Annotated in this window: 54 protein-coding genes (1 of these 54 cut by a window edge); 28 read left to right on the top strand and 26 right to left on the bottom strand. The window is 59.9% G+C overall.

From position 1 onward, the window contains the following. A protein-coding gene (locus tag MA884_RS16000; RefSeq protein WP_256231424.1) for a methyl-accepting chemotaxis protein crosses the window boundary here: on the bottom strand, positions 1-779 show its 5' portion. Its footprint begins 703 nt before the window's first position; only the first 779 of its 1,482 coding nucleotides appear in the window; the start codon lies at positions 777-779; its stop codon lies off the left edge, out of view. Between the two features lie 208 nt (positions 780-987). Then, complete coding sequence (locus MA884_RS15995; RefSeq protein WP_256231423.1) at positions 988-1,794, bottom strand: TatD family hydrolase; 807 nt, start codon at positions 1,792-1,794, stop codon at positions 988-990. Between the two features lie 235 nt (positions 1,795-2,029). Between MA884_RS15995 and MA884_RS15990 the strand changes: the two genes are divergently transcribed. The 3 genes from MA884_RS15990 to MA884_RS15980 all read left to right on the top strand — a co-directional run bounded on the left by MA884_RS15990 (position 2,030) and on the right by MA884_RS15980 (position 4,547). Next, complete coding sequence (locus MA884_RS15990; RefSeq protein ID WP_256231422.1) at positions 2,030-3,451, top strand: transglycosylase SLT domain-containing protein; 1,422 nt, start codon at positions 2,030-2,032, stop codon at positions 3,449-3,451. Positions 3,452-3,551: 100 nt separating this feature from the next. Further along, positions 3,552-3,986 (top strand): DoxX family protein, encoded by a 435-nt coding sequence (locus tag MA884_RS15985; protein ID WP_256231421.1) that lies wholly within the window; start codon positions 3,552-3,554, stop codon positions 3,984-3,986. 252 nt (positions 3,987-4,238) lie between these two features. Beyond that, positions 4,239-4,547 (top strand): class I SAM-dependent methyltransferase, encoded by a 309-nt coding sequence (locus tag MA884_RS15980; RefSeq protein WP_256231420.1) that lies wholly within the window; start codon positions 4,239-4,241, stop codon positions 4,545-4,547. A gap of 113 nt (positions 4,548-4,660) precedes the next feature. On the opposite strand, the gene greB is transcribed toward MA884_RS15980, so the two are convergent. From greB to MA884_RS15965, 3 genes are read right to left on the bottom strand one after another with little or no spacing between them, the layout of a single operon-like run. Continuing rightward, positions 4,661-5,158, bottom strand: coding sequence for a transcription elongation factor GreB (gene greB / locus MA884_RS15975; protein WP_047226347.1), 498 nt, complete (start codon positions 5,156-5,158; stop codon positions 4,661-4,663). A 34-nt stretch (positions 5,159-5,192) separates the two neighbouring features. Beyond that, the gene (locus MA884_RS15970; RefSeq protein WP_256231419.1) at positions 5,193-7,697 is read right to left on the bottom strand and encodes an ABC transporter permease; all 2,505 of its coding nucleotides are present in this window, start codon (positions 7,695-7,697) and stop codon (positions 5,193-5,195) included. Continuing rightward, the gene (locus MA884_RS15965) at positions 7,697-8,380 is read right to left on the bottom strand and encodes an ABC transporter ATP-binding protein (RefSeq protein ID WP_256231418.1); all 684 of its coding nucleotides are present in this window, start codon (positions 8,378-8,380) and stop codon (positions 7,697-7,699) included. Before MA884_RS15965 ends, MA884_RS15970 begins: the two co-directional genes overlap by 1 nt. 10 nt (positions 8,381-8,390) lie before the next feature. Between MA884_RS15965 and MA884_RS15960 the strand changes: the two genes are divergently transcribed. From MA884_RS15960 to MA884_RS15950, 3 genes are all read left to right on the top strand, one after another. Beyond that, positions 8,391-8,996 carry an arylesterase gene (locus MA884_RS15960; RefSeq protein ID WP_256231417.1) on the top strand — a complete coding sequence of 202 codons (606 nt, stop codon included), beginning with the start codon at positions 8,391-8,393 and terminating at the stop codon, positions 8,994-8,996. A 56-nt stretch (positions 8,997-9,052) separates the two neighbouring features. Then, the gene (locus MA884_RS15955; protein ID WP_047226351.1) at positions 9,053-9,346 is read left to right on the top strand and encodes a hypothetical protein; all 294 of its coding nucleotides are present in this window, start codon (positions 9,053-9,055) and stop codon (positions 9,344-9,346) included. Between the two features lie 243 nt (positions 9,347-9,589). Next, on the top strand, positions 9,590-10,561 hold the full coding sequence (locus MA884_RS15950) for a L,D-transpeptidase family protein (protein WP_256231416.1): 972 nt from the start codon (positions 9,590-9,592) through the stop codon (positions 10,559-10,561). Between the two features lie 126 nt (positions 10,562-10,687). Here MA884_RS15950 and oprI read toward each other — a convergent pair whose 3' ends face one another. Next, positions 10,688-10,939: an outer membrane lipoprotei OprI gene (gene oprI / locus MA884_RS15945; RefSeq protein WP_256231415.1), complete on the bottom strand. Its 252-nt coding sequence runs from the start codon at positions 10,937-10,939 to the stop codon at positions 10,688-10,690. Positions 10,940-11,573: 634 nt separating this feature from the next. Here oprI and MA884_RS15940 point away from each other — a divergent pair. After that, positions 11,574-11,855: a GNAT family N-acetyltransferase gene (locus MA884_RS15940; protein WP_047226353.1), complete on the top strand. Its 282-nt coding sequence runs from the start codon at positions 11,574-11,576 to the stop codon at positions 11,853-11,855. A 163-nt stretch (positions 11,856-12,018) separates the two neighbouring features. Here MA884_RS15940 and MA884_RS15935 read toward each other — a convergent pair whose 3' ends face one another. After that, complete coding sequence (locus tag MA884_RS15935; RefSeq protein WP_256231414.1) at positions 12,019-13,095, bottom strand: 3-deoxy-7-phosphoheptulonate synthase; 1,077 nt, start codon at positions 13,093-13,095, stop codon at positions 12,019-12,021. A gap of 317 nt (positions 13,096-13,412) precedes the next feature. Between MA884_RS15935 and MA884_RS15930 the strand changes: the two genes are divergently transcribed. The 4 genes from MA884_RS15930 to cysB all read left to right on the top strand — a co-directional run bounded on the left by MA884_RS15930 (position 13,413) and on the right by cysB (position 16,974). Further along, positions 13,413-14,366, top strand: a complete 954-nt coding sequence (locus MA884_RS15930; protein ID WP_256231502.1) for a putative 2-dehydropantoate 2-reductase — start codon at positions 13,413-13,415, stop codon at positions 14,364-14,366. Between the two features lie 20 nt (positions 14,367-14,386). Next, on the top strand, positions 14,387-15,292 hold the full coding sequence (locus tag MA884_RS15925) for a 5'-nucleotidase (RefSeq protein ID WP_256231413.1): 906 nt from the start codon (positions 14,387-14,389) through the stop codon (positions 15,290-15,292). A 95-nt stretch (positions 15,293-15,387) separates the two neighbouring features. Then, entirely contained in the window at positions 15,388-15,888 is a 501-nt protein-coding gene (locus MA884_RS15920) for a universal stress protein (protein ID WP_256231412.1), read from the top strand. A 111-nt stretch (positions 15,889-15,999) separates the two neighbouring features. After that, complete coding sequence (cysB, locus tag MA884_RS15915; RefSeq protein ID WP_018603112.1) at positions 16,000-16,974, top strand: HTH-type transcriptional regulator CysB; 975 nt, start codon at positions 16,000-16,002, stop codon at positions 16,972-16,974. Positions 16,975-16,984: 10 nt separating this feature from the next. On the opposite strand, the gene MA884_RS15910 is transcribed toward cysB, so the two are convergent. Both MA884_RS15910 and MA884_RS15905 read right to left on the bottom strand, forming a co-directional pair. Further along, positions 16,985-17,467: a GreA/GreB family elongation factor gene (locus tag MA884_RS15910; RefSeq protein ID WP_256231411.1), complete on the bottom strand. Its 483-nt coding sequence runs from the start codon at positions 17,465-17,467 to the stop codon at positions 16,985-16,987. A gap of 2 nt (positions 17,468-17,469) precedes the next feature. Further along, positions 17,470-17,856, bottom strand: a complete 387-nt coding sequence (locus MA884_RS15905) for a hypothetical protein (RefSeq protein WP_256231410.1) — start codon at positions 17,854-17,856, stop codon at positions 17,470-17,472. Between the two features lie 124 nt (positions 17,857-17,980). Here MA884_RS15905 and earP point away from each other — a divergent pair, with 124 nt between their 5' ends. Continuing rightward, positions 17,981-19,114, top strand: coding sequence for an elongation factor P maturation arginine rhamnosyltransferase EarP (gene earP / locus MA884_RS15900; RefSeq protein ID WP_256231409.1), 1,134 nt, complete (start codon positions 17,981-17,983; stop codon positions 19,112-19,114). Between the two features lie 48 nt (positions 19,115-19,162). Further along, entirely contained in the window at positions 19,163-19,732 is a 570-nt protein-coding gene (locus MA884_RS15895) for an elongation factor P (protein ID WP_003199385.1), read from the top strand. Positions 19,733-19,939: 207 nt separating this feature from the next. Here MA884_RS15895 and MA884_RS15890 read toward each other — a convergent pair whose 3' ends face one another. The 3 genes from MA884_RS15890 to MA884_RS15880 form a co-directional block, all read right to left on the bottom strand. Then, positions 19,940-20,953, bottom strand: coding sequence for an alpha/beta hydrolase (locus MA884_RS15890; protein ID WP_256231408.1), 1,014 nt, complete (start codon positions 20,951-20,953; stop codon positions 19,940-19,942). 35 nt (positions 20,954-20,988) lie between these two features. Then, a complete protein-coding gene (locus MA884_RS15885; RefSeq protein ID WP_256231407.1) occupies positions 20,989-21,408 on the bottom strand; it encodes an organic hydroperoxide resistance protein in 420 nt (139 codons plus the stop codon). Between the two features lie 361 nt (positions 21,409-21,769). Further along, complete coding sequence (locus tag MA884_RS15880; RefSeq protein ID WP_256231406.1) at positions 21,770-22,231, bottom strand: MarR family winged helix-turn-helix transcriptional regulator; 462 nt, start codon at positions 22,229-22,231, stop codon at positions 21,770-21,772. Positions 22,232-22,392: 161 nt separating this feature from the next. Between MA884_RS15880 and MA884_RS15875 the strand changes: the two genes are divergently transcribed. Continuing rightward, positions 22,393-23,127 (top strand): sulfite exporter TauE/SafE family protein, encoded by a 735-nt coding sequence (locus MA884_RS15875; RefSeq protein ID WP_256231501.1) that lies wholly within the window; start codon positions 22,393-22,395, stop codon positions 23,125-23,127. Here MA884_RS15875 and MA884_RS15870 read toward each other — a convergent pair. Continuing rightward, a complete protein-coding gene (locus MA884_RS15870; RefSeq protein WP_256231500.1) occupies positions 23,117-23,971 on the bottom strand; it encodes a LysR substrate-binding domain-containing protein in 855 nt (284 codons plus the stop codon). The two genes, MA884_RS15875 and MA884_RS15870, sit on opposite strands and share 11 nt — an antisense overlap. A gap of 97 nt (positions 23,972-24,068) precedes the next feature. On the opposite strand from MA884_RS15870, the gene MA884_RS15865 reads away from it, so the two are divergent. Then, positions 24,069-24,290: a DUF1127 domain-containing protein gene (locus MA884_RS15865; protein ID WP_256231405.1), complete on the top strand. Its 222-nt coding sequence runs from the start codon at positions 24,069-24,071 to the stop codon at positions 24,288-24,290. A 64-nt stretch (positions 24,291-24,354) separates the two neighbouring features. After that, positions 24,355-25,584, top strand: a complete 1,230-nt coding sequence (locus MA884_RS15860; protein ID WP_256231404.1) for a winged helix-turn-helix domain-containing protein — start codon at positions 24,355-24,357, stop codon at positions 25,582-25,584. 133 nt (positions 25,585-25,717) lie between these two features. On the opposite strand, the gene MA884_RS15855 is transcribed toward MA884_RS15860, so the two are convergent. Then, positions 25,718-27,064: a class II 3-deoxy-7-phosphoheptulonate synthase gene (locus MA884_RS15855; protein WP_256231403.1), complete on the bottom strand. Its 1,347-nt coding sequence runs from the start codon at positions 27,062-27,064 to the stop codon at positions 25,718-25,720. A gap of 136 nt (positions 27,065-27,200) precedes the next feature. On the opposite strand from MA884_RS15855, the gene MA884_RS15850 reads away from it, so the two are divergent. After that, entirely contained in the window at positions 27,201-27,956 is a 756-nt protein-coding gene (locus MA884_RS15850; RefSeq protein ID WP_256231402.1) for a spermidine synthase, read from the top strand. Positions 27,957-28,444: 488 nt separating this feature from the next. After that, complete coding sequence (locus tag MA884_RS15845; RefSeq protein ID WP_047226368.1) at positions 28,445-30,118, top strand: DEAD/DEAH box helicase; 1,674 nt, start codon at positions 28,445-28,447, stop codon at positions 30,116-30,118. A gap of 197 nt (positions 30,119-30,315) precedes the next feature. On the opposite strand, the gene MA884_RS15840 is transcribed toward MA884_RS15845, so the two are convergent. Next, positions 30,316-31,083, bottom strand: coding sequence for a class III extradiol ring-cleavage dioxygenase (locus tag MA884_RS15840; RefSeq protein WP_256231401.1), 768 nt, complete (start codon positions 31,081-31,083; stop codon positions 30,316-30,318). Positions 31,084-31,187: 104 nt separating this feature from the next. On the opposite strand from MA884_RS15840, the gene MA884_RS15835 reads away from it, so the two are divergent. Next, a complete protein-coding gene (locus MA884_RS15835; protein ID WP_256231400.1) occupies positions 31,188-31,841 on the top strand; it encodes a thiopurine S-methyltransferase in 654 nt (217 codons plus the stop codon). Positions 31,842-31,998: 157 nt separating this feature from the next. On the opposite strand, the gene htpX is transcribed toward MA884_RS15835, so the two are convergent. Together htpX and MA884_RS15825 are read right to left on the bottom strand one after the other, a co-directional pair. Then, complete coding sequence (gene htpX, locus MA884_RS15830) at positions 31,999-32,886, bottom strand: protease HtpX (protein ID WP_047226371.1); 888 nt, start codon at positions 32,884-32,886, stop codon at positions 31,999-32,001. 300 nt (positions 32,887-33,186) lie between these two features. Continuing rightward, a complete protein-coding gene (locus MA884_RS15825; protein ID WP_095963474.1) occupies positions 33,187-34,398 on the bottom strand; it encodes a pyridoxal phosphate-dependent aminotransferase in 1,212 nt (403 codons plus the stop codon). A 220-nt stretch (positions 34,399-34,618) separates the two neighbouring features. On the opposite strand from MA884_RS15825, the gene msrB reads away from it, so the two are divergent. From msrB to MA884_RS15810, 3 genes are all read left to right on the top strand, one after another. Beyond that, entirely contained in the window at positions 34,619-35,014 is a 396-nt protein-coding gene (msrB, locus tag MA884_RS15820; protein ID WP_256231399.1) for a peptide-methionine (R)-S-oxide reductase MsrB, read from the top strand. 184 nt (positions 35,015-35,198) lie between these two features. Beyond that, entirely contained in the window at positions 35,199-35,684 is a 486-nt protein-coding gene (locus tag MA884_RS15815) for a glutathione peroxidase (RefSeq protein WP_256231398.1), read from the top strand. Beyond that, positions 35,681-36,142, top strand: coding sequence for a MarR family winged helix-turn-helix transcriptional regulator (locus tag MA884_RS15810; RefSeq protein WP_256231397.1), 462 nt, complete (start codon positions 35,681-35,683; stop codon positions 36,140-36,142). Before MA884_RS15815 ends, MA884_RS15810 begins: the two co-directional genes overlap by 4 nt. On the opposite strand, the gene MA884_RS15805 is transcribed toward MA884_RS15810, so the two are convergent. After that, entirely contained in the window at positions 36,126-38,447 is a 2,322-nt protein-coding gene (locus MA884_RS15805; protein ID WP_256231396.1) for a response regulator, read from the bottom strand. The genes MA884_RS15810 and MA884_RS15805 overlap by 17 nt on opposite strands. A 162-nt stretch (positions 38,448-38,609) precedes the next feature. Here MA884_RS15805 and MA884_RS15800 point away from each other — a divergent pair, with 162 nt between their 5' ends. Both MA884_RS15800 and MA884_RS15795 read left to right on the top strand, forming a co-directional pair. Next, complete coding sequence (locus MA884_RS15800) at positions 38,610-39,500, top strand: ATP-binding protein (protein WP_256231395.1); 891 nt, start codon at positions 38,610-38,612, stop codon at positions 39,498-39,500. Beyond that, a complete protein-coding gene (locus tag MA884_RS15795) occupies positions 39,497-39,979 on the top strand; it encodes a GAF domain-containing protein (RefSeq protein WP_047226378.1) in 483 nt (160 codons plus the stop codon). The genes MA884_RS15800 and MA884_RS15795 overlap by 4 nt, the downstream gene beginning before the upstream one ends. A gap of 131 nt (positions 39,980-40,110) precedes the next feature. On the opposite strand, the gene MA884_RS15790 is transcribed toward MA884_RS15795, so the two are convergent. The 7 genes from MA884_RS15790 to MA884_RS15760 form a co-directional block, all read right to left on the bottom strand. After that, positions 40,111-43,059: an HD domain-containing phosphohydrolase gene (locus tag MA884_RS15790; protein WP_256231394.1), complete on the bottom strand. Its 2,949-nt coding sequence runs from the start codon at positions 43,057-43,059 to the stop codon at positions 40,111-40,113. A 117-nt stretch (positions 43,060-43,176) separates the two neighbouring features. Beyond that, positions 43,177-46,734, bottom strand: a complete 3,558-nt coding sequence (locus tag MA884_RS15785) for a transporter substrate-binding domain-containing protein (RefSeq protein ID WP_371134784.1) — start codon at positions 46,732-46,734, stop codon at positions 43,177-43,179. 74 nt (positions 46,735-46,808) lie between these two features. Further along, the gene (locus MA884_RS15780; RefSeq protein WP_256231392.1) at positions 46,809-47,435 is read right to left on the bottom strand and encodes a response regulator transcription factor; all 627 of its coding nucleotides are present in this window, start codon (positions 47,433-47,435) and stop codon (positions 46,809-46,811) included. 394 nt (positions 47,436-47,829) lie between these two features. Then, positions 47,830-49,158 carry a deoxyguanosinetriphosphate triphosphohydrolase gene (locus MA884_RS15775; RefSeq protein ID WP_256231391.1) on the bottom strand — a complete coding sequence of 443 codons (1,329 nt, stop codon included), beginning with the start codon at positions 49,156-49,158 and terminating at the stop codon, positions 47,830-47,832. Between the two features lie 84 nt (positions 49,159-49,242). Then, positions 49,243-49,578 carry a hypothetical protein gene (locus MA884_RS15770; protein ID WP_256231390.1) on the bottom strand — a complete coding sequence of 112 codons (336 nt, stop codon included), beginning with the start codon at positions 49,576-49,578 and terminating at the stop codon, positions 49,243-49,245. Continuing rightward, the gene (locus MA884_RS15765; RefSeq protein ID WP_256231389.1) at positions 49,575-49,964 is read right to left on the bottom strand and encodes a phage holin family protein; all 390 of its coding nucleotides are present in this window, start codon (positions 49,962-49,964) and stop codon (positions 49,575-49,577) included. Before MA884_RS15765 ends, MA884_RS15770 begins: the two co-directional genes overlap by 4 nt. Positions 49,965-49,966: 2 nt before the next feature. Continuing rightward, positions 49,967-50,281 (bottom strand): YqjD family protein, encoded by a 315-nt coding sequence (locus tag MA884_RS15760; RefSeq protein WP_256231388.1) that lies wholly within the window; start codon positions 50,279-50,281, stop codon positions 49,967-49,969. 338 nt (positions 50,282-50,619) lie between these two features. Here MA884_RS15760 and MA884_RS15755 point away from each other — a divergent pair, with 338 nt between their 5' ends. Beyond that, on the top strand, positions 50,620-51,828 hold the full coding sequence (locus MA884_RS15755; RefSeq protein ID WP_256231387.1) for an ammonium transporter: 1,209 nt from the start codon (positions 50,620-50,622) through the stop codon (positions 51,826-51,828). A gap of 2 nt (positions 51,829-51,830) precedes the next feature. Here MA884_RS15755 and MA884_RS15750 read toward each other — a convergent pair whose 3' ends face one another. Next, complete coding sequence (locus MA884_RS15750) at positions 51,831-53,543, bottom strand: monovalent cation:proton antiporter-2 (CPA2) family protein (protein WP_256231386.1); 1,713 nt, start codon at positions 53,541-53,543, stop codon at positions 51,831-51,833. Positions 53,544-53,735: 192 nt separating this feature from the next. Between MA884_RS15750 and MA884_RS15745 the strand changes: the two genes are divergently transcribed. From MA884_RS15745 to MA884_RS15735, 3 genes are all read left to right on the top strand, one after another. Next, positions 53,736-53,975, top strand: a complete 240-nt coding sequence (locus MA884_RS15745; protein ID WP_256231385.1) for a glutaredoxin family protein — start codon at positions 53,736-53,738, stop codon at positions 53,973-53,975. A gap of 92 nt (positions 53,976-54,067) precedes the next feature. Then, a complete protein-coding gene (locus MA884_RS15740; RefSeq protein WP_047226389.1) occupies positions 54,068-54,388 on the top strand; it encodes a transcriptional regulator in 321 nt (106 codons plus the stop codon). A 70-nt stretch (positions 54,389-54,458) separates the two neighbouring features. Continuing rightward, positions 54,459-55,349: a pseudouridine synthase gene (locus MA884_RS15735; RefSeq protein WP_256231384.1), complete on the top strand. Its 891-nt coding sequence runs from the start codon at positions 54,459-54,461 to the stop codon at positions 55,347-55,349. Positions 55,350-55,705: the final 356 nt, after the last annotated feature.

Genomic DNA, 55,705 nt, shown 5'->3' with positions numbered 1-55,705 from the left:
ATCTCGTTGATCGCCGTGGCCGCCTGATCGGTTTCGCTTTGCTGGCCGAGCATACCGTGGCGAACATCGTTCATGCTCGAGGCCAGGCGTGCTGCACCGCTGTCCAGTTGCCGGGCAGTGCTGGCAACGGTATCAACCACACGTTGATACCCAGCTTGCATGGCGTTGAACGCCGCGGCCATCTGGCCTACCTCGTCCTTGCAGGCCAGGGGCACGCGGGCGGACAGGTCACCGGTTTTCTCCACGTGCAACATCACATCCTTCAGGGTGTTGAGCTGGCTGAGCAGAAACCGGATTAGCAACTGCGATGCGCCCAGCATCGCCAGCATCAGCACGAACACCGCCACGGCGTATTGGCTGAAGCGCTCCGCGAACACCTGGCTCAGGCTTGCGCCCTGGGCCAGCACGGCGAGCTGTTGGCCGTCACCGCCACGGATCACTTCGGCACCCAGCAGTGGATTGTCGCCGAACAGGGAGCTGGCCGAGAGTGCTACCCAGCCGCCGGCTTCTGCCAGGGAGGGTAATGATTGATCGTTGAACATGGGGATCTGGCCGCGCTGGAATGCCAGCAGGTGATCGACCTTGGGCAAAGGCTGCCCGGCGGGCCAGGCCGCCAGCAATCGCGCCTGGGCCTGGGCGTTCGCCTGGGCCGCATGGTTGCGCGCCTGTTGTTCGAGTTGCACCGCGTAGAGTACGAGCAGCAAGGTCGTGACAAAGGCGACCGCATTGACCGCCCAGAATTTGTATTTCAGTGAGATATTGCTAAGCCAGGCACCCATGGAAGGTCTTCTCTGATAGCGGAAACAGTTTTGGCAAGGTGCCATTATTCTGCCTCTACTCAGGTTCCAGCGTTTTGATGTGCGTCAACAGACCACAAAATCCCTTGTGGGAGCGAGCCTGCTCGCGATTGCAGTGGATCAGCTTGCCCCTAGGCCGACTGATACACCGCTATCGCGAGCAGGCTCGCTCCCACAGGGTCTCATTGGGTCAGGAAATGATGGGCAACCCAAAAAACGCCCGGGCACAGGCGCTGCTATGGGCGGCCAGGTCTTGCTGGCTTTCGCCCCGATGCAAAGCGACTTCGCGCAACGTTTCGGTCAGGTAGGCCGGTTCGTTGCGGCCATTCTTGGGTTTGGGGCGCAGCGTGCGAGGCAACAGGTACGGTGCATCGCTTTCAAGCATCAAGCGAGCGCGGGGAATCTCCCGCACCAATGGATGCAGATGTGTCCCCCGGCGCTCATCGCAGATCCAGCCTGTGATGCCTATATGCAAGTCCAGGTCGAGATAGGCGAACAGGGCCTTTTTTTCACCGGTAAAGCAGTGCACCACCGCTGCGGGCAATTGGTCGCGAAACTCCCGCAGGATTTCCAGCAGCCGCTGATCGGCATCACGTTCGTGAAGGAAGACCGGCAATTGCAACTCCACTGCCAGGGCGAGGTGTTCTTCCAGGACTTTTTCCTGCTGCGGGCGCGGGGAGAAGTCCCGGTTGAAATCCAGTCCGCATTCACCCACTGCGCGGACGCGGTCTTGCGTCAGCAGGTCTTTGAGATGCCTGGCGCTATCGGCGTTCCAGTCGCTGGCGCTGTGAGGGTGAATACCGGCGGTGGAAAACAGCCGCTCCCCGGTGTCATCGAGGCGCTGGCATAACTCAAGCGCCTGTTCGCTACCCTCGACGCTGGTACCGGTCAAGACCAGTTGGCAGACACCGGCTGCATAGGCGCGCTCAAGCACCGCCTGGTGTTTGTCGGCAAAACTGGGGTTGGTCAGGTTGACGCCGATATCGATGAGTTGCATGGTGCTACCTCGACCCAAAGGCCGCAAAGCATATCAGAGCTGTAGATTTATAAGAAAAGCCAAGAACTACAACGAGTTGAGGCTGTCTGTTGAGGCCACCAGACCGGTCGGGTTGGTATAAACGCCAGCACTGTGCCAGTCTTTCGCACTTTTCAGCGCCCCAGGTGCTCTGTTTCTGTCGACCCCAGCTTCGATATTTCAAGACTGCGGGCCGCGGTATCCTTTCGGAGAGTGGATGACACGTCCCCAAGTGTTATTGCTGCTGTGTTGTTCGCTGTTGCTGCCGATGCTGGCCGAGGCGCGGCTGCCCGGGCCGGTACAGGTGGTAGTGCCGACGACGGTGCGCGACCTCGCGCAAATCCGCAGCAGCCGGGTCCTGAAAGTACTGGTCAACCAGAGCCGCAACAGCTCTGGCGAAGTCAAGGGGCAACCCATTGGCGTCGAATATCATCGGTTGCGTGCCTTCGAGCAATACCTCAACGGCCACGCTCGCGATGACCAGAAAATCACCCTCAAGATCATTCCCAAGGCCAAGGACCAACTGCTGGGCGCCTTGCAGCGTGGAGAGGGCGACCTGGTCGCGCCCGGTGAGTTGCTCGAGCCCCAGGCTGGCCATGCGGTCAGCGCCAGCCATCCGATTCGCACCGACGTGCCGTTGCTTCTGGTGGGAGCCAAGGGCCAGCGGCGCTACACGCGCGTAGAGCAACTGTCGGGCAAGACCTTGGCCCTGCCCAACGGTAGCGCCGCGGGGGAGGCCCTGGGGCAGATCAACCAGAAGCTGGCGCTGCGTAAACTGCCGCCGGTGAAGATCGAGTGGGTCGACCCGACCCTGGCGGTGGAAGATGTGCTGGAAATGGTTCAGGCCGGGATTTTCCACCTGACCATCGTCGAGCAGCCCATCGCCGAGCGTTGGGGCAAGCTCCTGCCCAAGCTGCGTTTCGACCGGCAGGTGCTCATTGGCGAACCGGCTGATGAATATTGGTTTGTCCGCCGTGACGCCGCCATGCTGCGAGCGAGCATCGACCGCTTCCTGACGACCTATAAGGCGCCCTCCAACCAGGACGCCGCGTTTCTGCGCATCTATCGCCGCTTGTACCGGGTTCACAATCCGCTGGCCCGTGCCAATCGCCAGCGTCTTGAAAAATTGCGCCCGGTGCTGCAAAAACATGCTGCGGCCCAGGGCATGGATTGGCTCAACCTGGCGGCGCTGGCCTTCAAGGAGTCCTCCCTTCAACCCCGCGCCCGCAGCGGCAGCGGCCCGACCGGTCTGATGCAGATTACCCCGTCGGCAGCCCGGCGGGTCGGGGTCCACAACATCCAGAACCTGGACGCCAACGTGCAGGCCGGCGCCAAGTACCTGGCCATGATCCGCCGCAAGTTTTTTGCCAGCCCCAAGCTCAACGAGCGCGAGCGGATGGCCTTCGTCCTGGCCGCCTACAACATGGGGCCTGAGCGGGTCCAAGGCATGCGCGCCGAGGCCAGGCGGCGGGGGCTGAACCCCAATCAGTGGTTCTTCCAGGTCGAACGCATCGCCATGGAGCAGGTGGGAATGGGCGCAGTAAGCTACGTTAATAGTGTGAACAAATACTATCTGGCGTTTGATCGTGAACGGGAGTCGCTGGAACCCAGGGAGCAAAAGGTTGTTGTACGTAAATGATCGAGTAAATTGATTGGTATCACGGATTTTTTCCGCTTTTATCATGCATTTTTTTGATTAATATAGCGGCCAACCCCACTTATCCCAAGGAATGAACCTAATGAGCACTTTCATCAACAAAGTACTGTTTACCCAAGCTGGCTATGGCCTGACCGTCCTGCGCATCGTTGTCGGGATCATCTTTGCCGCCCACGGCTCACAGAAACTCTTCGGCCTGTTCGGTGGCTACGGCTTGACGGGGACAGCGCAGTGGATGGAAAGCATCGGCCTGACTCCCGGTTACCTGATGGCGACACTGGCGGGCGGCACCGAGTTTTTCGCCGGGCTGGCATTGATCATCGGCCTGTTGGCACGTCCCGCGGCGTTGGGACTGGCCTTCCTGTCGCTGGTGGCGATTTTCTCCGTGCACATTGGCAACGGGTTGTTCATGGCCAACAACGGTTATGAGTTTGCCCTGGCGTTGCTGGCAGGCAGCGTTGCGGTGCTGATCGAAGGTGCGGGCAAGCTGTCGGTCGACCAGGCCATCGCTCGCTGATTGCACACCTGAATCATTGAAGGCCCGTCTGGAACGGGCCTTTTTTGTGCGCGCAGATTCTTGACACTGGCCGGTCAGCTTCTCTAGGATGCCGCTCATGCGCCGATTTAAACAGCTACTTGCGGGGCGCCAGGTGACTCATTCAGTCACCGATAGAAGCCGGTAAAACAGGGCTTCGAAATACCGCTAAAGCGCTGGTTCGGTGTTGCCTCTCACCTGCCATGCAGACTTTTGAGGCAGAGACACGACACGATGAACGCATCCAGCCCCCTTGTACGTCTTGCGCCGATCACGGCGAACCTTCTGCAACGCAATCCAAAAATCCTCCTGGGTGGTACTCACCAGCCAACGCTATTGCGTTATCTCGACGGCTGGCCGCGACGCAAGCATGGACCGGCGGCGTTCCTTATTCAGTTTGTCGAAGACGGTGAGTCCTTGGCGCGTTTTGCCAACGACAGTTTCGATCTGGCCGTTATCCAGTCCCCCAGTGCGGCGCACGCCAGCGAAATGATCCGGCAATTGACCCGCGTGGCCCGACAGGGGCTGATTACTCGCCGCTGAGGTGAGCGGAGCGGATGGGCAAGCGTGCAGTTTTTGCACACTGAGGTTGCGGAGCCGACCCGTCAGACGTTCAGAGTAATGACTTGGTTTTTCGGGCCTGGGTCGCTGAAGCTTTATATGTATTCAATGTGAGTGACATATAAAAGTTGTTCCCCGGCGGGTGTTTGAACCTTGATTTCAGCATCCAGCGCTTTGCCGATCAACGCCCGCGCCAATGGTGAGTCGATGCTGATGAGGTTCTTTTTCAGGTCCAGTTCGTCGGGGCCAACGATGCGATAGCGAGACTCTTTGCCGTCCTCATCTTCAACCGTGACCCAGGCGCCGAAATACACTTTGTTCGGGTCGCTGGGTTTTTCACTGACCACCTTGAGGGCTTCCAGGCGCTTGGTGAGGAAACGCACGCGGCTGTCGATTTCCCGCAGCATTTTCTTGCCATAGGTGTATTCGGCATTTTCCGAGCGATCCCCCTGGGCCGCCGCCTCGCTGACCGCCTGGGTCACCTGAGGACGGCGCACATGCCACAACTCATGAAATTCGGCGCGCATCCGCGCCTCGCCCTCGGGGGTGATCAGCGCGGTGCCGGCGGTGCGGGGTGGGCGATAACGGCTCATGGCAACTTCTTGTGATGGAGAAGCCGGGAGTCTATCAACCCTCGCGCAAGACTGTCAGCGGGCTGGCGTTGAGCGCTCGACGGGTGCCGAACACGCCGGCGGCGCCGATCAATAATGCTCCCACCAGCGGCAGTACCAGCAGCCATGGATGCGGATGCCAGGGCAGGTCGAACGCGTAACGGTAAAGCACCAGGCTCACCAGTTCCGAACCCAGGGCCGCGAGCAAGCCACTGACCGCTCCCAGCAGGCCGAATTCGATGCGCCGGGCCTTGACCAATAACGTTCGTTCGGCGCCCAGTGCGCGTAACAGCGCACCCTGGTGGATCCGCTCATCGAGGGTTGCCTGCAGGCCGGAGAACAGCACGGCCATTCCTGCCGCCAGTACAAACAGCAACACATACTCCACGGCCAGGGTCACCTGGGCCAGGATACTGCGCAGTTGCTCGAGCAGGGCTTCGACTTGCAGGATCGTCACCGCCGGGAAGGCCCGGGACAGGTCGACAATCTGCTGGTCGTGGCCTGCCGAGAGGTAGAAGCTGGTGAGGTAGGTGGCCGGTAGATCCTTCAGCGTGCCAGGCTGGAAGATCATGAAAAAGTTAGGCTGGAAGTTGTCCCAGTTGATCTCTCGCAAGCTGGTGACCTTCGCCTCACGATTGACCCCGCCCACGTTGAAAACCAGACGGTCCCCCAGCACGATCTTGAGGTTCTCGGCCACCTTGCCTTCTACCGAAACGCCCGGAATATCGTCCGGCGGTTGCTGCGGCCACCAGGTCCCTGCGGTGACGACGTTGCCCGCCGGCAGGTCCGCGGCCCAGGTCAGGCTCAGGTCGCGTTGCAGCGCCCGGTCCCCGGCCGAGTCCTTGGTGACAAACTCCTTGGCCGGCTCGCCGTTGATACTGATCAGGCGTCCCGGTACCACGGGGTAGAGCGGGGCCGATTGCGCCGACAATTCCAGCAGTTTGTCGGTGAAGGCCTGCTTGTCATTGGGCAGAATGTTCAGGGCGAAATAGTTCGGGGCGTTTTTCGGCAACTGGTTTTGCCAGGTGTCCAGCAGCTCGCCGCGCAATAGGGCGATCAGCGCCATGGACAATAGAATCAGGCCGAACGCCAACGCCTGGCCGGCTGCCGCCAAAGGGTGGCGCAATAGCTGGCCCAGGCCGAGCCGCCAGGGCAGCGAGGCGCGTGCCAGCATCCTGCGCAGGCTCTGGAGCAGCAGCAACAGCAGGCCGCCGAGCACCAACGCTGCGATGACGCCGCCGCCAAGCAGGGCGAAGGTCAGGACCAGGTCCAGGCTCAAGCGCCACATGATCAGGCCGAGGGCACCCAGGGCGGCGCCATAGACCACCCAGGTGCTGGAAGGAATCGGCAGCATGTCCCGGCGCAAGACGCGCAAGGGGGGGACGCGTCCCAATGCAGCCAATGGGGGCAGGGCGAAGCCCGCCAACGCCACCATTCCGGTACCGATTCCGGCAATGGCCGGCAGCAGGCCACCCGGCGGGACGGTGGTGGGTAGCAGGTCATGCAGTAGCGCAAACAGCCCCAGTTGGGCGATCCAGCCGAGCAGGGCACCGCTGAGGCTGGCCAGCAGGCCCAGCACGGTTAACTGCAGGCTGAACAGCACCATGGTTTCCCGGCGTGACAACCCCAGGCAGCGCAGCAGCGCGCTGGCATCAAAACGACGGGTGGCGAAGCGGTTGGCTGAGAGGGCGACGGCGACGCCGGACAGCAGCACCGCCACCAGGCTGGCCATGTTCAAGTACCGTTCGGCCTTGCCCAGGGCGCCTCCGATCTGCCGGTTGCCATCGCGTGCATCCTGCAGACGCTGGTTGGGCTCCAGGCCCGGCTTGATCAGGTCGCGGTAGGTTTGCAGCGCTGGCGCCGGGCCGCGCCACAGGTCGCGATAACTGACGCGGCTGCCGGGCTGCACCACGCCGGTGGCGTCCAGGTCCTTGAGGTTAATCATGACCCGGGGCGTGAGGCTGTAGAAATTGCCGGCGCGATCTGGTTCGTAGGTCAAAACACGGCTCAGGCGCAGGGGCTGGTTGCCGACGTCGATGCTGTCGCCAATTTTCAGGTCCAGCGCCGTCAGCAGCCGCGCTTCGACCCAGGCCTCGCCAGGGTTCGGTCGTCCGCCGGTTTCTTCCGGGGCGAACGGGGCCGGGGCGCTTTTCAGTTCGCCGCGCAAGGGGTAGATGTCATCGACGGCCTTGACGCTGGAAAGCTGAATGCCATTGTCGGTGGCCACGACGCTGGAGAACTCCACCACCCGGGAATGTTCGAGGCCCAGGTCGGTGCCACCGCGAATCTGTTCGGGGCGGGCAGGCGAGCTGCCTTCGAGCAGCAGGTCGGCGCCAAGGAATTCGGTGGCGCGCATCATCATCGCGCCGTTGAGGCGGGCCCCGAAGTAGCCGATGGCGGTACTCGCTGCCACCGCCACCAGTAGGGCGAAGAACAGCACGCGCAACTCGCCGGCGCGGGCGTCGCGCAGCAATTGACGGACAGCGAGACTGAACAGGCGCAACAGCGGCAAGCGTGCCATCAAGGCTCCAGGGGGGCGACCATCTGGCCGGCTTCAAGTCGAATCAGGCGCCGGCAACGATGGGCCAGGCGTTCGTCATGGGTGACCAGCACCAGCGTGGTGCCGCTTTCCTTGTTCAATTCGAACAGAAGATCGCTGATGCGCTCACCGGTGTGGCTGTCGAGGTTGCCAGTGGGTTCGTCGGCAAACAGCACGTCCGGCTCGGCCGCAAAGGCACGGGCAATCGCCACGCGTTGCTGCTCGCCGCCGGAGAGCTGGCGAGGCGAATGGGTCAGGCGCTGGCCCAGGCCGACCCGCTGCAGTAATTCCGTCGCGCGTTCGCGGGCATCCTTGCGCCCGTCAAGCTCCAACGGCAGCATGACGTTTTCCAGCGCATTGAGGCTGTCGAGCAGTTGGAACGACTGGAAGACAAAGCCGACATGCTCGGCGCGGATCCGCGCCCGCTGGTCTTCATCCAGAACGCTGAGGGCTTGACCTGCGAGGGTCACTTCACCGCTGCTGGGCAGATCGAGACCGGCCAGCAGGCCCAGGAGGGTGGATTTGCCGGAACCGGATGCGCCGACGATGGCCAGGCTGTCGCCCGTGTTCAGTTCCAGGCTGAGTTCGTGCAGGATAGTCAGTTCACCTTCCGCGCTGGGAACCACTTTGCTAAGGTCCTTCGCGGTGAGAATGCTTGAGCCCATGGAGAATCCGATGCGTGTGTGGTTTTTGAGTGCCGGCCTGGCCTTGATGTGCATGGCCCAGAACGCAGCGGCGGGTACAGTCCTGATCGTTGGCGATAGTATCAGCGCCGCTTTCGGCCTGGATACCCGGCAAGGTTGGGTATCCTTGCTCGAACAACGGCTCAAGGCCGAAGGTTTCGACGACAAAGTGGTCAATGCTTCTATCAGTGGCGACACCAGTGCAGGCGGCCAGGCGCGGCTGCCGGCGCTGCTTGCAGCCCATAAGCCGGACCTGGTGATCCTGGAGCTGGGGGGTAACGATGGCTTGCGCGGACAGCCACCCACGCAATTGCAACAAAACCTTGCAGCGATGATCGACAGCTCCCGCGCCAGCGGTGCCAAGGTGCTGCTGCTGGGCATGCAGTTGCCGCCCAATTATGGGCGGCGCTACACCGATGCCTTCGCCCGGGTCTACAGCACCCTGGCCGAAGAGAAAAAAGTACCGCTGGTGCCGTTTTTCCTTCAGGACGTTGGCGGTGTTCCGGGGATGATGCAGGGCGATGGCTTGCACCCGTCCGTCGCGGCCCAGGGCAAGTTGCTGGAAAATGTCTGGCCGACGCTAAAACCGCTGCTTTGACGCTTTTCTACAGGCGGTCTTTCGGCTAATGTGGCGCCCCCGATTTGGAGCCCCCGATGCCGCGTCCCGCCTGGTCCCTGTTTGCCTACCAACTGATCGAGCCTGACGAACAGCTGGACCTGTTCGCCTGCCAGGAAGTGCGGGTGCATCTGGTGACCCGGCAACTGGAACTCGGTGGCTCGGCCGACCGGACCCTGTGCGGCAGCCTGCTGCCAGCCCAGCCGCGCTGGTCGGCCGTTGATCGCAAGATATTCCAGGATCATCGCCTGTGTTCATTGTGCCGAGCGATCCTGGAGTCCCAGAAGCGCGGCACCTCGCCGATCTGGCCGGAACTGCGGTTCGAGTTGTAATCCCCCTGATTCCCGGTATGTCCCTTGTGGGAGCGAGCCTGCTCGCGATGGCGGCGCCACATTCAATATTAATGCAAGCAGGCCCACCGCTATCGCGAGCAGGCTCGCTCCCACAGGGTTCTATTTCGGTCTCTGGAAATGCTACGCATCGGACACCTCATTGCCTCTCTCCCCGAAATAACGGGGGGCGGTGTACAATCACAGTCTTCATACCCTCTGTTCGACCTGCAAAGGATTTCCCGGATGTTGCTGCGCTTGCCTGCCGTCACCCGCTGCCTATCTCTTGCCGCCCTGTGCATGGCTGGTCCCGTTGCCGCTCTGGAGCTGCCTTTGCCTCCGCCAGGCGAAGACATTGTCGGCCAGGTGCAGGTCATCAAGGCCAAATACGAAGACACCTTCGCCGACCTGGGCACTACCTACGACCTGGGCTACACCGAGATGGTCGCTGCCAACCCGGGCGTCGATCCCTGGTTGCCGGGCGCGGGCACCGAGATCGTGCTGCCGACCCGTTTCATCCTGCCGCCTGGCCCGCGCGAGGGCATCGTGATCAACCTCGCCGAGTACCGCCTCTATTACTTCCCCAAGGGCCGGAACGTGGTCTACACCTTCCCGCTGGGGATTGGTCGTGAAGGTTGGGGATCGCCGATCGCCCACACCAGCATCATTGCCAAGACACCGAACCCGACCTGGACCCCGCCGGCCTCGATCAAGGCCGAGCATGCCGCCGACGGCGATCCGCTGCCGAACGTGGTGCCGGCCGGTCCCGATAACCCCTTGGGTCCGTTCAAGTTCACCCTGGGCACTCCGGGTTACCTGATCCATGGTTCGAACAAGAAGTTCGGCATCGGCATGCGCACCAGCCACGGTTGTTTCCGGATGTTCAACAACAACGTGCTGCAGATGGCCGACATGGTGCCGGTGGGCACCTCGGTACGGATCATCAGCGATCCCTACAAGCTGGGTGTGAGCGGCGGGAAGGTTTATCTGGAGGCCCATACACCGCTGGACGACAACGGCAACCCGTCGGTAGTGGACAAGCACACCGCGGTGATCAACACGATGCTCAAGCGTGAGGACATCACCAGCAACCTGCGTATGGACTGGGATGTGGTGCGTGACGTGGTGGCTGCCGAAGACGGCCTGCCGGTCGAGATCGCCGTTCCGAATACTTCGGCACCCATGGTCTCGAGCGCGCCGATCGATCTGCAACAGTAAAACCTGCCATAGAGACCCGCCGGCGTTTCGCGATGTCGGCGGGTTTTTTATCGTCTGGGGAAACGTCGGGCAATAAAAAAGCCGACCCAAAAAATGGGTCGGCTCGATAACAATCCCGGAGGACTATTACTTGCGGCTAGCTTTTTCCAGCATGCGCAGAGCACGCTCGTTAGCTTCGTCAGCAGTCTGTTGTGCTTTTTGAGCAGCAGCCAGAGCTTCATCAGCTTTACGGTAAGCTTCGTCTGCACGAGCTTGGGCGCGAGCTGCTGAGTCTTCGGTAGCAGTCAGACGTGCTTCGGTTTCTTTCGATGCGCTGCTGCAACCGGTAGCCAGAACTGCGGCCAGGGCCAGAGCAGAGAATTTCAGAACGTTGTTCATCGTGTTCCCCTTCAAGGACTTTCTATTAAATGACTGTCTCCTCACAGTGAGGAGTTAGCCGGCGTACATACTACCCATTACTTGTAGTAAGTAAACTGACGTAGCGCAAGAAGCAAAAAAATTGTAGGCGGTGATTCTTTTTCGAGCAACTTTTTGGGGTGTTGTTTAAAAAATATGCAGCCTCAGGCTCCTCGCTTGAGCGCGTCATTGAGCAAAAGTTCCGTCCAGAGAGAACTTTTCTTCAACCCCGTTAACGTCGTTGTTTATTGATTCGCCTAAACTTTTGAGCGTTTTTTGCTCAGTGGGTTGGGTATCTTTATTGGTGTTGGCGGTGACTTTAATAACCGGCGCTCGTCTCACGACTCAACAACTGGCGATGTTCAGCTATTGCGCCTTGGCCGACTAGCGCGTGACGGGTGGCGCTCAATCGATAAACCCGATCGGGTTTTACCCTCATTGACGGGCGTGCCTTGAGCATTTGCGTCATTGGTGCCTACTATTCACGACGTGCTCGGGGTTGAGCGGTGGGTGTTGGCGCTCGGTGACCAGACAGGCACGGGGTGGCGTAGATGTTCCTTCGCCGGAAAAACATCGGTAAGGTAGGGGTCAGCATTCAGACCCGCGAGGAGTAGTGATGAGCGAGGCGTTGTCCATCCACCATGACCAGGCTGGTCATCAGTTCGAGACCAATGTGGACGGTCATCGTGCCTATCTGACTTATATGGATCTGGGCAAACAGACCCTGGATATCTATCGCACCTTCGTGCCCAACGCCTTGCGCGGCCGCGGCATTGCGGCGGCATTGACTGAAAGGGCACTGCAATACGCCGACGAAATGGGTTACACGGTGATCCCGTCATGCTCCTACGTGGAGCGCTACATGGAGCGTCACCAGCGCCACGCGGCCAAGCTCTGATTCAACGGATACCATAAAAAAACGCCGGGCTGAAAAGCCCGGCGTTTTTTTATGCCTTGAGGAGAGCAAAGATCGCAGGCTTCACCAGCGCCTACGCATAGCCGGTGTAGGAGCTGGTAGGAACTGGTAGGAGCTGTCGAGTGCAACGAGGCTGCGATCTTTTCTACCCGCGCTGACGTCCAGGCAACACATCCTTGAGCTTGGCGTGCATGCTGCGCAGGGTGTTCTCGGTCGCGCTCCAGTCGATACAGGCATCGGTGATGGACACGCCGTACTGCAAGTCCGCCAGATCCTTGGGGATCGCCTGGCAGCCCCAGTTCAGATGGCTTTCGACCATCAGGCCGATGATCGACTGGTTGCCTTCCAGGATCTGGTTGGCCACATTTTCCATCACCAGTGGTTGCAGCGCCGGATCCTTGTTGGAGTTGGCGTGACTGCAGTCGACCATGATGTTCGGCTTGATCTTGGCCTTGTTCAGCGCCTGTTCACACAGCGCGACGCTGACCGAATCGTAGTTCGGTTTGCCGTTGCCACCGCGCAACACCACGTGACCATAGGCGTTGCCCTTGGTGGTGACGATCGATACGCCACCTTCCTGGTTGATGCCCAGGAAGCGGTGAGGGCTGGAAACCGATTGCAGGGCGTTGATGGCCACGGTGAGGCCACCGTCGGTGCCATTCTTGAAACCCACGGCCGAGGACAGGCCCGAAGCCATTTCACGGTGAGTCTGGGATTCGGTGGTCCGTGCACCGATGGCCGACCAGCTGATCAGGTCCTGCAAGTACTGCGGGGAGATCGGGTCCAGGGCTTCGGTAGCGGTGGGCAGGCCCATTTCGGCCAGGTCCAGCAGCAACTGGCGACCGATGTGCAGGCCGTCCTGGATCTTGAAGGAGTCGTCCAGGTACGGGTCGTTGATCAGGCCTTTCCAGCCGACGGTAGTCCGAGGCTTCTCGAAATACACGCGCATCACCAGGTACAAGGTATCGCTGACTTCCGCCGCCAGCACTTTCAGGCGTTCGGCATATTCGTGGGCGGCCTTGAGGTCATGGATCGAGCAGGGCCCGATGACCACGAACAGGCGATGGTCGGTGCCGTCGAGAATGTTGCGAATGACTTCCCGGCCCTTGGTCACGGTGCGCAGTGCAGCGTTGCTCAAGGGGATATCGCGCTTGAGCTGGTCAGGCGTGATGAGGGTCTCGTTGGAGGCGACGTTTAGGTCATTGATCGGTAAATCAGCCATCGTGTTACTCGTCAGGTCACGGGTGCCGGCCGCCAGCGATCCCCGCGCGGCGGTGCACAGCGGATTTAAGCGCGTCGGGGAGCCGAACCTTAGCGCGTTACGAGGTTGCTCGACAATGGGCAGGCACGGGTTTAATTGTGGCAAGGGCGCTTGCTCCCACTGGACTCGTAGGAGCTGTCGAGCGAAGCGAGGCTGCGATCTTTCCACAGCCGAGTGAGTCGAGAGCGAAAGATCAAAAGATCGCAGGCTTCGCCAGCTCCTACAGAGCCAGGCTATGCAATGATGCGCATGGGCTGTTTACCAGAGGAGTAGCAATGATGCAGGCAGGCGTTAAACCGCGGGTCGGGATGATCGGCACCGGTGCGATCGGCGGGTTCTATGGCGTGATGCTGGCTCGCGCCGGTTTTGACGTGCACTTTTTACTGCGCAGCGAATTCGGGACGGTGGCCGACGGCGGCTTGCGAGTCGACAGCGCGGTTCACGGCGCGCTGACGCTCAACCCGGTCCAGGCGTATCGTTCGGCAGCCGACATGCCATCCTGCGACTGGTTATTGGTCGGTGCCAAGACCACCAGCAATGCCGATCTGGCCCCGGCCATCATCCAGGCCGCCGCTGAGGGGGCGAAAGTCCTGTTGCTGCAGAATGGCCTTGATGTTGAAGACGACCTTCGACCGTTGCTGCCTGATTCACTGCACCTGCTGGGCGGTCTGTGCCTGATCTGTGTACATCGCGCCGGCCCCGGCGTTATCACTCACCAGGCCCTGGGTGCGGTCAACATCGGTTACCACAGTGGCCCTTGCCGCGATCAGGCTGAGCGCATGGCGATTGTCGAGCAAGGGGCAGGGCTGTTCCGTACCGCCGGTGTGGATTCCCAGGCCATGCCCGACCTGCAGCAGGCGCGCTGGCAGAAACTGGTGTGGAATGTGCCGTACAACGGCCTTTCGGTTCTGCTGGATGCCAGTACCACGCCGTTGATGGCCGATAGTGACAGCCGCGGGTTGATCCAGGCTTTGATGGGGGAGGTGGTGCGTGGCGCCCAGGCTTGCGGCCACCACATTGCGCCGGGCTACGCCGAATATTTGTTTGCGATGACCGAAAAAATGCCCGACTACTGGCCGAGTATGTATCACGATTATTCGCACCAGCGCGCGCTGGAGCTGGAGGCTATTTACAGCCGACCCTTGGCGGCGGCGAAACGGGCCGGTTGTGAGCTGCCGAAAATTGAAGCCTTGTATCAGGCGTTGGCATATATAGACCGCCGAAACCGCTGATCGGGCGAAAGGGGAGCGACATGGCAAACAACATCGACGACAAACTGGTGCTGGCGATTTCATCGCGTGCGCTGTTCGATCTGAGTGACAGTCACAAGGTGTATCTGTCGGGCGGTGTCGAGGCCTACCGGCAATATCAGATTGAACATGAGGACGAAGTCCTCGAACCCGGCGACGCCTTCGCTCTCGTGCAAAAGCTGCTGAGTCTCAACGAGCATCTGGGGCGTGCGCGGGTCGAGGTGATTCTGGTGTCGCGCAACAGCGCCGACACTGGCCTGCGAGTGTTCAACTCGATTCATCATTATGGTCTGGCGATTTCCCGCGCGGCGTTCGTCGGCGGTCGCAGTCCTTACCCTTATTTGAAGGCGTTCGGCTGTGATCTTTTTCTCTCTACCCACGCTGAGGATGTGCGCAGTGCCCTGGACGCCGGGTTTGCCGCGGCGACCATTCTGTCGGGCGGTGCCAGCCGCGCCGCGAGCGAGGAACTGCGCATCGCTTTCGACGGTGATGCGGTGTTGTTTTCCGACGAATCCGAGCGTGTCTATCAGAGCGGCGGCCTGGCCGCGTTCCAGGCCAGCGAGCGGCAGGCGGCCCGTGAGCCGCTGCGCGGCGGGCCGTTCAAGGGCTTTTTGGCGGCACTCAATGCACTGCAACGTGAGTTCCCCGAAGACGCCTGCCCAATTCGCACGGCGCTGGTCACTGCCCGTTCGGCACCGGCCCACGAGCGTGTCATTCGTACGCTGCGCGAATGGGATATTCGTCTGGATGAGTCGCTGTTTCTGGGCGGCCTGACCAAATCGGCGTTTCTCGAAGCCTTCGCCGCCGACGTCTTTTTCGACGACCAGACCGGCCACTGCGAACTGGCGCGCGAGGTAGTCGCCACCGGTCATGTGCCCCACGGCATCAGTAACGAAGTGAAGCTCTGACCGCCCGTTGTTCGGACGTTACAGCAAACGTCGTACTCCTCAAGGCGCTGCTAAGCTGAATCCATCTCCGCCATTCTGGCACGCGAGGAGGTCACATGATTGGTTCGATGCTGTACGCCACAGACCTGGGACTTTACGCCCCTTATGTGATGCAGCATGCCTTGGCGTTGGCACGGACGTTTGGAGCCGAGTTGTATGTGGTGCATGCGGTAGAGCCGATGGGGCTGTTCGCGGAGTCGGTGTTACAAAGCTATCTCGACGAGCAGGCGCTGAACGAATTTCATCGCCAAGGTCTGAGTACGGTGATGGCCAATATTGAGCAACGGGTGCTTGACAGCTTTCGCGAAGAGCTGGGGGAGGGGCAGCAGGACTTGAAGCTGATCAAGTCGGTCAGGGTGTTTCAGGGCGATCCATCCCAGGTCATTCTCGAACAGGCTGCGAAACTCTCTGTCGATTTGCTGATCGTAGGCAGTCATTGCCAGGGGGCGAGCGGTGAAACGCCTCTGGGCAGGACCGCTGCGCGGGTATTGCAGTTATCCCGGGTGCCGGTCTACCTGGTGCCGCTGGTGCAGCGGCGACGTCAGGGAGAGGCTTGAGGCAAAGTAGTGGCTTTTTTATAAAAAGTTCTAGATTAATTAATACAGCCATTCATATAGTTATATACCGTCGCTGATGCCCGTGGCGTCCAACTGCTTTGAGGGATACATATGAAGCTTCAACAACTGCGCTACATCTGGGAAGTGGCGCACCACGACCTCAACGTTTCCGCTACTGCCCAAAGCCTCTATACGTCGCAACCCGGCATCAGCAAGCAGATCCGCCTGTTGGAGGATGAGCTGGGGGTCGAAGTTTTCGCCCGCAGCGGCAAGCACCTGACCCGCGTGACCCCGGCCGGTGAGCGCATCATCACCACGGCCGGGGAGATCCTGCGCAAGGTCGAAAGCATCAAGCAGATTGCCCAGGAGTTTTCCAACGAGAAAAAAGGCACTCTGTCGATTGCCACCACCCACACCCAGGCCCGTTATGCGTTGCCGCCGGTAATCAGCAACTTCATCAAGCAATACCCGGACGTAGCCCTGCATATGCACCAGGGCTCGCCGATGCAGATCGCTGAAATGGCGGCTGATGGCACCGTGGATTTCGCCATCGCCACCGAGGCCCTGGAATTGTTCGGTGACCTGGTGATGATGCCCTGCTATCGCTGGAACCGCTGCGTGGTCGTGCCCCAGGGCCATCCGCTGACCAAACTGCCAAAGTTGACCCTCGAGGCCCTGGCCGAATACCCCATCGTGACTTATGTGTTCGGTTTCACCGGTCGTTCGAAACTCGACGAAGCCTTCAGCCATCGCGGCCTGACCCCGAAAGTGGTGTTCACCGCCGCCGACGCCGACGTCATCAAGACCTATGTGCGCCTTGGCCTGGGCGTGGGCATCGTGGCGAAAATGGCCGTCGACACCAAGCTGGACGGCGACCTGGTGGTGCTGGATGCCAGTGAGTTGTTCGAGTCCAGCGTGACCAAGATCGGTTTCCGGCGCGGTACCTTCCTGCGTGGTTTCATGTGCGACTTCATCGAAAAGTTCGCGCCCCACCTGACCCGGGAAGTCATGGCCAAGGCCATCCAGTGCCACAACAAGCAGGAACTCGAAGAGCTGTTCGACGGTGTGGAATTACCGGTGCACTGAGCAGTGAGCGCTAGATCGCCTCGGTGACAGTGAACTGTTGCCGGGCGCCCGCGACGACGATCTCCACTTCATCCCCTTCGAATTTGCCCAGCAGGCTTCGTCCCAGCGGCGAGCGAGGGGTGATGACGGTGATCGGTTGCCCCACCAACGACACTTTCAACCCCGCTGCATCCGGCCCCAAAAACAGCCATTGCTGACGGTCATCCTCATCCGCCAGTCCGATCAACGTGCCAATCTGTATGCCGCGCTGTTCGTCGTAGGGCCTTAGTATCAGGTTCTGGCAGAGAGCGAGGGCCTGGCGGATTTCTTCAACACGCCTGGCCTGCCCGGCGGCGAGGTAAGACGCTTCAAGGCCCAGGGTGTCGTATTTGTTCTCGGCGATGTTTTCCTCGTGGGTCGCGGTTTCGTAGGCCGTCTGCGCGGCGCGCTCGGCGATCCCGAGGTCAATCCTGAGTTTGTCGAGAATCAGTTGGTGGACGATCTGTTTGTTCATGATCAATCGCAAAATTGCAGAACGTTGGCGCGGCTCTTTTCACTGGGCGCATTCTGGTCCTGTTGCAGCCAGAACTGACACTTGGGATTGGACAGATTGCGAGGATCGCTGCGAGCTTGATCCAGGGCCTGTCGTTGTTCGTTGCGTTGCAGATTTTGCTGGTATTGCTCGAACATGGGGGTTGGCGGTTCCGGGGCCGGTTGCACCGCCGGCGGTTGCCTCAGTTGCTGCACGGCCGCGGCCACTGGCGCCAGTTGTTCGTTGAGCAGGAATCTGGACAGCAGCCAACCAGTCAACACGATGGCGAGGAATCCCAGCCACAGGCCCAGGGCAATGCTGACGGTCAATTGCAAGGCGGTAAGGCGTGGCGCTGGCGGGTGATCGGACATGGCTGCTTCCTGGCAATGGACACGTGATAGGCGGCGATTGTCGCATGAAGATTAATCGCCGTCGGCTCTTCTGCATCATCGGTTTAATGCGGGACAATCGGGCCTTTGCCACAGGGAGTCGGGAATGACCGTGCGCTGGGATATTTTTTGCACCGTCGTCGATAACTTTGGCGACATCGGCGTCACTTGGCGCCTGGCTCGGCAATTGGTGGCCGAGCATCAATGTGCGGTGCGGTTATGGGTCGATGACCTGCGAGCCTTCGAACGATTGTGTCCGCAAATCGACATTACGCTTTGCGAGCAATGGCAACAGGGTGTGCAAGTGTGCCATTGGCCTGAGCACTGGCCGTCCACCGAAGCCGCCGATGTGGTGATCGCCGCGTTTGCCTGCCAGTTGCCGAGCGCCTACATGGACGCGATGGCCGAGCGTCAGACCACGCCGTTGTGGATGAACCTCGATTACCTGAGTGCGGAGGATTGGGTCATCGGGTGCCACGGATTACCCTCGGTCAAATACAAGCACGTGCAGAAGTATTTCTTTTTTCCGGGCTTTCGGGAGGGAACGGGGGGGCTGCTGCGTGAAGCCGGCCTTCTGGAGCAGCGTCGGCAGTTTCAGCAGGATGCCCAGGCGCAACGGATTTTTCTGGAGGCGTTGGGAGTCCATCGGACGCCGGGCTCGCGTCTGATCTCGCTGTTTGCCTACGAAAACGCCGGGCTTGCCAGTTGGTTCGATGCCATGGTGGCCGATCCCCACGCCTATCATGTGTTGATTCCCGAAGGGCGGGTGCTCGGCGATGTCCAGCGCTGGCTTGGCATCGATGGCCTGAAGGCCGGTGCGGTACATCAACGTGGCGCCCTGACGGTGCAGGTGCTGCCGTTCGTCCGGCAGGATCAATATGATCAACTCTTATGGTGCTGCGATTTCAATGCCGTGCGGGGTGAGGACTCCTTTGTGCGCGCCCAATGGGCCGGTCGACCGCTGCTCTGGCATATCTACCAGCAGGAAGAAGACGTCCACCTGGAAAAACTCGAGGCATTTCTCCGGCTGTACACCCACGGTCTTTCGGAGCCGGCACAAACAGCGATCAGCGGTCTCTGGCGATCCTGGAATGCTGGCCAGGGCATGGCCGAACACTGGAAAATGGTCGAACAACAGCAACAGGAACTGCTCGAGCATGCCCAGGCATGGTGTCTGGAACAGGCCTCGCGACCCGATCTTGCCGCAGCGCTGGTGAAGTTTTATGTAAATTGGCTATGATACGCGGCCTAGATTTTTGTAAATCCCATCCAAATTCGGATATTCGCAATGAAAACTGGTAAAGAACTGAAACCCGGGACCGTGATCCGTCTCGAAAACGATCCTTGGCTGGTTCAGAAAGCTGAGTTCACCAAGTCGGGTCGTAACAGCGCGATCATGAAGACCAAGCTGAAGAACCTGCTGACCGGTTACAAGACCGAGATCGTCTACAGCGCCGATGACAAACTGGACGATGTGATCCTCGATCGCAAAGAAGCGACCCTGTCCTTCATCAGCGGTGACACCTACACGTTCATGGACACCACTGACTACACCATGTACGAGCTGAACGCCGAAGACATCGAAAGCGTTCTGCCGTTCATCGAAGAAGGCATGACCGACGTCTGCGAAGCGGTGTTCTTCGAAGAGCGCCTGGTATCCGTAGAACTGCCGACCACCATCGTGCGTCAGGTTGACTACACCGAAGGTTCCGCTCGCGGTGACACTTCCGGCAAGGTCATGAAGCCTGCCAAACTGAAGAACGGTACCGAACTGTCGGTCGCTGACTTCATCGAAATCGGCGACATGATCGAGATCGATACCCGCGAAGGCGGTTCCTACAAAGGCCGCGCTAAATAAGCGAAGTCTTGTGTATGAAAAAGCCCGACCATTGAGTCGGGCTTTTTTATTTCTGCTGGATCATGTTTAGACACCGGGAACAGAGGGAGCGGGTGGCGAAGCTTGTGTGGGAGCAAAGCTTGCTCGCGATTCAGACGCTCCGGTTCCAGAGATACCACGCTGTGTTCATCGCGGGCAAGCCTTGCTCCCACAGGGTTTCGCCACAAGTCACTTCAGATGTTGTTTCAGTTCTTGAGACACCTGCAAAATCGCCGAGCGCACCGCCGGGACCTGGCTCACTACGTTGAGCAAACCATAATCGTGAATCATGCCGTTGTAGCGAACGGCCGTGACCGGTACGCCAGCAGCGTCCAGTTTGCGGGCGTAGGCTTCACCTTCATCGCGCAACACATCGGCCTCGGCGGTCTGAACCAGCGCTGGCGGCAGGCCCTTGAGTTGTGCAGGGGTGGCCCGCAGCGGCGAGGCATAAATCTCGTTACGTTGCCCGGCATCGGTGGTGTAGTTGTCCCAAAACCACTTCATCATGTTGCGGGTGAGGAAGTGTCCTTCGGCGAACTGGTTGTAGGATGCGGTCTCGAAGCTGGCGTCGGTCACCGGCCATAACAAGGCCTGGAATTTGATCGCCGGGGTACCTTTGTCCTTGGCCATCAGTGCCACGACAGCGGCCATGTTACCGCCAACGCTGTTGCCCGCCACCGCGAGGCGCTTGCCGTCGACATTGATTTGCTTGCCGTTCTCGGCCACCCATTTTGTGGCGGCGTAGGCCTGGTTGATCGCCACCGGATAGTGCGCTTCGGGTGAGGGCGTGTAGTTGACGAACACTGCGACGGCACCTGATCCGGCCACCAGATCCCGAACCAGCCGTTCGTGAGTTGGGAAATCTCCCAGTACCCAACCACCGCCGTGGAAGAACATGAACACCGGCAACTCACCCTTGACCCCGGCCGGCCGGACGATGGTCAGGCTGATTGGCTGGCCATCGACCTCAATGGTCTTCTCGCTGACGTCGGCCTTGGGCAAGCTCAGTTTCACCCCTGCCTGGGCGCCGACCAGTACCGCGCGGGCGTCCTTGGGCGACAGTTGTTCCAATGGCTTGCCGGTGCCGGCATTCAGCGCATCGAGAAACGCCTGGGTGTTGTGTTCGACGATGCCGTCGGCCAAAGCGTTGCCGACGCTCAGTGCCAGAAGGGTGCCGGTCAAGGCTTTGCTGAAGGTGTTCATGTGCATCTCCTTAAATACAGGCCGTAAGAGGTTGGTTAAACGGTGACGTGCAGGCGCACATCGACGTTGCCGCGGGTGGCGTTGGAGTACGGGCAGACCTGGTGAGCTGCTTCCACCAAGCTCTGTGCATCGGCCTGGTCCAGACCGGGCAAGCTGATGTGCAGGTCGATGTCGAGGCCGAAACCACCGGGAATCTGGCCGATGCCGACATGGGCGGTGATCGAGGCGTCGTCCGCAATTTTGCGCTTGCTTTGGCTTGCGACGAATTTCAAGGCGCCGATGAAGCAGGCCGAGTACCCGGCGGCGAACAGCTGTTCCGGGTTGGTTGCCGCGCCGCCTGCGCCGCCGAGTTCTTTGGGGGTGGCGAGTTTGACGTCGAGGATGTTGTCGCTGGAGATTGCCCGACCATCACGGCCGCCGGTGGAAGTTGCGATTGCGGTGTAGAGAGTTTGCATGGTGAGAGCCTCGCTTCTGAGTTGTTGTTGAAGCGCTAAATATTTGCGCGCTAAGTAGGTGTGAGGCAAATGTATAGCGCTAATATTTTGCGCGCAATATAAATTTTCGAAGTGCATGGAGTTTCACCCGCTAAAACGGCGTGGATCCCTTGAGCTAGAGCGTTTTCATCAGATTAAAATTTTTCCCGGGAGGGACGAAGGGGTCAGGAGGTGATCGGACTGTCGCCATCGCGAGCAGGCTCGCTCCCACATTTTGATCTTTGGTGGACGCACTTTTTGTGTCCAACACAGATCGTTGTGGGAGCGAGCCTGCTCGCGATAGCGTTGGGGCAGTTGACGGTGCTGCTGGACAGGCTGTGTTTCAGAGGCTGTCTTGCAAATGCCCGCGCAGCTCTTGCAGGTCAAGCTGCAGTTTCTTCAACTGCTCCAGGGTCTGGCCACTGGCGCCGAGAATGCACTGGGGAATGTCGAGAGCCTTTTCCCGCAAGGCACGGCCTTGCTCGGTGAGCTCTACGATGACCACCCGTTCATCTTCACGGCTGCGGGTGCGGCTCAGTAAACCCTCGGCCTCCAGGCGCTTGAGCAATGGGGTCAGTGAACCCGGATCGGTGAGCAAGCGGTTGCTGATTTCACCGACAGTCAGGCCGTCCTTTTCCCACAACACCATCATCGCCAGGTACTGCGGATACGTCAGGCCCAGGGCTTGCAGCAGCGGCTTGTAGACTTTGGTCATCAGCAGCGACGTGGAGTGCAGGGCGAAGCACACCTGATTGTCGAGCAACAGGGCTTCGCAGGGTTCGGGGGTGTCGCGCTGGGTACTCATGGCAGAACCTTCATTCAATGATCGTTACGAATCTAGCGGGCGAACCTTTAATGCGCCAGATAATTCTAACGTGCTGATCAGATGTTGCGTTCCCCCGTAGGCGCCGACTGCGTAGGATAAGCGCCCTGATTAAGGGGGAATCGGTTGTGATCGAAGGTGTGATGTATCTGGCGTTCGGTGCCGCATTAGGCACTTTGGGGGGATTGTTCGGGATTGGTGGCGGGTTGATTGCCATTCCGGTGCTGGGTGTGTTGTTCGGACTCGACCAGCAGATTGCCCAGGGGACGGCCTTGGTGATGGTCGTTCCAAACGTGATGCTCGCCTTGTGGCGCTACCACCAGCGCAATCGCATTGAAATGCGTCATGTACTGCCACTGGCCTCCATGGGTTTTTGCTTTGCCTGGCTTGGCTCGATCTGGGCCGTGGGCATCGATGCGCAAAGCATGCGAATCGGCTTCGTGGCCTTCATGATCGTCCTGGCGGCCTACAACCTGATCCGCCTGTTCGCCGCCAGCGCACCGGCTTCGGCGCAGATGCGGTATGGCTGGCCGTGGCTCGCCGTGCTGGGGGCGGCGTCGGGGACCATGGGCGGGTTGTTCGGTGTCGGCGGGGCGGTCGTCGCGACGCCATTCCTGACCAGCCTGTTCGGCACCAGTCAGGTGGTCGCCCAGGGATTGTCCCTCTCGCTGGCCTTGCCCAGTACCGGCGTGACCCTTGCCACGTATGCGGTGCATCATCAAGTGGACTGGTGGATCGGCCTGCCGCTGGCCGCTGGCGGCCTGCTCAGTATCAGTTGGGGGGTAAAGGTCGCCCACGCCATGCCGGAGCGGCTGCTGCGCGGGCTGTTCTGCGGTTTCCTGGTGCTGTGCGCGATCTTGCTCGCCCTTAAAGTTTGAAACCTTCGACGATGTGCTCGGCCAGGCACTCGGTGATCGGCGACGGATGATGAAGGTTGCGGATCAGCATGATGCTGGCCTCGGGCAACTCCGGCAGGTTTTCCGCCTCGCCCAGCACGCGCATGTCCGGGGTCAGCAGGCTTTCCAGTTGCGCGGTGATCGCCAGGCCCGCGCCGACCACCGCCATGAGCGCCGACAGGCTGGAGCTGTTGTACGCCACGCGATAATCGCGGCCCATGGCATCCAGTGCATTGCAGGCCCATTGCCGGCAGAAGCAATCACTGTTGAACATCGCCAACGGCAGCGGTGTTTGCTCATGCACGCTGAAGCACGCCGCTTCGGCCCAGACAAAGCGCTCCTTGCGCAATAGCTGGCCGATTTCGTCCCCCGGTTTGCGGGTGACGATGGACAGGTCCAGATCCTGGCGCAGCAGCAACTGCTTGGACGACTCGCAGTGCACTTCAATTTCGATCAAGGGATAGAACTGGGCGAAGCGCTGCAGGATCCCCGGCAAAAAACGCATCACATAATCGTCCGGGGTGCCGATGCGCACCGTGCCGACCATGTGCGGTTCACGCAGGGTGTTGAACACCTCGCTGTGCAGCTTGAGGATCCGCCGGGCGTAGCCCAGCAACACCTGGCCTTCGGCGGTGAGCTTGACCTGGCGTCCATCACGCTCGAACAGCCGGCGCTGCAATACATCTTCTTCCAGCCGCTTCATCTGCATGCTGACGGCGGACTGGGTGCGATTGACCAGCTCCCCGGCGCGAGTGAAACCGCCCTGGTCAGCGATGGCGACAAAGGTACGCAGCACTTCCGTATCGATGCTCGGGTAACTCGACAATTGATCAATCTCCGAGATGTATTGCATAAGAAACATTCGTTGGATTGATCTTAGCGTTGGCGCGAGACTTGGGCCATCCCCAACGGAGGACATCACGATGAAAGGTCAAAAAGGTTATCTACTGATAGGAAAACTCTCATCCCATGGCTTTTCGATCAGCGCTCTGCTGCACAAGTTTAGCCGCTGGTACGAATTGCACCACGAACGCGAACTGCTTGCCGGAATGAGCGATGAGGCGCTCAAGGACATCGGCGTCAGCCGTGCCGACGTCGAAAAGGAAGTGGTTCGGCCATTCTGGGATGACCCGATGCACAAATGAGTCATCCTTCCCTACACAAACCGCTTAATGGTGAGGTAGGTTGCGAGCAGACAAGGAGATCTTCATGCCCGCGACTCTGTCCTTTACCCTCAAACAGGCCCGGCGTCTGGCGCTGGCCGCCCAAGGATTCGACGGGCGGCCAACGTCAGCTTCGGTGCAACCGGCGCGCGTTAACCGCCTGATTGAACGCCTTGGCGTCCTGCAGATCGACTCAGTCAATGCATTGGTGCGTTCGCACTACCTTCCGCTGTTCTCCCGTCTCGGTCACTACACCCCCGATTTGCTCGACCAGGCAGCCTGGAGCCAGGGCCGACGTCGTACGCTGTTCGAATACTGGGGCCATGAAGCGTCGCTGCTGCCGATGGCGATGTATCCGCTGATGCGCTGGCGCATGGAGCGTGCGTCCCGCGGAGAGGGCATTTATCGACAGTTGGCGCAGTTCGGTCAGGAGCGCCAGGATGTCATCCGTCGCGTACTGGCTTCGGTCCGTGAGCAAGGCGCCGTGGGGGCGGGCAGCTTGTCCACGCGCCAGGAAAAGGCCGGTCCCTGGTGGGACTGGAGCGCCGAGAAACTTGCGCTGGAATGGCTGTTCGCGGCGGGCGAGGTGACGGTGGCAGGTCGGCGGGGCTTCGAGCGGCTTTACGACTTGCCGGAGCGGGTATTGCCGGCATCGGTCCTGCAACAACCGCTGCCGGACGAGCCCCAGGCCCAGCGCGCCTTGCTGCTGCATGCAGCCCAAGCCTTGGGCGTGGGCACCGAGAAAGATTTGCGCGACTATTTTCGTCTCGATCCGGCCGATAGCCGTGGGCGACTGGCCGAGTTGGAGGAAGCCGGTGAACTGGTGCGCTGCCAGGTGCAAGGCTGGAAGCAACCGGCCTGGTGCTCACCCACCGTGAAAATCCCGCGCAAGGTGGCAGTCAGTGCGTTGTTGTCGCCGTTCGATTCCTTGGTCTGGGAGCGCAGCCGTACCGAGCGGCTGTTCGACTTCCGTTATCGACTGGAGATTTATACCCCGGCGCACAAGCGGGTGTATGGCTATTACGTGTTGCCATTCCTGCACAACGAACGCATTGCGGCGCGGGTCGACCTGCGGGCGGAACGGGCTTTGGGTCGATTGGCGGTGCATGCCGTGCACGAGGAAGAGCCGGGGCTGGACGAGGAGGGGCTGCAGGCCCTGGCGTTGAATCTGCGACGTTTGGCTGACTGGCTGGGATTGGCGCGGGTCCAGCTTAATTGCGCTCGGGTGGGCGGGGTTCGGTTGGCGGGGGCGCTGGCTGAGACGGGTGGAGACTGAACTGGCCCCATCGCGAGCAGGCTCGCTCCCACAGTTGATCTTTGCTGGACACAGTATTTGTGTACGGCGCGGTCAATGTGGGAGCGAGCCTGCTCGCGATAGCCATCCTACAAGCGACGAATGACTGACTGACTCAGCGCCTCACCTGCTTCAACGTCTCGGCAATCAAAAACGCCAGTTCCAGCGACTGATCGGCATTCATCCGCGGGTCGCAATGAGTGTGGTAACGGTCCGACAGCCCGTCCTCGGTTATCGGTCGTGCACCGCCAATGCACTCGGTGACGTTCTGTCCGGTCATTTCGATGTGAATCCCGCCGGCATAAGTGCCTTCGGCTTCGTGAACCTGGAAGAACTGCTTCACTTCGCCGAGGATCTGCGCGAAATCCCGGGTCTTGTAACCGCTGCTGGCCTTGATGGTGTTGCCGTGCATCGGGTCTGAACTCCACAGCACCTGCTTGCCTTCGCGCTGTACGGCGCGCAATAGCTGCGGCAGGTGATCGCCGACTTTGTTCGCGCCCATTCGCGCGATCAGGTTCAACCGGCCCGGATCATTGTCCGGGTTGAGCACGTCGATCAGGCGGATCAGATCATCAGGATTCATGCTCGGGCCGACCTTGACCCCGATCGGGTTGTTTACCCCGCGCAGGAATTCGACATGGGCGCCGTCCAGCTGACGGGTGCGGTCGCCGATCCACAGCATGTGGGCCGAGCAGTCGTAGTAGTCGTTGGTCAGGCTGTCGCGGCGCACGAACGCTTCTTCGTAATTGAGCAACAGCGCTTCGTGGGCGGTGAAAAAACTGGTTTCGCGCAATTGCGGCGAGCTGTCCATGCCGCAGGCGCGCATGAAGGCCAGGGTTTCGTCGATACGGTCGGCCAGGTGGCTGTACTTCTCAGCCAGGGCCGAGTTGGCGATGAAGTCCAGGTTCCACTTGTGCACCTGATGCAGGTCGGCGAATCCGCCCTGGGCGAAGGCCCGCAGCAGGTTCAAGGTGGCCGTGGACTGGTGGTAGGACTGCAACAGCCGCTCCGGGTCTGGTACGCGGCTTTTTTCGTCGAAGGCGATGCCGTTGACGATGTCGCCCCGGTAGGCTGGCAGGGTCACACCGTCGATGGTTTCATCGTTGGCCGAGCGCGGCTTGGCGAACTGCCCGGCCATGCGACCGACCTTGACCACCGGGCAACCGGCGGCAAAGGTCATGACGATGGCCATTTGCAGCAACACCTTGAAGGTGTCGCGGATCTTCGCCGCCGAGAACTCGGCGAAACTTTCGGCGCAGTCGCCGCCTTGCAGCAGGAAGGCCCGCCCCTGGGTGACTTCGGCGAACTGACGGCGCAACTCCCGCGCTTCACCGGCAAACACCAGCGGCGGATAACTGGCCAGGGTCTGCTCGACGTGCAGCAAATGCGCCGCGTCGGGGTATCGGGGTTGCTGCTGGATCGGCAGGGCGCGCCAGCTGTCAGGGCTCCAGGGTTGGCTCATCATGATCTCTAGGTGGTGTACGCTCGGGCTGCCATGTTATCAGCAAATTAGTGCGTGACCTGTTTGCGTCGCTTCGCGGACAATCGCGCTTTTGCCCCCGGTTGCGTTCAGGGTCTGCGTAGCCACAGGAGATGAAATGACAGAGGAGCGCGTCGAGCATTTGCTCGCCGAAGTGCACGACGAGTTCGGTGTTATCCGGGTTCTTGAAGTGGCGGACTACCGTTTTCTGGAGTTTGGCGACGCCATCGAACAGAGCTGCGTGTTCACGGCCGACCCGAGCTGGCTCGAATATGATTACACCCGCGCCATGTTGATTGGCGCGTTGTGCCACGAGCAGCCGGAAAGCGCGCTGTTTCTTGGGCTGGGCGCCGGGACGCTGACCCAGGCCTGCCTCAAGTTTCTGCCGCTGGAAGATGTCGAAGCCATCGAACTGCGTCCCGATGTACCGCGCCTGGCCATCCAATACCTGGGGCTGGACGACGATCCGCGGCTGTACATCCGCGTCGGCGATGCCCTGGAGTTGCTTGAAACCGCCGAGCCTGCGGACCTGATCTTCGTCGACCTCTACACTGACGTCGGTCCCGGCGTCGGGCATCTGGCCTGGCGTTTTCTGGAAAACTGCCAGAAACGCCTCAACCCGGGCGGCTGGCTGGTGATCAACCAATGGGCCACCGACGATGGCAAGCCATTGGGCGCGGCGCTGCTGCGGGGCCTGTACCACCGGCATTACTGGGAGCTGCCGGTGAAGGAGGGCAATGTCATCCTGATCGTGCCGGCGGATCTGGACCAGGAACCGGACATGCAAGGACTGGTCGCCCGGGCCGAAGGGCTGGCGCCACGACTGGGCTATTCATTGCAGTCGTTGATCAAGGCCATTCGCCCGGCGACTTGACACTCGTCCAAGGTGTGACGCCCCCCTGTGGGAGCAAAGCTTGCTCGCGATAAACACAGCTCAGTGCTTGCGCAAGTGCGCAGTGTTTGCATCGCGAGCAAGCTTTGCTCCCACAGGTAATGATGAACCGTTTTAGCACCCCGCCCCCGCAACGCCGTGCCGGTGCAAAACAAACGGTTGTACCGTGAACCCCAGGGCCTGCGACAGCGAGGCCCATGACCGGGTTCTGGCAATAAAAAATCTCCCTTTTTTGGCGAATTCCGGTATAGTGCGCGCCGGCCTTTAGCCGGGCCGCGTCAAGGTAGCGCAATTTCCCGAAGCCAGCTTCGGCTGCATGTCCGCACAACGGATGCTTCCGCGACGTTCTTTTCATTCATTCGTTTTCGCAAATCCCCGCCGACAAAGCAGCCAGGGCGACTCTTGAGTCTCAACACGGCATGCGCAGCTTTGGAGCATGGGTCTTTGCGGATGCACTTAGAGGCAGACCCATGACCCAGGAAACCGGCGGCTTCGTCGCTTTTAATCTTAATCCGAACATTCTTGCAGCCGTCATTGCGACCGGCTACGAAGAACCTTCGGCTATTCAGCAGCAATCGATCCCGATCATCATGGCCGGTCACGACATGATTGGTCAGGCGCAAACCGGTACGGGTAAAACCGCCGCGTTCGCCCTGCCGATCCTGCATCGCATCGATCCTGCTAAGCGCGAACCGCAAGCCCTGATCCTGGCGCCAACTCGTGAGTTGGCGCTGCAAGTAGCCACCGCTTTTGAAACTTACTCCAAGCAGATGCCTGGTGTAACCGTCGTGGCTGTTTACGGCGGCGCTCCGATGGGCCCGCAATTGAAAGCCATCCGTAACGGCGCGCAAATCGTTGTCGCCACTCCGGGGCGTCTGTGCGACCACCTGCGTCGTGACGAAAAAGTACTGGCCACCGTGAACCACCTGGTTCTCGATGAAGCCGACGAAATGCTCAAGCTGGGTTTCATGGATGACCTGGAAGTCATCTTCAAGGCCCTGCCAGCGACCCGTCAGACGGTATTGTTCTCGGCCACACTGCCGCAGTCGATCCGCGCCATTGCCGAGCGTCACCTGCGCGATCCGCAACACGTAAAGATCCAGACCAAGACCCAGACCGTCACCGCGATCGAGCAGGCTCACCTGCTGGTTCACGCCGACCAGAAGACCTCGGCCGTACTGAGCCTGCTGGAAGTCGAGGATTTCGACGCCCTGATCATGTTCGTCCGTACCAAGCAAGCGACCCTGGACCTGGCCAGTGCCCTGGAAGCCAAAGGCTACAAAGCCGCTGCGCTGAACGGTGACATTGCCCAGAACCAGCGCGAGCGCGTGATCGACTCCCTCAAGGATGGCCGTCTGGACATCGTTGTGGCGACCGACGTTGCCGCCCGTGGCCTGGACGTTCCGCGCATCACCCACGTGTTCAACGTGGACATGCCGTACGATCCGGAATCCTACGTTCACCGTATCGGCCGTACAGGCCGTGCCGGTCGCGAAGGTCGTGCACTGCTGCTGGTCACCCCGCGTGAGCGCCGCATGCTGCAAGTGATTGAGCGTGTAACCGGTCAGAAGGTCGCTGAAGTTCGCCTGCCGGACGCCCAGGCAGTTCTCGATGCCCGCATCAAGAAACTCACCAACAGCCTGTCGCCACTGGTGGCTGACGCCGAATCGACCCACGGTGATCTGCTTGATCGCCTGACCGCCGACATCGGTTGCACCCCCCGTGCCCTGGCCGCTGCTCTGCTGCGCAAGGCCACCAATGGCCAGGCGCTGACCCTGGCTGCGATCGAGAAGGAACGTCCACTGGTGCCGAACAACGCACCGCGTGGCGACCGTCCAGAGCGTAGCGGTGATCGTCCGGACCGTGGTGATCGCGAGCGTCGCGCACCGATCCCGCTGGCCGAAGGCCGTGCACGTTGCCGTACTGCGCTGGGTGCTCGTGACGGCATCGCGGCCAAGAACCTGCTGGGCGCCATCCTCAACGAAGGCGGCCTGGCCCGTGAGGCCATCGGTCGCATCCAGGTACGTGACAGCTTCAGCCTGGTAGAGCTGCCGGAAGATGGTCTGGAGAAGTTGCTGACCAAACTGAAGGACACTCGTGTCGCCGGCAAGCAGCTCAAACTGCGTCGCTATCGCGAAGATTGATCCGCTCTCGGGCTGATTGATCGAACATAAAAATCCCCGACTGGTTCGGGGATTTTTTATGCCTGACGTTTGGTGTTTTTCAGGGAGAGCATGGGGAGCCCAATCGCGAGCAGGCTCGCTCCCACAGTGGTATGGGCAAATGCAGGTCCATTGTGGGAGCGAGCCTGCTCGCGATTGAAGACGACTCGGTTTAAAGGTCAGTCAAACCGATAAATGTCCATCCCCAAGGCCCCCATGGTGAACCCCTGGTGGGCAACGCTGAATTGACCCCCCGCACCCCGGGCGAAATACAACGGCAGCAGATGCTCATCACTGGGATGGCTGCGCACGGCGTTCGGCGCCTGGCGACGGTAATCATGCAGCGCGGCCTCATCGTCGGCCTCCAGCTTCTCAACCATCCAATCGCGAAACGCCTTGGCCCAGGGCTCAATGCTGTCGGGGCCGGCGTTCCAGTCCAGGTCGCGCAGGTTATGGGTGATGCTGCCTGAGCCGATCAGCAGGACACCCTGTTGGCGTAGGTTCGCCAGGGCCTGGCCGACCTGGGTCTGCAACACCGGCCCCTGGCGGCTGGGCAGGGAAACCTGCACCACTGGGATGTCGGCCTCGGGGTACATCAAAGACAACGGCACCCACACGCCATGATCGGATGGTCGCTCTGTGTCGAGGCGTGCCGGCAGGTGCGCGGCGTTGAGCAGGTCCGCCACTTGCACTGCCAGTTGCGGATCGCCCGGCGCCGGATATTGCACCTCGTACAGAGCTGGCGGGAAGCCGCCGAAGTCATGCCAGGTACGTGGATGCGGATTGGCGCTGACCAACAGCTCACTGCTTTCCCAGTGCGCGGACACGATGATGATGGCTTTGGGTGTGGGCAGTTGCGCGGCGAGGCGAGCCAGTGCCGGACCGCTGTCTCCAGGTTCCAGGGCGAGCATCGGTGAGCCATGGGAGATAAACAGGCTGGGCAGCATGAACGGACTCCTGAGCGTTAAGATGTCGCCATCTTCTGTCAGGTCTATGATCTAAATCTAATATAAGTTTTAGCCCGTTTTAATCGGTTTTTTTGGAGTGAGTCATGGAGCCCGAGTTTTGGCACAAGCGCTGGTCAACCAATCAGATTGGCTTTCATTTGCCAGAAGTGAACCCCTATCTGCAATGTTTCTGGCCGCAACTGGGGGTAGAGCAGGGCAGTCGGGTGCTGGTACCCCTATGCGGGAAAACGCTCGACCTCTTGTGGCTCGCCCAGCAGGGGTATTCGGTACTGGGGGTGGAGCTGTCGGAAAAAGCCGCAGAGGATTTCTTTCTTGAGCATCAGCTTGAGCCGAGCGTGAGTGAAGAGGGTGCGTTCAAGGTGTTTCGTGCCGGGGATATCGAAATCCGCTGCGGTGATTTTTTTGCCTTGGGCGCTGGGGATGTGGCTGGTTGCGCGGCGCTGTACGACCGCGCCGCATTGATCGCTTTGCCTGTGGCGATGCGAGAGCGGTACGCGACCCATTTGCAGAAGATCTTGCCGGAGTGTGTTGGACTGTTGATTACCCTGGATTACAACCAGGATGAAATGCCCGGCCCGCCGTTTTCCGTAGGGGATGACGAAGTGCAGCGGCTGTTGGGCGAGGTCTGGCGGCTGGAGGTCTTGCAGGAGCAGGATGTGCTGGGCGAAAGCTGGAAGTTCTTGCAGGCTGGAGTCAAAAGGCTGGATGAGCGGGTGTATCGGGTTTCCAGTCGTTGATGTGGCGTGTCCGCTGACTTTATCGCGAGCAGGCTCGCTCACATTGCCCCTATGGGAGCAAGGCTTGCCCGCGATGGGGCCAGATCAGGTAATTCATAAATCAGGCAGACAAAAAAAGCCCGCATTGCTGCGGGCTTTCTCTTGAAGCTTGAGCCTGTCAGCCGCGACGACGCAGTGCGTCGATACGCTCTTCCAGTGGCGGATGGCTCATGAACATGCGAGCCAGGCCCTGCTTGATACCACCGTTGATGCCAAAGGCATTCAGGGTGTCGGGCATGTGTACGGGCAAACCTTGCTCGGCACGCAGGCGTTGCAGGGCGCCGATCATGGCACTGGTGCCCGCCAGGCGTGCGCCGGCGTCATCTGCGCGGAACTCACGTTTGCGCGAGAACCACATGACGATGGCGCTGGCGAGGATGCCCAATACCAGCTCGGCGAAAATGGTCGCCACGTAGTAGGCGATGCCCTGGCCCTCTTCATTCTTGAAGATCACCTTGTCGACGAAGTTGCCGATGATGCGGGCAAAAAACATGACGAAGGTGTTCACCACACCCTGGATCAGCGCCAGGGTCACCATGTCGCCGTTGGCGACGTGGCCGATCTCATGGGCCAGCACGGCCTTGACTTCATCCGGCGAAAACCGTTCGAGCAGGCCCTGGCTGACAGCGACCAATGCATCGTTCTTGTTCCAGCCGGTGGCGAAGGCGTTGGCCTCGTAGGCTGGGAAGATGCCCACTTCCGGCATCTTGATGCCAGCTTCGCGGGATAGCTGCTCGACGGTTTGCAGCAGCCATTGTTCGTGGCGAGTGCGCGGCTGAGTGATGATCTGCGTGCTGGTGCTCATCTTCGCCATCCATTTGGAGATGAACAGCGAGAACAGGGAACCGGCGAAACCGAACACCGCACAGAAGATCAGCAGCTGACTGAGGTTGAGGTCAACCCCGTTGGCCGCCATGAACCCGTTGAAGCCGAAAAGGCTCAGGGTGATGCTGGCAATCAGCACGACCGCCAGGTTAGTGGCCAAAAACAGCAGGATGCGCATCATGGTTGTGGAAATCTCCTCATGCTAAAGATGTAGCGTTATGCGGGGTATATAAGGTGCCGCCGCAGGCTATTCAACACGCCGACTATTTCAAACTGTGTCCTACAGGCGTCCTAAATGATTGAAAGACTTTTCTGAAAGTGGCCGTGGAAAAAAAATAGGGCGTCGGTACCCCGTGAACGTTGAGTTGCGCTGCGCACTGCCTGCCGAGGCTTCAGTGTAGAAGGCCTGTTCAAGTTGGCGAAACGGATATGTTGCTGAATCAAACAGCGTGCGAGGCGAGGCCCTCGCACGTCATTTGGTTTACTGGCGGTAGGATTTGAGGAAATTGCCGATGCGGCCAATGGCCTGGTCCAGGTCGTCGACCCGAGGCAGGGTCACGACGCGGAAGTGATCCGGCCACGGCCAGTTGAACGCCGTGCCCTGGACCACCAGCAGCTTTTCGGACAGCAACAGGTCGAGTACGAATTTTTCATCGTTGTGGATCGGGCAGACCTTTGGGTCGATCCGTGGGAAGGCGTACAACGCACCCATCGGCTTGACGCAACTGACGCCAGGAATGTCGTTGAGCAGTTCCCAGGTGCGGTTGCGCTGTTCCAGCAACCGGCCCTGTGGCAGGACCAGGTCATTGATGCTCTGGTAGCCGCCCAGCGCTGTCTGGATCGCATGCTGGCTCGGTACGTTGGCACACAGACGCATGTTGGCCAGCATGTCGATGCCCTCGATGTAGCTCTGGGCGTGATGCTTGGGGCCGGAGATGGCGATCCAGCCGGAGCGGAAACCTGCCACCCGGTAGGATTTGGACAAGCCGTTGAAGGTCAGGCACAGCAGGTCTGGAGCCAGGGACGCGGTGCAGACGTGCACGGCATCGTCGTACAGGATCTTGTCGTAGATCTCGTCGGAAAACACCACCAGGTTGTGCTGGCGAGCCAGTTCCAGCATGCCCAGCAAGACTTCCCTGGAGTACACCGCGCCGGTCGGATTGTTCGGGTTGATGATCACCAGTGCCTTGGTGTTCGGGGTGATCTTGGCCTTGATGTCCGCCAGGTCCGGGAACCAGTTGGCCTGTTCGTCGCACAGGTAATGCACCGGGTTACCGCCTGACAGGCTCACGGCGGCGGTCCACAATGGGTAGTCCGGGGCTGGCACCAGCACTTCGTCGCCGTTGTTGAGCAAGGCTTGCATCGACATTACGATCAGTTCGGACACGCCGTTACCCAGGTAGATGTCTTCGATACCGACACCTTCGACCTGTTTTTGCTGGTAGTACTGCATCACGGCCTTGCGGGCGCTGAACAGGCCTTTGGAGTCGCTGTAGCCCTGGGCGGTCGGCAGGTTGCGGATGACGTCCTGGAGGATTTCATCGGGCGCTTCGAAACCAAAGGGTGCCGGGTTGCCGATGTTCAGCTTGAGGATGCGATGGCCTTCCTCTTCCAGGCGCTTGGCGTGCTTGAGCACTGGGCCGCGAATGTCATAGCAGACGTTGGCGAGCTTGTTCGATTTGCTGACCTGCATGGCGATGTGTTCCCGAAAATGAACGATCCAGGCGGCGAGTGAACTACCGTACTGGGGATCCTGCGTCTGTGCTCAGGCTTGACGCGGTACATGCGTGACAATCCGTTTGAATACGCATGACGTGGCTGCCAGACTGGCGCCTGACGAGGCGCAATCATACGTGCCGCCCGATCTGTGGAAAAGCGTCGGATCGGGCTTTTTCAATTGCCGAGGTAGGACGATGGAAAAGTTGCAGAAAACCCTTGAAGAATGGCGCGCCATGCTCGACCCGGAGCAGTACAACGTCTGTCGGCTGAAGGGCACCGAACGGCCATTTTCCGGTAAGTACAACGACACCAAGACTGACGGCGTTTACCACTGCATCTGCTGCAACGAGCCGCTGTTCGATTCGCAGACCAAATTCGATTCCGGCTGCGGCTGGCCAAGTTTCTACGCGCCGCTCGAAGGCAGCGCGGTGGTGGAAGTGCGCGATGTCAGCCACGGCATGATCCGCACTGAAGTGGTCTGCGCCAAGTGTGATGCACACCTGGGCCACGTCTTCCCCGACGGCCCGCCACCTACGGGGCTGCGTTACTGCATCAACTCGGTGTGCCTGGATATGGTGCCCCGAGGGTAACTCTGTGGCAGCAAAGCTTGCTCGCGCAACAGGCACCTCGATCTCTGAAAGACCGTGTCGCCTTCATCGCGGGCAAGCCTTGCTCCCACAGTCTGTGATACGGGTATTTCTTGATAATTAAATTGCATGCAATTTAATTGCTCGCTATCTTCAGGAACCTCTTCTTTCCACCTGGAGCCTTGCCATGAGCGACAACCTGCTGAGCATCCCATGCACCACTATCAAGGGTGAGCAAAAGACCCTCGCCGATTTCGCTGGCAAGGCTGTGTTGGTGGTCAACACCGCCAGCCAGTGCGGCTTCACCCCGCAGTACAAAGGGCTCGAAGCGCTCTGGCAAACCTATAAGGACCAGGGCCTGGTGGTGGTGGGCTTTCCCTGCAACCAGTTTGGCAAGCAGGAGCCGGGCAACGAGGGGGCGATCTCCGAGTTCTGCGAGCTGAACTTCGGTGTGAGTTTTCCGCTGTTCAAGAAAATCGATGTCAACGGTGCCAATGCCCATCCGCTGTTTGTCCAGCTCAAGCAGCGTGCGCCCGGTGTACTGGGGTCCAAAGGCATCAAGTGGAATTTCACCAAGTTCCTGATTGGCAAGGACGGTCAGGTGGTCAAGCGTTTTGCACCGACCACCAAGCCCCAGGACCTGACCGGTGAGATCGAAGCCTTGCTCAAATGAATGATCTGTCAGTCGATTCGCTGAAGCTCGACAGCCAATTGTGCTTCAAGCTGTACGCTGCGTCGCGGGCGGTCATCCGCGGCTACAAGCCGATGCTCGATCAGCTCGGCCTGACCTATCCGCAATACCTGGCAATGCTGGTGCTGTGGGAGTGGCAGGAGAATGCGCCGGAACAACCCACGGTCAAGGCCTTGGGCGAGCGTCTGCTGCTGGATTCGGGCACGTTGACGCCGTTGCTCAAACGCCTGGAACAACTGAGCCTGGTTCAGCGCCAGCGTTCGGTCCGCGATGAGCGGGAGGTGCATTTGAGCCTGACGCAAGCTGGTTGGGCGTTGCGTGAGCAGGTCGGTCCGCTCAAGGCTCGCCTGTTATGCGATAGCGGGATTGACCTTGACCGCCTGGGGGAGTTGCGAGACGGTCTCGATCATCTGTTGGGGCAGATCAAAGCGCTGGCGTAGTGGGCGCCCATTGATCCAGCAACGCCGCCAGTTCTTCGCGGCGGAACGGCTTGGACAGGTAATCGTTCATGCCGGCAGCCCTGCATCGCTCACGTTCCTCGGGCATGGCATTGGCCGTCAGGGCAACAATCGGCAGATCCGGCCAGCGCCCGCTGCGACGGATCTGGCGACTGGCTTCGTAACCGTCCATGACCGGCATGTTGCAATCCATCAGGACCAGGTCGAAATCCCTCTGTTCGAGCTGATCCAGGGCCTCGGCACCATGGGCCGCGACGATGACTTCACAGCCCAGCTTCACCAGCATGCCCTTGGCCACCAGTTGATTGACCGGGTTGTCTTCCACCAGCAAGACCCGCCCGCGTTTGGAAGGCGCCAGGGTTTCGACTTGAGCATCATTGATGGTGGTGGCGTCGCTTTGCAAGGCGCGACGCAGGATCTGATAAAGGGCTTGGCGCGCCAGGGGGCGGGCCTGTTGTAACAAGGGGGCGAGGGCGGCGGCTTCTTCACTGGGCAGAAAACTGCCATAGGCGGTGACCAGCAGGATCGGGGCGTCGAACGTGGGACGCATATTGAACAGGCATTCCGGGCAGTCGGTAATCAGAATATCGGGCTTGAGGCCCAGCAACCCGTCATCCACCGAACGTCTTTCGTAGTCCAGCCCCCAGCCGGGCAATAGCATGTTGAGCAACTCGGCCAGTCCACTGCTGCTGGCGGTAATGGCAACGACATTACCGCGCAAGGGCTCGGCGGGCGCCGCAGGGGTATGGCACGGCAGGGGCAGGTCAGCGCAGAACTGACTGCCGAAACCGGCTTCGGAGGTGATCGTCAATCGGCCCTGCATGGCTTCGCAGAGGTTGTAGGTCAGCGCCAGGCCCAGCCCGGTGCCACCGAACTGGCGGGTAATACCAACACCGGCTTGGGTGAACGGCTGGAGGATTCTCGCTTGAGCCTCTTGAGGGATGCCGATGCCGGTGTCACAGATCTCGATCCGCACACCGTCTTCACGTGGGCTCAAGCGTACATCGACCCGGCCGAAGCGCGTGAATTTCAGTGCGTTGGACAACAGGTTGCTGACGATCTGGCGCACCCGGGTCGGGTCGCCCAATACCTGTGTCGGGAACGCCGGATCGATCAGGCAGGCCAGTTCGACGCTTGGGGCGGCGTTCTGGGAAAGCAGGTTGGCGGTGTCTTCGACCAGGGAGCCAAGGTCGAACGGGATGTGTTCGAGTTCCAGTTGACCGGCGTCGAATTTCGACAGGTCGAGGATATCGTTGAGCAATTCCACCAATACCTTGCCTGAGTCATGGGCGATCGATAGCTGTTGCTGTTGTTCGGCCGTCAGGGGGCCATCCAGTGACAGCGCGATCATTCCCAACAGGCCATTGAGCGGCGTACGGATCTCATGGCTCATGTTGGCCAGAAAGACGGAGCGGGCTTCTGCCATGTCCAGGGCCGTGCGCCGGGCCACTTCCAACTCCTCATTGGACTGGCTGAGGCGGGCATTGATGGCTTTGAGTTCGGCGGTACGGGCCGAGACAATGTTTTCCAACTGCGCGAGATAATCGGTGAGACGATTTTCCGCCGTGCGCCGCTGCTGAATCTCGGTGGCGATATTTTCGAACTGCTGATTGGCCACCGAGACCAGTACGCCGATCTCGTCGTGCTGGTGGCCGGAGGGGCATTCCAGGCGACTCTGCTCGCCGCTACTGGGATCGCGGCTGCTCAGTTCGCGGATGACCCGCACCAGGGGCTTGGTCAGCATCACATAAAACAACGCCAGGAGCAGACCGGTCAGGATCAGGCTGCGGGCAAAACCGTTGAGCAGCGTCACTTCGGCCCGGCGCAGGAAGCGGCTGCCGAATGCATAGGTGTCGACGTCCAGTCGCAGCGCACCCAAAGACTCTGCGGGCAGATGGTCCAGGTAGAGACGGTCTTCGAACTGCCGCCGCGCGCCGAACAGAAAGTCGCTGATAAAACGGTTACTGCTTTGGAGTTCGGGGCGTTTGACGCTGGCCAGCACCGTATTGTTGTTGTCGATCAGCTCGGCGCCGATGATGGCCGGTGAGCGCAACAGGCCCAGGGCCAGCTCCTGGGCGAGTTCGGCATCAATGTTATAGGCGATGCGCGAAGCCGGATTGTGGCTGATTTCCAGCAACGACAGGATTTCACGGTTGATAGACGCGTCTTCGCTGGCATAATCGATGCCGATCTGCATCAGGCTGAGCAAAGTGCCCAGCGCGAAACCCACCAGAACGGTCAGCCGGGCCTGCTTGTAGGACAGCCGTTGGGTGAATCTGATGTCCATGGAATGATGAACCACTACGTTTCCCTTCGCCGCTCAAGCATAGCTGATCATCTCTGAATACCGGTGCAACCGGTATATGTTGTGTGGGATAGACCCGCCATTGGATACGGCGTTTCGTCGCTGTAGCGCCATCATTACTGTGAACCTGTCCGAGGATAAGACGTGGACTCTCGATTGAATGCTTTTCTTGAGCGCGCCGATGCGGTGCTGGCCCGTATAGAGCCCCTGTTGCCCGCTCCCCGACCCACTATCGACTGGACCCGGACACTGGCCGCCCGCTGGCAGCGCGACGGGCGCAGTGGTTACCTGTTGCCGCTTGAGGTCAGCCTCGACATGCGCCTGTCGGACCTGATCGGTGTGGACCGTCAGGTTGAACAGTTGGGTCGCAACACCCGGCAGTTCATCGATGGCATGCCGGCCAACCATGCCTTGCTGTGGGGCTCGCGTGGCACTGGCAAGTCGTCCCTGGTGCGCGCGTTGCTGGCCGAACATGCCCAGCATGGCCTGCGGTTGATCGAGATTGAGCGCGATCACCTGGCCGATCTGCCGCGAGTGGTCGAGCAAATTGCCAAACTCGCGCAGCGCTTCGTGCTGTTTTGCGATGACCTGTCGTTCGAGTCCGGTGAAGGCGATTACCGTGTCCTTAAGAGCGTGCTGGATGGATCCCTCGAGCAGGCGCCGGACAATGTGCTGTTGTATGCCACCTCCAACCGTCGCCATCTGGTGCCCGAAAAGGAAAGCGACAATGAGAACTGGAAGCGCGTCGACGGCGAGCTTCACCCCAGCGAAGCCGTGGAGGACAAGATCGCGTTGTCTGACCGTTTCGGCTTGTGGCTGTCGTTTTATCCGTTTACCCAGGAGCATTTCCTCAACGTGGTGGAACACTGGATCGGCGAGCTGGCGGCCAAGGCCGGGCTAACCTGGCAGCGCGATGAAGCGCTGGATGTGCAAGCGGTGCGTTGGGCCACCGGACGCGGCAACCGCAACGGACGTTGCGCCTATCAGTTTGCCCGGTATTGGGTGGGCCTCAAACTTCTGGAGAACAAGGCATGATCGATTTGAAAGGCACGGGCGAAGGCCTCGACGGCTACGGCTTGTTAGCGGCACAGCTTGAGTCCTTGCTGGCCGATGAGCGGGATTTCATCGCCAACGCCGCGCAGTTTTCGGCTTTCCTGTTCAGTCAGCTGGACGACTTGAACTGGGCCGGCTTCTACCTCAATCGCAACGAAGAATTGGTACTCGGCCCATTCCAGGGGCAAATCGCCTGTGTGCGGATTCCCTTTGGTCGTGGCGTGTGCGGTACGGCAGCGGCGACCCGCCAGACCCAGCGCGTCGAAGATGTCCATGCCTTCGCCGGTCATATCGCCTGCGACAGCGCGTCGAACAGCGAACTGGTGGTGCCGCTGGTCAAGGGCGGGCGCCTGATTGGCGTGCTCGATCTGGACAGTCCGAAACTGGCGCGCTTTACCGAGCATGACCGGGCCGGTATCGAGCAGTTGGCTGATATTTTCCTGCGCCTGACAGACTGCTGACCCGCTTCCTATAGGAATTGGCGAAGGCTCGGGCCGCGTTCGGACGATCTTTTGATCTTTCGCATGAGATTCAAGCGTCAGGAGAAAGATCGCAGTTTCGCTTTGCTCGGCAACGCCTGCCGGAATACCGTTCATGCCTGCAACCCCGCTTTGGCCAGCAGGCTGTCCGGGTCGACTTCATCGATCTGGCGCGGGTCGAGAAACTGGTTGGCGTAGCTCAGGTAGATTTTTTCATCGATGAACAGTCCGAACAGCTCTGGATCGATGTGGGCGTCACGGCACATGGTGGCCATGATGCCCAGGGCTTCACTCAGTTTCTTGGCTTTCTTGTAAGGCCTGTCGGCCGCCGTCAGCGCTTCGAAAATGTCCGCAATCGCCATCATGCGTGCCGGTAGACTCATTTCCTCGCGCTTGAGTCGCTTGGGATATCCCGTACCGTCCATCTTTTCATGGTGCCCGCCGGCGATCTCCGCCACGTTGTCCAAATGGCTGGGGAAGGGCAACTGGCTGAGCATCAGGATGGTTTGCACCATGTGATGATTGATGACATAGCGCTCCTCTCGCGTCAGCGTGCCCCGCGTAATGCTGAGGTTGTAGAGCTCGCCGCGATTGTATTTCCAGGGCGGCACATCGAGCTGGAAGCCCCATGGGTTGTCCGTCGGGATCAGTTCGGCTTCGTGCCTCTGCACCAAGTGCTCGGGCTTGTCCATCAGCAACTGTTCAGTGACTGGAAGCGTTGGTTTTGGCGTGCGTGCCTGGCGCTGGTTCTCTTCCCAGGAAACCCCCAGGCGATCATCCAGAGTCCGGGTCCACGGACGTTGGGCGATACGTTGCAAGCGTTGCAGGTCGGCGTCGGCCATGGCCTCGGAGCCCAGGTTGCAGTGGGCGACAAAGGCAAAGTCGTCATCGAGGCTGGCCAGTATGGCGTCGCGCTGCGGGGCCAGGGACGACGACTCGCCACCCGCTGCCAGGGCCTTCCAGTAATCGACCCAGGCGTCGCGCTTGAGCACCTCGAAGCGAGTGCGGATCTCGTGGATCCGATCGTTCAGGGTTTCCAGTTTGGTGGCTTTGTCCACCACATATTCGGGTGTGGTGACCTTGCCGCAATCGTGCAACCAGGCGGCGATGTGCAGTGCTTCCCACTCATCTTCCGTGGGTCGGTAGGCCTGGAACGCTGGCGCCTGGCTGGCAGCGGCGGCCTGGGCGAGCATCAGTGTCAAGGCTGGGACCCGCTGGCAATGACCGCCCGTGTAGGGGCTCTTGGCATCGATCGCTCCGGCCAGCAGTTGAATGAACGAATCGAGCAGCTGTTTTTGTCGGGCTTGCAGGCGCTGGCCTTCAATACTCACGGTGGCGGCGCCGGACACGGCCTGCAGGAAGGCGATGCGGTCCGGCTGCAGTTTTTCCAGATCGGCTTCGGTGCCGCTGTCGGTCATCAGCAACACCAGAACCCCGACGGTTTCCTGATGACGATTGCGCAGGCGGATACCGATCAGGTGAACCCGTGGAGCGTCCAGTGCCAGCAAGACACTCTTGAGATCGGCGGCCTGCTCGAAGCCCAGTGAAGTGACGAGGTTGTCCGAGGCGTCCAGTTGCTGCAGCCATGGCGGGCTGTCCTGTGCCTTGAGCGCATGACCTTGCAACCCGAAAGCGGCAAGGTCCCGAGGCGTTCCATCGATAACCAGCCCGTAGGGCCTGACCCGCTCGTCATCGTTCTCGCGCAGGTAAATCAGGCCAGCCTGGGCCTGACCGATCTTCACCGTCTCGAACAACACCCGCTCCAGCAAAGGGGCGAAGCGGGTTTCGGCGCGCAGGCTGGCGGTGATTTCGAAGAAGCTTGCCAGGGTCTCTTTCATTCGCGCCATCGAAACGCCCAACTGATCGACCTCCAGCACGGGAGAGCGACGGGACACCGGGTAGTTGAAATCAAAGCTGCGAATGGCATCGGCCTCCTGCACCAGTGCGCGCAGGGGCTTGACCAGAATCCTGGAGGTCAACCAGCCCAGGGGCAGGCACAACAGCAGGGTGGCGAGGGTGATCAGCGCGCCTTGCCAGCGCATGCGGTAGGCATCGGCCAGCAACTCATCTTCAGGGACCAGCAACGCCAGTTCCAGGCCTTGTGGTCCGCCTTCCTGCATGTGGCTGCGCGAAACGATCCATTGGCGTCCGCCGACTTCCAGGCGTGGGGTGTCAGTGTTGTCGTCGAGTGCGGCGGCGATGGCCGGGCTGAGCTCGCGTGCCTTGATCAGGTGTGCCGACTGAGTGTCGGTGATCAGTCGTTGACTGTCGGGGTAGGCGACCGTATTGCCTTGGCGGTCGAGCAGCACGATTTCGGTGCCGGCGGTCACCCTGTGCTTGGCCAGGGTCTGGGACAGGGACGCCAGGGTCAGGTCGGCAGCGATGACTGCCTGTTCACCGCTGCGCCGGGCGAGAGTGGTGCCCAGGTTTTGGGTGGAGAAGAATACGTAGGGTTCGGTGGTGATTTGCTCGGTGCTGCCCAGTGCGCTTCGAAACCAGCCTCGGTTGCGTGGATCGTAGGATTCGTCGGCAATGTCCTGGCGATCGATGAGCGCCAGGGCCTGGTCGTAGAACAGCGACTGGGCGCGAACCTGGCCGTCGGTCTCTGTCCGATCCACGGTCCAGACCTGGTAGGCGGCGTTGGCCGGCGCTTTCAGCGCGGTTTTCAGGGCTTCGCTGCGCAAGGGACGGACCATCAGGAAGTCGCCATTGCTGTCGGCCAGATACAACGACGCCAGGTTCGGGTTGTCCCGCAGCGCCTGGCTGAAGGGTGCGAGCAGGGCCAGGCGCTGAGCTATCCGGGGTTCACGTGTCGCCGGGTAATCGGCCAACAGGCCCAGCAGGTGGCGGATGGGTTCATAGGTGTCATACAAGTCCAGGCGTACGTCCTGCTCAATGCGGTTGAACAGTTTTTCACTGCTGGACAGGATGATTTGTGTGGTTTGGCGGTAGTTGAAAATCCCTAGTACCACACCGGTCAGCAGCAAGAGCAAGGTAAACATCACGCTGATGTGTACGTGCAAGGGAAACCGGCGTTGTTGCGGACGCGGTGCGCTGGGCATTGCAGTCACTCCAAGTGTGAGGGGGCGTTCCCAACTAATTTCCTGCCGCGCCGGGGGAAACCAACTGAGAACGCCCCTGGTGCGCACTGCTGAGCGAACAGCATAGTAAACACTGGATTATTTTGCCTTGGCGATCTCGATTTCCAGGGCTCGCTCAAGATCAATCAGGGCGTGATCGAGGGCCTTGGTGTATTCGCCAATGGGCTCAGGCCCCTGAGCCTTATGGCAGGCGTGTTCCAGTGCTTCGCATCGCTGAATCAGCGAGGTCGCCTGCACAATTCGGGCGACGCCTTTTATTTTGTGCGCCGTTTCGGTCAGTGCCTGCCGGTCCCCACCGCGGGCGACGTCGAGCAACTCCCGGCGGTCCGAGCGATTGCTGTTGAGCAGTTCTTCCAACAGGCGCCGGATTGACAAGGGGTTGCCACCGGTCAATGCCTGCAGGCTCTGCACATTGAAAACCCCTGGCCGGCTGGCGGATTTGACCGTTTTCATCCATCGGCTCAAGGCGCTCAGGCTGATGGGTTTGAATAGGCAGTCGTCCATTCCGGCCTCCTGGCAGCGTTGTTTTTCCTCCGGTTGTGCATTGGCGGTAAACCCCAGGATGGTGCAGCGCGGCAGTGCTCGTTCGTCCTCATGGCGACGAATCGACCTGGCCAGTTCGTAACCGTTCATGATGGGCATGTTGCAGTCGGCAATGACCAGATCGAAATCCCCTTCACACCAGGCCTTGAGCCCTTGCGCGCCATCATGGGCGACATGGTAGTGATGACCCAGGTATTCCAGTTGTTGCGACATCAACAACCGATTGGCCGGATGATCATCCACGACGAGAACGCTCAGGGCGGCCGCGGCTGTATCGATGACAGGCTCAGGGGACGCGCAGACTGCTGTCTTTGGCAGGGTGGTCAGTTGCAGGGAAACCTGGACCTGGGTACCGATGCCCGGCTGGCTGTTCATGTGCAGACTACCGCCCATCATCTGACACAGGTTGCGACTGATCACCAGGCCAAGCCCCGCACCCGTTCGCGCCATCCGGCCGGTATTGTCGACTTGGGAAAAAGGCTCGAACAGGCGCTGCAGGTCTGCCGGACTGATGCCGATGCCGGTGTCGCTGACCTCCAGTTGCATGTGCAGGGCATCATCCCGGGCGACTCGAGACAGTTGGGCCTTGATCTGGACCTGACCCTCTTCGGTAAATTTGAGGGCATTGCTGATCAGGTTCGAGAGCACCTGTTTGAATCGCAAGGGGTCTATCAGGACGTCCGGGTTGCCTTCGACTGGGTCGAACTGCAGCGACAAATCCAGGTTCTTCTGCCGGGCTATGCCTTCGAAAACCCGTATGACCGATTGCAGCATGGCCCTGAGATTGACCCGTTCGGGTGCCAGGCTCAGATGCCCTGATTCGATACGTGCAATGTCCAGGATATCGCCTATCAGCTCCAGCATGCCGGAAGCTGATTCGTACGCGACTTCTATTGTCGAGCGGTCCAGATGACCCTTGTCGGCATGTTTCAAGGCCAGCTCAAGCATGCCGATCACTGCATTCATGGGGGTGCGGATTTCATGGCTCATGGTCGCCAGAAACGTGCTCTTGGCCCGGTTGGCGCTGTCTGCCCGCTCCTTGGCGGCTCGCAGTTCATCGAACAGCTGCCGTCGTTCGCTGATGTCGATCCAGCCACCGATGATACCCTGTACTTCAGCGCTGGAATTGCGGTAGGGGAGGATCCAGTGGTAGATGGTCAGTTCCTGATCCCCAATGTGCAGGGGACGATCCATGATCAGTGGGATGCCTTCGGCCATGACACGCTGATAGTCCGCCAGGTATTGCTGCGCTTCGAACGCGTTGCTCATGGATGGGGGCAGGATGTTCTTGCCGATGACGTCTTCGCGTTTCACGTTGAACGTCTTCAGGTAGCTGTCGTTGCAACTTTGCAGGCGGCCGCTGCGATCTCTCACATAAATGGGGTGAGGTGTACCGTTGAGCAGCGAGTGCATGAACTCGAGCTGGTCATTGAGGGCCAGTTCTGCCCGTTGGCGTTGCCTGATCTGCCGTTGCATGTAGCCATTCCATGCCAGGGAAAGCAGCAATAACAGGCCCACGCCCGCGACGATCTGGAAAAACAGGCGGTTATAGGCGCGCCAAGTGTGTTCCGAGGCCGAGACGTAGCCGCGCCAGCGGTTGTTGATCACACCCAGTTCGTCGGGATCGATGCTGGTCAAGGCCTTGTCGAGAATGGAGCTAAGCTCCGTGGCAGTTCTTGCGGTGGCCAGCGAGAACATGGCCTGCTGAGTCCCTACGGTGCTGCTGATTTGCAACTTGTCTTTGAACGAGTGGGACGAGATGAAGTAGTTAGCCATGACCAGCGAGTTCACGCCACCGTCGGCCTGGCCTTGGGCGATCATTTCAGCGGCGCGCAAGGAACCGACGGTTTCGATTATTTTGATGCTTGGGTACTGGTTGCGTAGGAACTCTATGATCGGATTGCTTTTGGCGATTGCCAGGCTTTTGTCCCCAAACTGGTCGAGGGTGGTGGGTGTATCGGAGTGTTTGCGGGTCAGCAGAACGAATGAGCTATCGAGGTAAGGGCGGCTTAACTTCATCTGTTGTTGCCGTTCGCTGCTGGGTAAAAGTGCCGCAATCACGTCGGCCTGACCCTCCAGGACCGCGCCAATCATGTCGTTGTCGTTCTGGTGGCGTTGTATGTCCAGGCGCATGCCGGTACGCAACCGGATCAGCTCCAGCAGGTCGGCGCTGATCCCGCGAAAATCGCCGTCCGAATCAAAAAAAGTGAACGGTGCAGCAGTCTCGTTCACCGCCACCCGAACCACCGGGTGCCTGGTCAGCCAGCGTTCTTCCCGGTCGGTCAGTTGTATCTTGTGCTCTGTGAGGTACAGGTCGCTGCCGGCACTCCAACGCTTGGAGATAGCCGCTTGCTCGGCGATGGAGATCTGGTTCAGCGTGGCGTTGATGACCTCCAGCAACCGGGTATCGTTGCGTCGCACCGCGAACCCGAACCCGTAGGATTCATGTTTGCCGAAGCGCGCCATGCGGATGTTGCTCAAGTAGCCCTTGCTGATCATGTAGTGGGTGGAAATCGTATCGCCGAGGAAGACATCGGCCTGGCCGAAAGCCACGGCGTTTATGGCATTTTGGTAGGAGGGGTAGGTGGTGATAATCGCCTTGGGATAAAGCTTTTCAATTTCCCGCAGCGGCAGGTAGTGATAAACCATGCTTAGCCGCAGCCCCTTCAAATCTTCAGTCAGGGAACGGCTTTCATTCGTCCGGGTGACGAGAACGGGCTGATCGACTGCATAAGGCGTCGATAGCACAATACCGGGGGTGCGGGCTTCGAAACCATTGGCGGTGCCGAGCATGTCGATTTTCCCATTCTTGAGCGCCGCAATGGCCTCATCCCGGGAACCGAATCGCAAGACCCGCATTGGCAGACTGGTCGCCTTGGCGATCACGCCGGCGTAATCGGCGGTCATGCCCTCGTAGTCGCGGCCGCTGGTTGAAAGATCGAAGGGCGGATAATCCGGCGCGGACGTGCCCAAGACCAATTCCTGCCGGTCCTGTAACCGGCCACGGTGGGCGTCATCGAGCAGGACTTCGATATGAGCCGCAGTCGAACGCCCCATGAGCGTGTAGGGCTCGGGCACTCCCGGCGTCGCCATGAGGACTTGCGCATATAACCCCGCGCTTAACGGCAGGAGGTATTTTTTTATGCATTTGAGCATCCTGTTTTTTCTCACACCAGCGCGTTGCGCTTTGCCATTTCAATCAGCTCTACCAGGGATTTGACTTTGAGTTTCTGCATCAGCCTTTTTTTGTAAGTGCTGACGGTCTTGTTGCTTAGAAACATGCCTTTGGCTATTTCCTTGTTAGTACGGCCTTGAGCAAAAAGTTGCAGCACCATCAACTCCCGGTCATTGACACTTTTGAAAAGTTCCAACTCCATGCTGCGCGGATCATCATGACGGACAGGGTTCAGCGCTTGGCTGGGGAAATAGTTGTAGCCTGACAGCACGGCTTTGATTGCGCTGACCAGCTCGCTGAGGTCTTCTTGTTTACAAACGTAACCGGAGGCGCCGGATTGCATGCATCGGATACCGAAGAGCGTTGGGGATTGGGCCGTGAGCACCAATGTTTTAAGCGGAGTGGTCATGGCGTTGAAGCGCGAGAGGATTTCCAGCCCGTCAAGTTTGGGTATGCTGATGTCCAGGATGACCAGGTCCGGCATGCATTCGCGCACCATTTGCATCGCATCGACGCCGTTGTCAGTTTCCCCTACGACTTTATAACCTTCATGCTCCAGGAGCATGCGCACGGCGAGGCGGATGACTGGATGGTCGTCGACAATGAAAACGGAGTTCATGAATAAAGTCCCTACGAGCTTATAAAGCGCGCACCTTAGCCCAGTTAAAGCCGAGGTCGTATGAGGAGACAGGCGTACATCTTCAATTTCAGAGGTTTCCTACAAAAAAAGAGGCACGGTACTACGAGGTAATTAGGGATGCGGTAGGCAGGTAAGAAGAGTCGCGTCAGTTTTATATTGCAAAGTTATAGAAGGCCGGGTGTTTCTTTGGGGAAGTTGTTTATTAAAGTAAGTCGGAGGTGATTGGTTAGACTGTTTGCCCGTACGTTCATGTGCAACTTTCGCGACGAGCCGTTGTGAGCGAGCCTGCGTGCGATAGCAGGCTCGTTCACACCAGGGCGGTGGCTTTGACGAATCCATGGCGTCGGCTGGCGGTGGAGGCCGACGTCAGTTTTCACTGGCGGGTACGGCCTGTCATCTCCTGGGCCATTTCGCTGGCGTAACTGTCGGTCATCCCGGCGATAAAATCGATCATTCGCAAGAACGAACCATGCAAAGAGCCGTTCGGATCGGGCGCGTTGTTGCCCAGCAGGTCAAGAATGCGGCGATTCTTGAACGAGGGCGTACGACCGCCATGCTGCTCCAGGGCGGCGCCGCAAAATCCGTTGAGGAGGATTTCCAGCGTGGTGTATGCGCCGATCTCATGCAGGGTCTTGCGCTTATCCTGAAATATTTTCTTGCGCGCCATGTCCTTGGCATTCAGTACACAACGTTTGGCTGGGCCATGCATATGCTCCACCAGGTCCCCTGGCAGCGTGCCGTCTAGCAATGCTTGCTGCTGCTCGACGAAAGCCCTGGCCGCGGCGTTGGTCAGGTGCTCGATGGCCTTGCCCCGCAGGATCGCCAGTTTGCGTCGTCGGGAGTCCAGCGGCCCAAGCTGACGGTAAGTGTCCGGGAGATCGTCGCCCACCAGGTCCAGAAGCAGTGACTCCACTTGCGGGTATTCCAGAAGCTCCATTTCCACGCCGTCTTCCAGGTCGATCAGCGCGTAGCAGATGTCATCGGCGGCTTCCATCAGGTAAACGAGCGGATGCCGTGCCCAGCGTTGGTCTTCGAGCTGAGGCAGGCCGAGTTTGTGGGCGATCTGCTCCAGCAACGGCAGTTCGCTCTGGTAGCAGCCGAACTTGTGCTTCTTGTAGCCCAGGGAGTCTGCGTGACGAGCGGTCCAGGGGTATTTCAGGTAGGTGCCGAGGGTGGCGTAAGTCAGCCGGGTACCGCCGTCGAACTGGTGGTATTCAAGTTGCGTGAGAACCCGAAACCCTTGGGCATTGCCTTCGAAATTGAGAAAGTCGTTGCGCTCGGCTTCGCTCATGGCGTCAAGCCAACCGCGGCCTGCCGCCTGTTGGAACCAATAGCGGATGGCATCCTCGCCGGAGTGACCGAATGGCGGGTTGCCGATGTCATGGGCCAGACAGGCCGATTGCACCACCATGCCCAAGTCGCTTGGCTCACACCAATCAGGCAGCACGTTGCGGATGGTTTCTCCCACGCGCATGCCCAGGGAACGTCCGACGCAACTGACTTCCAGCGAATGGGTCAGGCGTGTATGGATGTGGTCGTTGCTGGAGACCGGATGCACTTGCGTCTTACGTCCGAGGCGCCGGAACGCGCCAGAAAAAATAATGCGGTCGTGGTCTTTGTGGAAAGGGCTGCGACCCAGTTCTTCCGGGCTGTGCAGCGGTTTTCCGAGGCGTTCGCGAGTCAGAAGGGTATGCCAATCCAAGGCCGGTTGCTCCGTTTGATGAGGTCGATGTCCTAGCTTCCCGGTTCGCGGGGCACCTCGCAAGGCCTATGGGCTATCGCTACGTCAAGGTTTACGCACGCTTTTGGCCAGCTTGATCAGCGGCAGCAGCGTCGTTGCCAGGCGGATCAGTCCCGTTACGCTGCTGGTGCGGCCGCTGCGGGTCCGTTTGCCGGTGAGGAAACCGAGCAAGGACACCGCCGCCACGCCCCAAAGCGGTGCGTGCTTGATGCCGAAGCCTTCGTGCCAACTCTGGGTAAAGCCGCGCACCCGTTGCAGCGGTTGCAGCAGTTGACGGGTTTCCTGGCGGATTTCCTGTCGATGCATTTCCATGCGCAGACGCACCAGCGCCTTGCGCATTTCCTGGCGTGTCCGCGCTTGAGGGATATCAGGCAGGCTCATGGCAACAGGCGCTCCCGGTCGTTGGCCAATTCTTCCAAGGTGGCATGGAAGGGTGAGGACTCGTCATAGATTGCTGCCTTGAGCCGCAGACCGCAGAACAGCGCCGCCAGCAGATAAAACAGGCACAGGCCGATAATCCCCGCCAGACGATAGGTATCCCATACCAGGATCAGTACCAGCGCCGACAGCCCGACCAGCAGCAGCAACGCGAATACAAGCGCCAGCCCTGCGAACAACAGCAGACTGACGGTGCGCGCCTTCTGTTCCTGAAGTTCAATGCCGAACAATTCGACATGGCTGTGCAGCAACCCGAGAAACGCTGCGCCCAGGCGGCGCGCCGTAGGTTGTGTGCCCGCTTCGGACGAGCCGGATTCGTCAACGCCCATCATTAGCGCCGTGTCGCCAGCAGGCCGATCAGAAAGCCCACGCCCGCTGCGATGCCGACGGATTGCCACGGATTGGCCTGTACGTATTCCTCGGTAGCGGTCACCGCAGCCTGGCCGCGCTCACGCACGGAGTCTTCGGTCAACTTGAGGGTGTCGCGGGCGCGCAGGAGGGTTTCGTGGATCTGACTGCGCAGCTCATCAGCCTGGTCGCCGGCCAGTGTCGCGGTGTGATCCAACAACCGTTCGGTGTCGCTGACCAGCGTCTGAAAATCTTCCATCAGGATTTCTTGAGCAGTCTTTGCCTGGGTTCTGGCCATGGGTAGATCTCCGTAAGTGACGTCTGAAGCGTTCGAGTATGAGCCTTGCCGGAAGGTTCAGTGAAACTGACTGGTACAACTTTTGCTCAGGGTTCTGCCATGTACTGGTGCGACACCCTTCGCCCGTGCGCTGAAGCTGGGCGTAAGCCCGAGAAACCTTAACCCAAAAAATCAAAACCCGCGAAGCACGCCAAGGGGAGCACCGCGCTGTCGGTTTTTTTGCACTTGTTCGGTTCATCGGCTTTTCGACAGCTAGATGGGATGTTTCGACTTGGTGCGCCGGCAGGGCGAACGAACCGGTTTGGTGCTTTTTTCAACTTTTCAGGTCTGCCAACACCATGGAAAATATGCAAAGCGCCGTGGACAATCTGGTCCATAGCTCCAACACGCTGTTCATTCTGCTCGGTGCGGTCATGGTTCTGGCGATGCATGCCGGTTTCGCGTTCCTTGAAGTGGGGACCGTCCGGCAGAAGAACCAGGTTAATGCACTGTCGAAAATTCTCAGCGATTTCGCCGTATCGACCCTGGCCTATTTCTTCGTAGGCTACTGGATTTCCTACGGCGTGACCTTCCTGCAACCTGCTGCGGCGCTCAACGTCGATCATGGTTACAGCCTGGTGAAGTTTTTCTTCCTGTTGACGTTCGCCGCCGCGATCCCGGCGATCATTTCGGGTGGTATTGCCGAGCGTGCCCGATTTGCGCCTCAGTTGTGCGCCACGGTGTTGATCGTGGCGTTTGTTTATCCGTTCTTTGAAGGCGTGGTCTGGAACGGCAATTTTGGCTTGCAAGCCTGGTTGCAATCCCGGTTCGGCGCGGGTTTTCATGATTTCGCAGGCTCCGTGGTCGTGCATGCCATGGGCGGATGGCTGGCGCTGGCCGCTGTGCTCTTGCTAGGGCCGCGTAACGGCCGCTATCGGGATGGTCGCTTGGTCGCGTTCGCGCCTTCGAGCATTCCTTTCCTGGCCTTGGGGTCGTGGATCCTGATTGTCGGCTGGTTCGGCTTCAACGTGATGAGCGCACAGACGTTGCCGGCGGTGAGCGGGTTGGTGGCAATCAATTCATTGATGGCCATGGTTGGCGGGACCGTGGCGGCTTTGATCGTCGGGCGCAACGACCCCGGCTTTCTGCATAACGGTCCGTTGGCCGGGCTGGTCGCGATCTGTGCCGGCTCGGACCTGATGCACCCGATCGGCGCGCTCGTGACCGGAGCTATCGCCGGCGCCTTGTTTGTCTGGTGTTTCACCGCGGCCCAGGGCAAGTGGAAGATCGACGATGTGCTCGGTGTCTGGCCGCTCCACGGACTGTGCGGTGTCTGGGGCGGCATTGCCTGCGGCATCTTCGGCCAGAGCGCTCTGGGCGGCTTGGGCGGGGTCAGCCTGATCAGCCAACTGATCGGCACCACGCTGGGCGTTGTCGTTGCCCTGTGCGGTGGCTTCGCGGTCTATGGCGCGATCAAGGTTGTGCTGGGGCTGCGACTGACTCAGGAGCAGGAGTATCATGGCGCCGACCTTTCGATCCACAAGATCGGCGCGGTCAGTCAGGACTGATCCTACGGCTCTTTATCCTGATTTCCAGGGTAAAAACCGTGTAGCAAGCGATAGCGGTCGTGGCGGACCTGATCTACATGCTGCTGGACCTGTTGGTTCGGCAGCCCGAGCATGATCAGGGCGTGGGAGGCCAGCATCAGGCTTGACTCCAGCAGCTCCGGGACCACTTCGCTGGCCCCGGCAGCCTGCAACTCGGCCAATTGGCTGTCATCGCGGGTGCGCACCAGAATCGGCACCTGCGGATTGAGCCGGCGGGCTTCCTTGAGCACGCTGATGGCGATGTCGGTTTTGTCCACGGCGATCACCAGCAGCTTGGCGCGACTCAGTCCGACGGCGGCCAGCAGGTCGCCCCGGCGTGAATCTCCATAGTGCACGCAGCTTTCCCCGACGCTGGCCTCCTGAATGATGACCGGGTCGTCATCCAGGGCGACGAACGCCTGGTTTTCCCGGCGTAGAAACCTTCCGATTGACTGGCCGACGCGACCATATCCGCAAATGACCACATGACCTGATAAGTCGGCATTGAGCGCGCTTATCTGGTCCAGTTGCGCCTCTTCGTTGGGTTTGCGGTGCAGGCGAGCGGCGATACGCGGCGCGGCACGCAGCAGCAGTGGCGTCAGCAGCATCGAGCAGAAGGTCGCTGCCAGCAGCAGGCCGCTGATGTCGGCGGGCATGAGGCGGTTCTGCTGCATCAGGGCCATCAGGGCAAAACAGAATTCGCCGCCCTGGGCCAGGGCCAGGCCACTGCGCCAGGAGGTTTCGCCGTCGTCCCCTTGCCATTTCACCAGCGCTGCGACCACGCAGCCCTTGATGAGCATCAATCCCAGGGTCAACCCGAGGATCAGCAAGCCGTCCTCCACAAACAATTGCAGATCGATCAGCATGCCGATGCTGACGAAAAACAGCCCCAGCAGAATGTCGCGGAACGGCCGTATGTCGGCCTCGATCTGATGTCGGTAATGACTTTCCCCCAACAACATGCCTGCCAGAAACGCCCCAAGGGCCGGTGACAGACCCAGCAGATGTGTCAGCCACGCCGTCAACAATACGATCACCAGGGCCAGCAGCACGAACAGCTCAGCGGACCGGGATTCGGCCACTTCATGGAACAACCGGGGCAACAACAGACGGCTGGCCAGCAGTAAGCCGCCGAACAGCACCAGGGTCTTGCCCAAGGTCAGCGGCAACGCCCAGTACCATGGTTGCTCGCTGCTGCCGGCGAACACGGGGACGAGGGTCAACAGCAGCACCGCGACAACATCCTGAAACAGCAGCACACCGATTGCGTTCTGGCCATGGCTACTGAATATTTCTCCCAGGCTGGTCAGCTCCTTGCTGACAATAGCGGTGGATGACAAGGCCAGCCCGGCGCCGAGCAGCATTGCCGCGATAGGGGGGGCGCCGGCGAGGAGTAACAAACCGCCCAGCAGTATCCCTGAGCACAGCACCTGCAGGCTGCCAAGGCCGAACACGACCCTGCGCAGTTCGATCATCTTCGCCAGGGAGAACTCGAGCCCCAACGAGAACAACAGGAAAACCACCCCGAGCTCGGCCAGGTCTGGCAGTTCTTCGCTGTCGTTCACCCAGTCCAGAGCGGTGGGGCCAATCGCCAGGCCGACACAGAGATAACCCAGTACCGGTGGCAGGCGCAGTCGCCTGAACAGCGCGATGACCACCAGGGACGAGGCAAGAATGATCAGTAGATTGGCAAACAAGGGGTACTCCGTTTCAAGGTTTGCGTCACACAGCGTAGACGGAAAAAAACCGCCAGGTATTACCGGAAAAGTATTGGCGCTCAATGATTTGCATCAGCGTTTTACCGAAGCGCTGCCAGATGTTCTACCTGGCTCGACGGTTTGGCAGGGTGGGCCTAGAATGACCGTCTCTCTTTAGTGGGTCTACCTGCCATGCCTCCTGAATGCCAGTTGTTCGGCACCCTGGGTTGTCATCTTTGTGAAGTTGCCGAAGGTGTGTTGATGTCTTTCGTCGAGCATGGATTGTTGGTGGAGCTGGTGGATATCGCCGAGAGCGAGGCTTTATTCGAGCGTTATGGGCTACGAATCCCGGTCCTGCGCCGGATCGATACCGGCGCGGAACTGGATTGGCCTTTCGATGATGCTGATCAGGTGGCCGCTTTCCTGAGTTGAACCCTGCCATACGTCGAGTCCGGGCACTGCCATTGGCGAAAGTCCCCTTCTTCGGTTACTGTATGCCCATACAGTTATCTGGAGTGCGTCCCTTGGTCAATGTCGAACAACTTAAAAACAGCGTGAACCGGATGTCCGTGGACGTTGTGCGCGAGGCGGTCCAGGAGCTGCGCCTGGACGGGCTGGTAACCGAAGGCAAGACGCCCTTCAACAAACTGCATTTCAACACCTGCTTCGCCGAGATCGAGGCATTGTTCCAGCGTGCCGGCTACCACAAGCAACTGGATGTGGTGGGTTATCAGGGACTGTTGTATGCGTTGTACGATCCGGGTCGCTGGGAGGCGGTGGAGGTGCTGCGCTGGTTGAAAGAGTTCACCGAAGCGGCAGCAAAGACGACGTCGATCCCGGCGTGAAGCAATCATTGCTGGGCTGGCATGCGCGGCTGGCGGATAATGCCGCCCTGCCAAAAGATTAGAGTTTCCAATGTCCCGGTCATCGTTTTGCGCCGCACACCATCAGGCCAGCACCTTATATCTTCCGCCCGGCTCCTGGCAGACGGTGCTGGAGTGCCTGTGCGAGCATTTCAGCACCATCAGTCGTGAGCAGTGGCTGGACCGGATCGCCCGGGGCCGGGTATTGGACGGCGAGGGCAAGGCCATTGCTGCCGGCCTGCCGTACCGGGAGGGCTTGCGCATCCACTATTTTCGCGAGGTGCCCGACGAGAAGCCGATACCGGTCGTGGAGTCGATTCTGTATGCCGACGAACATCTGGTGGTGGCAGACAAACCGCATTTTCTGCCTGTCACTCCGGCGGGCGAGTATGTCGAGCAAACCCTGTTGCGCCGTCTGATCCGACGGCTGAACAATCCCCATTTGGTGCCCCTGCACCGTATCGACCGGCATACGGCCGGGCTGGTGCTGTTTTCAGCCAACCCCCAGAGCCGTTCGGCTTATCAATCGCTGTTTCCAACACGACGGATTGAAAAACGCTACCAGGCCATCGCCCGTGCGTTACCCCGGCTGACCTTTCCTCGGGTGCATAAAAGCCGACTGATCGATGGCGAGCCTTTCTTCCGGATGCAGGAAGGGCCGGGTGAGCCCAATACCGAAACGGCCATCGAAGTCCTGGAAAAAAACGGCGAGTTGTGGCGCTACGGTCTGTCTCCGGTCACGGGCAAGAAGCACCAGTTGCGAGTACATATGAATGCTCTCGGGGCGGCTATCTGTAACGATCCGTTCTACCCCGATGTGCTGCGGGACGTGGCGGACGATTACGCCAACCCGCTCAAGTTGCTGGCCCAGGGGTTGAGTTTTATCGACCCTGTCACCGGTCAGGAACGTGTTTTTCAAAGCGATATCAGCTTGCAGTGGTAATCGGGCTGACTTTCGAACAGGCATCAAAAAGCCCGCAAGTATCGCGTAATGCTGTTCACTTAAGGAAATGGCGCTTTCTGAGGGGGATAGGGTCGTTTTCTTTTGGGTTGGACTGGACTGGACTGGATTGGGTGCATATCCGTTGCTGCGGTAACGGCAACTTAAGGTTTCGCCCTTACGGCGAGTCACTTTTGGAAGAGCCGGGAGCCGGACCTGCCAAAAGTAACCAAAAGCGCATTGCCCCACCACTTGGCACCTCGCTTAGGCTCGGTGTGCCCTCACTCCGGCATTGCTCCGTGGGCCGCCGCGAAGGGCCATCCATGGCCCAGCGCGGCTACCTCGGCATCCATGCCGAG

This window comes from Pseudomonas sp. Q11 (assembly GCF_024494355.1).
GTDB lineage: Bacteria > Pseudomonadota > Gammaproteobacteria > Pseudomonadales > Pseudomonadaceae > Aquipseudomonas > Aquipseudomonas hefeiensis.
Note: the sequence above shows the minus strand (reverse complement) of the source record. Positions and strands in the feature narration are given on the sequence as shown.

Excerpts from the sequence above, each read along its gene's own strand:
- cysB (WP_018603112.1), top strand. The coding sequence starts at position 16,000 with ATGAAGCTTCAACAACTGCGCTACATCTGGGAAGTGGCGCACCACGAC.
- MA884_RS15855 (WP_256231403.1), bottom strand. The coding sequence starts at position 27,064 with ATGAGCCAACCCTGGAGCCCTGACAGCTGGCGCGCCCTGCCGATCCAG.
- MA884_RS15760 (WP_256231388.1), bottom strand. The coding sequence starts at position 50,281 with ATGGCCAGAACCCAGGCAAAGACTGCTCAAGAAATCCTGATGGAAGAT.
- MA884_RS15825 (WP_095963474.1), bottom strand. The coding sequence starts at position 34,398 with ATGCAGGTCAGCAAATCGAACAAGCTCGCCAACGTCTGCTATGACATT.
- MA884_RS15970 (WP_256231419.1), bottom strand. The coding sequence starts at position 7,697 with ATGGCACGCTTGCCGCTGTTGCGCCTGTTCAGTCTCGCTGTCCGTCAA.
- MA884_RS15780 (WP_256231392.1), bottom strand. The coding sequence starts at position 47,435 with ATGAACTCCGTTTTCATTGTCGACGACCATCCAGTCATCCGCCTCGCC.
- MA884_RS15815 (WP_256231398.1), top strand. The coding sequence starts at position 35,199 with ATGAGCGACAACCTGCTGAGCATCCCATGCACCACTATCAAGGGTGAG.
- MA884_RS15845 (WP_047226368.1), top strand. The coding sequence starts at position 28,445 with ATGACCCAGGAAACCGGCGGCTTCGTCGCTTTTAATCTTAATCCGAAC.
- MA884_RS15840 (WP_256231401.1), bottom strand. The coding sequence starts at position 31,083 with ATGCTGCCCAGCCTGTTTATCTCCCATGGCTCACCGATGCTCGCCCTG.
- MA884_RS15850 (WP_256231402.1), top strand. The coding sequence starts at position 27,201 with ATGACAGAGGAGCGCGTCGAGCATTTGCTCGCCGAAGTGCACGACGAG.
- MA884_RS15735 (WP_256231384.1), top strand. The coding sequence starts at position 54,459 with ATGTCCCGGTCATCGTTTTGCGCCGCACACCATCAGGCCAGCACCTTA.
- MA884_RS15770 (WP_256231390.1), bottom strand. The coding sequence starts at position 49,578 with ATGAGCCTGCCTGATATCCCTCAAGCGCGGACACGCCAGGAAATGCGC.
- MA884_RS15790 (WP_256231394.1), bottom strand. The coding sequence starts at position 43,059 with ATGCCCAGCGCACCGCGTCCGCAACAACGCCGGTTTCCCTTGCACGTA.
- MA884_RS15835 (WP_256231400.1), top strand. The coding sequence starts at position 31,188 with ATGGAGCCCGAGTTTTGGCACAAGCGCTGGTCAACCAATCAGATTGGC.
- MA884_RS15960 (WP_256231417.1), top strand. The coding sequence starts at position 8,391 with ATGCGTGTGTGGTTTTTGAGTGCCGGCCTGGCCTTGATGTGCATGGCC.
- MA884_RS15765 (WP_256231389.1), bottom strand. The coding sequence starts at position 49,964 with ATGGGCGTTGACGAATCCGGCTCGTCCGAAGCGGGCACACAACCTACG.
- MA884_RS15865 (WP_256231405.1), top strand. The coding sequence starts at position 24,069 with ATGAAAGGTCAAAAAGGTTATCTACTGATAGGAAAACTCTCATCCCAT.
- MA884_RS15990 (WP_256231422.1), top strand. The coding sequence starts at position 2,030 with ATGACACGTCCCCAAGTGTTATTGCTGCTGTGTTGTTCGCTGTTGCTG.
- MA884_RS15955 (WP_047226351.1), top strand. The coding sequence starts at position 9,053 with ATGCCGCGTCCCGCCTGGTCCCTGTTTGCCTACCAACTGATCGAGCCT.
- MA884_RS15950 (WP_256231416.1), top strand. The coding sequence starts at position 9,590 with ATGTTGCTGCGCTTGCCTGCCGTCACCCGCTGCCTATCTCTTGCCGCC.
- greB (WP_047226347.1), bottom strand. The coding sequence starts at position 5,158 with ATGAGCCGTTATCGCCCACCCCGCACCGCCGGCACCGCGCTGATCACC.
- MA884_RS15860 (WP_256231404.1), top strand. The coding sequence starts at position 24,355 with ATGCCCGCGACTCTGTCCTTTACCCTCAAACAGGCCCGGCGTCTGGCG.
- MA884_RS15930 (WP_256231502.1), top strand. The coding sequence starts at position 13,413 with ATGCAGGCAGGCGTTAAACCGCGGGTCGGGATGATCGGCACCGGTGCG.
- MA884_RS15910 (WP_256231411.1), bottom strand. The coding sequence starts at position 17,467 with ATGAACAAACAGATCGTCCACCAACTGATTCTCGACAAACTCAGGATT.
- MA884_RS15785 (WP_371134784.1), bottom strand. The coding sequence starts at position 46,734 with ATGGCGACGCCGGGAGTGCCCGAGCCCTACACGCTCATGGGGCGTTCG.
- MA884_RS15810 (WP_256231397.1), top strand. The coding sequence starts at position 35,681 with ATGAATGATCTGTCAGTCGATTCGCTGAAGCTCGACAGCCAATTGTGC.
- MA884_RS15965 (WP_256231418.1), bottom strand. The coding sequence starts at position 8,380 with ATGGGCTCAAGCATTCTCACCGCGAAGGACCTTAGCAAAGTGGTTCCC.
- MA884_RS15940 (WP_047226353.1), top strand. The coding sequence starts at position 11,574 with ATGAGCGAGGCGTTGTCCATCCACCATGACCAGGCTGGTCATCAGTTC.
- oprI (WP_256231415.1), bottom strand. The coding sequence starts at position 10,939 with ATGAACAACGTTCTGAAATTCTCTGCTCTGGCCCTGGCCGCAGTTCTG.
- MA884_RS15890 (WP_256231408.1), bottom strand. The coding sequence starts at position 20,953 with ATGAACACCTTCAGCAAAGCCTTGACCGGCACCCTTCTGGCACTGAGC.
- MA884_RS15885 (WP_256231407.1), bottom strand. The coding sequence starts at position 21,408 with ATGCAAACTCTCTACACCGCAATCGCAACTTCCACCGGCGGCCGTGAT.
- MA884_RS15925 (WP_256231413.1), top strand. The coding sequence starts at position 14,387 with ATGGCAAACAACATCGACGACAAACTGGTGCTGGCGATTTCATCGCGT.
- MA884_RS15980 (WP_256231420.1), top strand. The coding sequence starts at position 4,239 with ATGAACGCATCCAGCCCCCTTGTACGTCTTGCGCCGATCACGGCGAAC.
- MA884_RS15935 (WP_256231414.1), bottom strand. The coding sequence starts at position 13,095 with ATGGCTGATTTACCGATCAATGACCTAAACGTCGCCTCCAACGAGACC.
- htpX (WP_047226371.1), bottom strand. The coding sequence starts at position 32,886 with ATGATGCGCATCCTGCTGTTTTTGGCCACTAACCTGGCGGTCGTGCTG.
- earP (WP_256231409.1), top strand. The coding sequence starts at position 17,981 with ATGACCGTGCGCTGGGATATTTTTTGCACCGTCGTCGATAACTTTGGC.
- MA884_RS15985 (WP_256231421.1), top strand. The coding sequence starts at position 3,552 with ATGAGCACTTTCATCAACAAAGTACTGTTTACCCAAGCTGGCTATGGC.
- MA884_RS15920 (WP_256231412.1), top strand. The coding sequence starts at position 15,388 with ATGATTGGTTCGATGCTGTACGCCACAGACCTGGGACTTTACGCCCCT.
- MA884_RS15995 (WP_256231423.1), bottom strand. The coding sequence starts at position 1,794 with ATGCAACTCATCGATATCGGCGTCAACCTGACCAACCCCAGTTTTGCC.
- MA884_RS15805 (WP_256231396.1), bottom strand. The coding sequence starts at position 38,447 with ATGGACATCAGATTCACCCAACGGCTGTCCTACAAGCAGGCCCGGCTG.
- MA884_RS15880 (WP_256231406.1), bottom strand. The coding sequence starts at position 22,231 with ATGAGTACCCAGCGCGACACCCCCGAACCCTGCGAAGCCCTGTTGCTC.
- MA884_RS15895 (WP_003199385.1), top strand. The coding sequence starts at position 19,163 with ATGAAAACTGGTAAAGAACTGAAACCCGGGACCGTGATCCGTCTCGAA.
- msrB (WP_256231399.1), top strand. The coding sequence starts at position 34,619 with ATGGAAAAGTTGCAGAAAACCCTTGAAGAATGGCGCGCCATGCTCGAC.
- MA884_RS15745 (WP_256231385.1), top strand. The coding sequence starts at position 53,736 with ATGCCTCCTGAATGCCAGTTGTTCGGCACCCTGGGTTGTCATCTTTGT.
- MA884_RS15755 (WP_256231387.1), top strand. The coding sequence starts at position 50,620 with ATGGAAAATATGCAAAGCGCCGTGGACAATCTGGTCCATAGCTCCAAC.
- MA884_RS15905 (WP_256231410.1), bottom strand. The coding sequence starts at position 17,856 with ATGTCCGATCACCCGCCAGCGCCACGCCTTACCGCCTTGCAATTGACC.
- MA884_RS15875 (WP_256231501.1), top strand. The coding sequence starts at position 22,393 with ATGTATCTGGCGTTCGGTGCCGCATTAGGCACTTTGGGGGGATTGTTC.
- MA884_RS15795 (WP_047226378.1), top strand. The coding sequence starts at position 39,497 with ATGATCGATTTGAAAGGCACGGGCGAAGGCCTCGACGGCTACGGCTTG.